We start from the raw sequence: 52189 nt of genomic DNA on the forward strand, positions 1-52189 counted from the left end.
GACAACCTGGCCGCCGTTCGCGCCCACAGCGCCGATGCCAACCACCTGCTGTATCTGGTGCGCGCGAATCAAACGTTCGAGGCCGGCGGCGAATCCGCCGATGAAGGGCTCGCTAACATTCAGGCGCCGACGCTGATGCTCTATAGCGAAGACGATCAGGTCTTCTCCGCGGAAGGCGTGCGCCGCACCGCCGCGTTGATCCGCCAAGCGGGTAACGAGGTGACGCTGGAAGCGCTTCAAGGCAATCAAGGCCACCTGGACGGCGTGCTCGCCATCGACCAGGCAAGTGATCTGCTGCGCGACTTTCTGAAGTAGCTTCACCCTGCTCTCTCCCACGATGCCTCGCCTTGCGCGGGGCATTTTATTGTCGCCGGTCATGGTAACGGTCGCTACTGATACGTTTGTTGAATCAATTCGAGCGTTTCGGCTTGGGCACTGTCTACACTGGGCCAGCCAATCATTGATGCACAGGAGCGATCAGTCATGAAAGCGACCAACGAGAAAGTCTTCATCAGCCCCGCCCGCTACGTGCAAGGCGAAGGCGTCACCGCCCGCGCCGGGCACTACGTGGCCGCCCTCGGCAAGAAAGCGCTGCTGATCGCCGATGACGTGGTGTGGGATATCGCCGGCGAGGCGCTCAGTGACAGCCTGCAGGGCGAAAACGTTAGCTTCGAGCGCGTGGTATTCGAAGGCGAAGCCTCTGCTCGCGAGATCGAGCGCATCGTCAAGCTCGGGCGCGAGCAACGTGCCGACGTGGTCATCGGCTTTGGCGGCGGCAAGACGATCGACACCGCCAAGGGCGTGGCCGACCTGCTCGACGCGGCCTGCGCCGTGCTGCCGACGACCGCCTCTACCGACGCGCCCACCAGCGCCCTGTCGGTCATCTATAACGACGACGGCGAGTTCGAGTCCTACCGCTTCTACAACAAGAATCCTGATTTGGTGCTGGTGGATACCGGCATCATCTGCAAGGCGCCGCCGCGCTTTCTGGCCTCCGGCATTGCCGATGCGCTGGCCACGTGGGTCGAGGCGCGCGCTGCCATTCGCGCCAATGCCAACAACATGGCCGGCGGTAAGGCTACGCTCCTTGGCGCGACCATTGGCGAGAAGTGCGAAGAGATTCTCTTCGAGCACGCCATGCTCGCCTACCAGGCCAACCAGGCGCAGATCGTCACGCCTTCGTTCGAGGCGGTGGTGGAAGCCAACACGCTACTCAGCGGGCTAGGGTTTGAAAGCGGCGGCCTGGCCGGGGCGCATGCCATCCACAACGGTTTCACCGCGCTTCATGGCGAGATTCACGAGCTGACCCACGGCGAGAAGGTGGCGTTTGGCACCGTCGCCCAGCTAATTCTGGATCAAACGCCCCAGGCGGAGCTGGAAGAGTACCTGGATTTATACCTGGCGCTGGGCCTGCCGGTGACGCTCAAAGCGCTGAAGCTCGAAGACGCAAGCGACGACGACCTGTACCGCGTCGCCGAGGCCGCGCTGAAGGAAGGCGAATCGAGCCACAACCTGGCCTACGAGCTCACGCCGCAGCAGGTCGTCAGCGCTATCAAGGCGGTGGATGTGCACGCGCGGGCGTTTATGGCGAAGGTGGGGCTGAGCGAGTAAAGCCTGAAAAATCACAGACGCCACCCTAGTGGCGTCTCCTTTCCTCGCCTACTCGACTCTTTTCAAGGCCTACCGAGCATCACCGGTTAGCGTTCTCTTCCGCCACTTGGCGAAGCGCATCGACCAGCACCTCGGCGGGCTGGGCGCCGGCAATCAGGTAGCGGCCGTCGAGGATGAACCCTGGAACGGCGTTGACGCCGGCGTCCATAAACCGCTGCTGCTCCGCTCGAACCTCGTCCGCGTACTGATCAGAGCAAGCGATGGCTTCGGCGGTATCGCCATCAAGCCCCACCTCGCTCGCCTTCTCGCGTAACACCTGCGGGTCGGCCGGATTTTTCGCCTCACCGAAGTAGGCCTCGAACAGGGCCAACTGCAGGGGCGTCTCAAGGTTTTGAGTTCCGGCCCAGGCCAGCACCCGGTGGGCCGCGAAGGTATTATTCGCCCGGCGCTCCAGCGCGCCACGGAAATTCAAGCCAAGTTCTTCGGCAACCGTCATGATCTCGCGCTGGGACTGCTCCATGCTGGCCGCGTCCTTGCCGTACTTTTGGCACAGGTGCTCCAGAATCGGTTCGCCCTCCGGCGGCATGTCGCGGTTGAGCTCGAAGGGCTGCCAGTGAAGCTCGACCTCGATCTCGCCCTTCAAGGTTTCCAGCGCTTGTTCCAGGCGCCGGTGGCCGATGGCGCACCATGGGCAGGCCACATCGGATACCAGGTCAATTCTCAACGTCTACATTGGGTAACCCCTCATTCGATCACACTGAAGCAAGCATGGTACGTGTCTATCGGGCGTCACGTCAGTACCGTCATGTAATGGATCAAGACGTTACTCGACCGGAGGTTCCGGTAGCACCGGCGGCGTACTGTCCATATAGGTTAGGAAGTCTTGCCAGAGGTCGTGCGTTCGCTGTTTCGTTAACCGGGTACGGCACGTAATGCCCATGACACCGCGAATGGTGCCATCGCGCCACTGGGTATAGACCGCGCCGCAGTGGGCAGCAGCATACGCCTGCCACTGCTTTTGAGCCGCCTGAATAGCCTCGACTAACGCCGGGTCAGCCGCGTTATGCTCAACGCTCGTTTCCAGATAGTGGGTAAGCTCCTCTTCGGCGGCCTCTAATTCGATAGCCGCGCACTGATTGGTCTCGAGCGTGTTCCTTACGTTATTGCAATCAAGCGCCTCGTCCTCAGCCACGGCGGAAAGCGACAGCGAAGCGAGCACTATGAATAGCCACTTTTTCATTTTTTCCCCAAACGCACATAAGGTGTTGGCCAAGCGGGCACAACCGCCATGTTCTCACATTCGATACCAGGGAGATCATCTTTCGACCTACGACGGATGGGCAGTGGCTACGGCTTATAACGCGTCAACGCAATGCCGCACGCGATCAGCCCGGACGACACGAACCGCCACACGCCAAAGCCTTCTTTCAAGATAAGGGTAGAGATCAGCGCGGCGAACAGCACGCTGGTTTCGCGCAGCGCCGACACCATGCCCAGGGGCGCGTAGGCCATGGCCCAGATGACGATCCAGTAGGCGCCCACCTGCATACCACCGCCCGCCACGGCGGGTGCCAGGTGGCTGCCTATTACCTTCTTTATTTCTCTGGCTTTCCATATCCACGCAATCGCGAACGTCAGCACGCCGTTGCCAAGCGTTAGAAGAACCGCAAAGCCGAGTACCGACCCCGCCTGCCGAGCCCCCAAACCGCCCACCAGCGTGTAGGAGGCGATCAAAGCGCCCGTGCCCAACGCCAGGAGGATGGCGCGCGGGTTACGCGTAATACCGGTACGCGCATCGAAAGCCAGCGACATCACCCCCACCCCGAGAAACAGCACCCCCAGCAGCGGTAACATGCCCAGCATTTCGCCGGCGAACGCGGCCGCGCCCAGAGTGACGAGTAACGGCGCCGACCCGCGAGCGATGGGATAGACCTGGCCGAAATCACCATGCTGGTACGCCATGGGCAGGCAGAAGTGATAAGCGGTATGAATCAGGATAGCCAACCCCAGAAGCGGCCAACTGGCCGGATCCGGGAGCGTGACGAAAGGCAAGGCGAGCGCGGACACGCAGCTTCCCATTAGCGTGATCACCGCCATGACGGCGATGCGGTCACCGCTCACTTTGACGATGGCGTTCCAACTGGCGTTGAAGAGCGCCGCGAGCAGAACGATCAGGGTGATTTCGGGGCTCATGTCCTCGACTCCTTGGGCGGTCAACCTGCGTGGTGAGGAAAAGCTGATGTTCCAGCCTGTAGGAAGCTACCGGCTGCTCGTCGCAAGCTTTACACCCAATGCAACAAACAAAGCCCCGAGCCCTCGATCCATCCAAAGCCCCACCTGGCGATTTTTCTTTAAAAACGACCCCAGCCGCGCGCCTGCCAGGACCAGGGGTGGCTCGATAAACGCCGCGACCACGATGATAAGGCAGCCATGCAAAAAGAGCTGCGCGCCGTTAGACCCCGCACCGGGCACCACAAACTGGGGCAAGAAAGCGAGAAAGAAAATAGCCACCTTGGGGTTAAGCGCCGAGACGAGTACGCCTTGCCAATAAACGGAGCGGCTACTCTGCGTGCTGGCGTGATCGTTCGAGACGAAGGAATCACCTTTTGATAACAACATTTTGATACCCAGCCATATCAAATAAGCAGCCCCCAGCCATTTGACGACGGAAAACGCCAGCGCGGACGTGGAGAAAATGGCCGATAGCCCCGCCGCCGCCATGACCACATGCACCCCCGCCCCTGTCCAGATCCCCAGCATGGCCGCCAACCCCTGCCGCCGACCGTTACGAAGTGTCTGTCCCAGAATGAACGCGATATCCGGCCCTGGCGAAAGATTCAGAAGCACCGCGGCCGATAAGAATGTCATCCAGTGCAGAACCGTATAATCGAACATATTGGGCTTCCCATGACGGTGTTATTGTTAAAGCGGCGGCGTCACCGTGCTATTCAATAACTTTACCGCCTTACGGTGAGAACTTCACGACCAGGCCAAGGGAATAAATGTCGGCGGCGGAAAGACTCTCAATGGGCACTATGCTTCACCTGCCCTTGGCTCAGCCTTACTGTGCGCGCTACAGCCTGTGGCCAATCTTATTGAGCTCTTCTGGGCATGGCGTGCTTTCCCCCGGCGTAAGAGTGACATCGTATTGGGGCTGAAAGTCATCCCCACTACTCCACATGGTAATATGTGTTTCAAAATCGGCTTTTACGATGCACCAATTCCAAAAAAACACGCTTGCGCCGTGGATCATCAGCGATTCCGTGCGCCACTCCTTCATTTCTGGAAAGCTCGCCTCGCCTCCAGCATTGGTTTTATCACCCGTTCTCCTCTGTTCAAGGCCATACGGGTAGGAGCTTGATATTAAAGACACCCAAGCATCCTGAATGGGCTTTCCTTGCACATCGGTGACGAGGATTTCGGCCTCAGGCTGAAGCGTTTTGTTGACGGGATAAACAACACAGCCTGATAGCAACAGCGTTATCGCTAGTATGAGTAGTTTCATGTTTGGTTCGCTATAACGCCGAAGCACAGCGGCGGCCTTGGAGTAACGACGAAGGAGTCATGTAAAGGGTGTCCGAAGAACATCGTGCGCCAAATGCTGCGCCTTATTAAATGACCCTGGGCACACGGTCCGCCTGAGCCACTGTTTGATTGAGTTGCCGGAGTTTGTTGAGAGAGACTTGAAACTGGCCATTACTCGGTAGCCGTTTACCTTTAAATTGCTCCCAAACAAAGGCTCCCGGCCCGTTATAGATTTCCTCGAACGTACCGTCACGCAGGATCTTGATGATGATCGTATGCTGCGGCTGGCTCCGAAATGCAACAGTGTTGGATTGCGTAGCCTTGATCTCAACTTTCAGGCCGGTTTCGGTGACAGCGTCATAGCCTTTGTTGGACGCTGTCTTCAACTCCAAATTGTATGCGTCGGCCACAAGGCATTCACCCAAACTGCCAACCATATGACCATCCGGGGTAAAGTGCCTGCCCGGAAACATAACCTCCAACTCTTTGACCGTTGAATAGAGCTCTGTGACTAAGGCCCGGAATTTATCGTGATCTAACATAGACATTTAACGCTCAGCGTAACCGGCCGGCTTTGAAGCGCCAGCGGAAAAGCCGGTCCGCATTAACGCTGTTGTTAACTCATCAATGAGGCATTCATGGGCTTTGAAAATAATGCGCTTCACATGAATAGCCCTTGGATTTCGACTTGGTGTTGTCGAGTTTGGACAATCGTTCCGCTATTAGTTGCGTAAATCGCCCGTATGGGGTCTCTCGCCGTCAATTCGCCAGTTTTCGCACCGGCGGGCGTGAACCACTGAAGCTGCTTCCCTGTGAGCAAGCCAAACCCTTCTTGCGTTACCAATAATCGCCCCTGCTGGAAGACATCGAGAAACGCAGCGAGCTTTGCGCGATCTTCAATGACATAAAGTCGGGTGGGAGTGAGAAAGTAAGTATATAGACCAACATCAACGATCTCGTTCGGGCAGGTCCCGATGTCGTACACCGACTCGGGGCGACCCTCTCGTGAAACTCGGATGACTTTCCCCGAATAAGTAGCCAAGTAGGCCCCGCCGCCGACAGCGGCAAAACTAGCTGCGTAGACCCAATCTTGGGGCACGCCACCAGTCATGGTAATCTCAAGTCGAAAGCCCTCTAGCTCCATAGCGTAGTCGGGATCTGTCCGGGCAAAATACGTAACATCAGACTCGTCGTATGTGAGCGTGTTCGGATCAACACCAGTTAAAATTTCAAACGCACTGTTCAACTCTTTCATTCTCTCAGTGGCAGTGGGATCGCCAGCATTGCGGTCAGGGTGGTGGACCTGCGCCAACTTGCGGTACTCCCGCTTGATGTCCGTGGGATCAACGGGTAGGGATAAACCGAAAAGCCGTAGCGCCTCCTCAACATCTTGAGCCACCCCGGTGCGCTCACTGCGTCCCACGACACGCTTCCAACCTTCCTTCAGTGGCATCACGAGCCCCCAGACAGCATTGCCGGAGGCCGTGCAGCACCAAGCCTCGTCGGCTAAGGTGAAAAGGTACCAATCCCCATCAGGAGAAACATCCACGGCTCGCACCTGGGACTTGAAGTCACCCCAGTAATTTGTATCAATGGTCCGGAAATGATCAACAACACGGGGATCCGCTTGCAGATTTGACTCCGTTACAAGATTCAAATCCTCATCGTAGACGTGGAGCACCACGCCGGAATCCATAATCGCTATACCAGAACCCGCGGTGCCGGTTCCTGTTCGATAGGCATCATGGTACAAAGCTTTCTCGCCAACTAGGCCCCCATGCCGGTCCATTCTACGAAGTACGCTTTTCACTCCTGATTGATCCGCACTGGCCCCGGAACGGTCGAGCAACCAAGTCCCTCTGGCATCGATGGCAGCAATAGTAAAGGCAGGATCTGGCCGCTCACCGACCTTTAGCTTTCGCTCGCCTACAAGCGTCCAAGGGGCATCTTCCGATACCTCAAACAGCGGCAATGATGAGGGGCTTGCAACATCTACCGGTTCGTACCCATGCTTCTTTCCCGACTTCTCCATTTCTTTCAAAATACGATTGAAACGACGTAAATCAACGTCCTTGACGTGCCTAGGGACACGCTCAAACATTTCAATGGATTGCTTTGCCGCCGCCGCTAGCTGCCCAGATTTCATCCGCTGTATAACCAGCTTGCCGTACGCTTTGGCTATAACCTCCCCGACACGCCCTTGTCGCTGTTCTTGCGATAAATTGCCGGCCAGCTTCACGACCTTGGTGTGTTGGCCCTTGAATCCCGCTTGAAACACAGGACCAATCGATGGATCGCTGTACTCACGGTGAAATTCGTCGCGACCATCGACCTCCCAAGTAGGCGGTGATGGCGGTAGCGGAACATACTCGGCTTGGGACCAGTCGAGTTCCTTCGGTGGTTCTCGTCTGCCAGATTTTCTTGTCGACTCATGCGCAACATGCGTTAACCCGGTGTTTTCTTGGGGATCTTCACCCCTTCCTTTTCCGAGTATTCTTGAGAGGAAGCTAAGCATCCGTAATTTCTCTGTTTATGTCATTCTTAAGATGATGCCCAATACGCAAAGCAGGTGCGCGTTACATCCAAGCTAACGCTCCACTCACCGGAATTTTAGAAGCGAAGCGAGTAAAATTTCCGCGTGCAGTGGCTTGTTATATCACCATGCCTCGGGATTCTCACATCTTGGACATACATAGGAATATGTATCTTCCCATGAAGTCATTTCACCATTAGGCCATGGTGTACTACAAATATCACAATCCACTTCAATGTCCTCTGACTCCTCATTTTCACAGCCCTCTAGCGTGCATCTATAGCCCGTAGATGAATCATCATTCGGTATCATGGTGTCATTCCCGCAACTCGGGCACGTATAGACGTTCCACTCAATAAACATCTGATATTTTGGTCTAACTCCAGAAAATAGCAGGTGCTTTTGCTCTGAGACCGAAATATTTGCTTCCGAAAGGGCGTGTTCGTATTCATCCGCTAGTACTTTGAAGGTGTGAATACGGTCTTCACCCACTTCTTCATCCAAATCGAAAAGAGAAAATATATCTGTAAACTCGACTAAACCTCTAACTAACCTGCCGACACAAAGACGAACTTCTTTAGCAGTAAATTCGAATTCAAAATGCTCAATCGAATTTCTTAGATCCTTCATCCAATTAATGTCGTCTATGAAATCCTGATCTACAAAATGATTGCCCGTTACTCCACATACTTCACACTTAGCAATTGACAAGACTTGTTCGACCGTAACCGTATGGGGAGATGCATGACCCTGTATTAATTTTCCAAAATCGTAGCCTTCACCTTCAAGGGCATTGAATGCTGACAAAAGATCTGTTTCATCCATTTTGGAGCGCTTCAAAACTTCTTTATAGCACTTAGAAAAAACCAAATTGTCATCTAGTGATTGCAAGTACATCTTGAGCACTAACTCTATACTATGAGCCAAGTGTGTTATGGAAAATTTAAACGCCTTTAAATCACCACCCTGTCCTTGTTCATATTTGGTAAGGGCTTCATTGAAACTATCAATTGCATTAGCCTTAATATCGAATTTAAACTTCACGCGGCACTCCACTTCCTAAGGTGACATAACAGTGATTATCTGGAAGACTGCATAACCTCAATAAACGTGCCCGCTCGTTCATTGAGGTTATGTGGCCATAATATTTGACTCTATCCCATTGTTTCTGTTGTGAGAAAAGCAAATTTTGGCTGCATATCAAAAATTCACGTGCCCGCACGTTTTGCCGATTTCAATCATATGAACACCCGGTATTGCACATGTGGGGACTTGGTTTGAAGGGCATGGCCTCACTCCCAATAGATACGCAGTCACAACTTTCCTAGCACATCTCCCTACCAAGCCACCTCTGCTTGCCCAACAGCAATGTTAGGTATTTAGCAGAGGACAGCGCAACCTGCTCTGATAGGGGAAACGGCTCAGTAGGCACGTGTAGTGGCGTTGCTATCCATGGCTTTTACTGCTTGGGGGTCGAAATCACCAACGTCGATATATGGCCGATGAGTTTTGCTCCGCGCCTTAGCTAGTAAGCCAAAACCGCCGCCGTAGTAGCGTTCCTGGCGTCCGGCGATAGCCGCTTTATGACAGGAAGCGAGGTGTTCGTTGACGGGGGCTACGCTCAGGTTTAGGGCGAGATGGGAAACGGGAGGCGATAAACCAGAAGGGGTCAGTTGGGTTAAGCACCAATCGGCCTGACCCTTTTTATATCCGAGATGGGCCACCCAACGACCCAAGGCCGAATTCGATCAGGTCATTGCCGTGGTGAGTCCGGTGACTCGCAAATTGAGAGCCAGCGGTTTTCATGACCGAATAACGTCACGCTTTGAGCGTTCAGTTGCTCGTTCAGTCAGGCCGTCTTACTGGACTCGTCCAGCGCCTTGCCCCAAATGGCGACCCTGTAGGTAAAGGAGCCCGGCTCGCTAGCCTCGATATTGATGGCGGCCGGGATAAAGCTTTTACCCTCATACTCCGGGGCTGCGTTGTAACGCGTTATGGTATCTTCCTGAGCAAGCGGTAAAATGATGTTTTGATCCGTATTCGCTTTGAGTTCAACGGCGAACGCTGGCACATACACCACGTTCGGTGGAACGTCTTCGCCACCGAATTCGGCAGGTAAAAGCAGCAGCTTTTGAAGCTCGCCCTTTTGAACTAATGCTTCAGCTTTTTCTCTTGAGTCGACGCCAGAGTAATCTGGACCTTTCGTGTTTTTCTTGAACCATCCAAACATTGTCATCTCCTGGCCCACGTTAGGCCTCATCGTGAGGCAGCAGCTTTGGATTCCACACCACCTCCCAAAGGTGCCTGTCGAGGTCTTGAAAGTACCCTGCATAGCCACCCCAGAACGTTTCATGTGCCGGCTTGACGATCAAGGCGCCAGCCGCTTTCGCTTGGGTCATCACTTGATCGACCTCTGCTCTGGAAGAGACATTATGACCGAGTGTTAGATCAGTGGCGCTTGGCCGATCGACCGGCAAACCCGAATCATAGGCAATACTCACCCGGGGCCAAATGGCCAGCTTCAAACCAGGCTGGAGGTCGCCCGAATAGACCTTGAAGAGCAATGGTGATATCTATCTTTCGCTAGCGGATAATCTATTGAAAGTACCGGCATCGACCATACTTGCTCGATGCCTTTAACGCACTTTTCAGAGGCCCACTGCACTGCCTGATTACGCAAGTATGGCGTGTATCAATAACGCGACAGATAGCGCAAAACCACCGATGTAAGTACCCAACGCACCGATGAAGCGAAAAGGATTTGGTTTCGCCATGGTTTTGGGCGCCACGATTCCAATAGCCGCCAAATACCGGCAGGCAGTGACGAATACCATGCACCAAAGCACCCAATCTGATGGTGCGCCCTGGCCCAGAACGTAAATCAACAAAGCAATGATGGGCACATATTCGATTGCATTGCTGTGGGCGCGCACCGATTTATACAAATGGTCTTCTGGATCTTCTTTATATCCGTACATGGCCTTTGATTTGGCTCTAGCCATGGAAACGTTGAACCCAAGGCCGATAACCAATGCCGAGAGTAATGCGATACACGCTAATGAAACGGACATGAATCTTCCTCGATTAGATTAAATACATAACGCTTGAAGTCAGTGGGCTGCGCGTTTTCGTTGCGCAGCCCGGTGAAGCTAATCGTTAGCCGCTATCACATTATGTTTCCGCTTTCCCCACCCACTTGTTAACCGTAGGTGGTTCGTAACGGGTGAATCGCTCGAGCAGCGTTTCGGGTGAAGAATCGACCATCAACATCGAGCGATGAGGTTGTTTGACGAACTGCTCTGCTACGGCATGATCAAAAAATATCGTTAATGCGTCAAAGTAGCCTTCTACATTGAGCAAGCCACACGGTTTTTTGTGGAATCCAAGCTGGGCTCACGTCCAAACCTCGAAAATCTCTTCCAGCGTGCCTATCCCTCCCGGCATGGCGATAAACCCGTCAGACAGTTCAGTCATCAAGGTTTTCCGCTCATGCATGGATTGCGTTACATGTAGTTCGGTCAGGTTCGGGTGAGCGACCTCCTTTCGCACCAACGACTCAGGGATGACCCCAACGGCCTGCCCTCCAAGTTGCAAAACGGTATCGGCCATCAGACCCATGATGCCAACACTGGCGCCACCGTAAACAAGCGTTAGGTTTCGGCTGACCAGCGATCGTGCAAGCTCACGGGCTGCTCTGGAGTAGGCATCTTGCCGACCAAGGTTTGAACCACAATATATACATATGCTCTTCACGGCATTCCTTGTTCGCTAGCGACATTGACCGCCGAAATCGGTGAATAGCCCTGGCTTATCAGCGTGTTCAAGGGTGGAAATAGGGGCCTTGGGAGAGCATCCCATTCAAACCATGCCCAGCCTTCGCATTTGTCTGGCTCCATCAGTTTAGGCTCACCGCCCTCAGGGCTTGCCAGCACGAAGACGGTGACATAATGCTTCTGATCGGCTTCGAACACGTTATTGGTGAAGGGCCCGTGCTGAATACCCTGGAGCACCAGCCCGGTTTCTTCCATCACTTCACGTCGGGCACAGGAATCGATTGATTCCCCAAATTCAAGATGACCACCGGGTGCCGACCAGGTGCCCGCGCCATGAGCGCCCTTTCTCTTTCCAAGAAGTACGCACCCATTCTGAATAATCAGAACACCTACCCCCACTTGCGGCGAAGACATACAACAAAACCTCTTTGTGATTAACGCCGCAATTCACGCGTTTGTCGCGGCCATTGCCTGGTTAGCCGCATTCAACTGAATATCCGGCAGATTATCGAATACCTCAAGATAGGTCTTTTGGGATAGAAGCACGTCAAGAACAGGCGTTATTGGCGCTGCCCATATTTCCGGCAGATCCGCTTCCCCCTCAGTGGCTATAGAAAATGCCAAACGCTCAGTCGGTGGGCAGAAATCAGTCGTGACACCCTCTTTATTTCCTCTAGCATCGACCCGATACCAGCCATGTTCCTCAAGATATAGAGCGTTCAAACCATGAAGACAAAAAGGTGGTCCATCCCCATCATCACTAATGGTTAAACGTTGATAGCATAGGCCTGCCGGTATTCCATTTGCTCGAAGCAATGCTGCCAGCAGGTGGCTCTTCGCGTAACAGTAGCCTGTTCCATGTTTCAACACGTCAGATGCCTTACATGTCACATGGGTCACACTCGTAATCCCAACTATGCTTGATTTGATCGCGCACAAAGACAAAGCATTTTTCTGCGACCTGCTCGGGACACTCTGCGCCAGCGGCTAGTAACTTCGCCATAGCCAGCACCTCTGGTGAACTCCAGTCTATATATTCCGTTGACTCTAGATACTCATGCATGGTCTTAATTTCAAACATGGCTAACGCCCGCATTTGTGGATGGTTTGGAGCGCAGCGTAAAACCACTCCGACAACATGCGCTTGTTATCTTTTGACACTACGTAAAGTCCATTGTGTAGATGACTTCCGAGCACTCAGGGCACTTAAACTTGTAGACAGCAGGATTCCCCCCTTTTTCGTAATGCTCGAGAATATTTTTCCAAACCTCTGGTTTTATCATTTCAACACTTAGAAACCTTTCTAGCGCTTCGCCCGTCAACTCAACTAGATCTTTTTTCTCTGCATCTCCATGGAACTCACATGCTGTACCGCAATGTGCCTGCCATACTTCCTGCTGCCATGAGTTATACCCTGGAGTCCTCTTGCACACCTCTGAGATTACCTCCTCTGGTACACCGGCCTCTTGCAACGGGTAGTCATCAGAGAACATGCCATCAAATTTTTGAGCGGCGGAGCCATCTGCTATACACCACGGACAGATAAACTCAATTTCTTCCTCAGTGTAAAAAGTTGATGTATACACATACCCTCTAGCCTGTTCACAGCACTCGCAGACTTTCCTGCTTTCCTTGATCGCACCAGTAGAAATTGGATCGGGGTGATATTTGTACCTCGGGAGTTCCACGATTGCTCCTCAGAAAGTTAACAGTGATTATACAGAAGGCTACATAACCTCAGTAAACGCGATGGCACATTCATTGAGTTTATGCTACCGCAGAAATTTACTCTATCCCATTGTTTCTATTGTGCGCAAAGCAAGATTTGGCGGCATATCCAAAATTCGCGTGCCTGCGCGTTTTGCCGGTTTCAATCATACTGCCGTTGGCGCACCACTCTGCAATGCGCTTATCGACGAAGGGCACAATTCAGGGGGCTCGTTATAAACAGGTAAGCAATTACATCAGCCCCACATAGATCACCTGCACACCCAACCACTGCTGCTTTAGCCCGCCGCTGCTTTTCGTCAGGTACTCGCGCAATGGACGAGCGGATGGCAGCCTAGCAAGGTGCTTTCGAAGCCTGCGCTGATAAAAAAACTGCTCCGCAGGCACGTGCAGCGGCGTAGATGTGGGTTCGGTGGTTTTTTTGCCAAGCATCAGCCATTGAGGCAAAACCGCCGCTTTATCCTTCGTTTAGGCGACGCTTGGCAGGTCCATAAGAAATGCGCGCTCGGCTTAAACTGCCTTTACCAGCAGTCCTTCGAAGAAACTTACCGCGTTCGCTTCGAGCCCTTCCAGGTAATACCCACCTTCCTGCACCACCAGAGTGGGCAGGTTCAGCGCTGCGATTTGTCGGCCCAGCTCATGAAAACCCTGGGTGGAAACGGCCACCTTGGCTTGGGGGTCGCGCTCAAAGATATCGAAACCGAGCGCCAGCACCAGAGCGTCGGGTTCGAACAGGCGGATGGCTTGGTGGGCCTGCTCCAGGCGCTCGAAGAATACTGACTCAGCAGAGCCGTGCGGCATCGGGAGGTTGAGGTTGTAGCCGAGCCCTTCGCCTTCGCCGCGTTCGTTCTCGAAGCCGCTGACCGCCGGGTAGAAGTTGGTGGTGTCGCCGTGAATCGAGATGTAAAACACGTCACTGCGAGAATAGAAAATTTCCTGAATTCCTTGGCCGTGGTGCATGTCGGTATCGAGCACCACGATGCGCGGATAACGCCGGGTCAAATGCTGGGCGGCGATGGCGGCGTTGTTGAGAAAGCAGAAGCCGCCGGCAGAGTCGATGCCCGCATGGTGGCCCGGGGGGCGCGAAAGCGCGTAGGCGAAGCGCTCGCCGCTCATCAGCGCCTCGGCGCCGGCCACCGCGCTCTGAGCCGACCAGTAGGCAGAGTGCCAGGTATGCTGACCCACCGGGGCGCTGCCGTCGGCCAGGTAGCGGGCGGCCTCGGCCAGAATGCCCTGTAATGCGTTGGGCGAGCGTACGAAGATGTTGGAAATCACTTCTTCGCCCCAGTCCTCGCCCACCGCGTGCCAGCGGGCATGGGCGCTTTCCAGAAAGCGCAGGTAAGCCAGCGAGTGCACCGCTCTAAGGGGGCCAACGCCGTAATCTTTAGGCGGCGCTAGTTCGAACCCTAGCCGTTCGGCGGCGGCCAACAGGTGAGTGGCGCGCTGAGCGACCTCCTGGGGTGTGCGCATCTTGCCGCGCGAAAAATAGGTTTGCGGCTGATGCCACTTCTGGTCGTCGTGAAAGAACGTCTGCACTGCCAGGTCTCCTCGTTTCGTGCCATAAAAGCGCCATGCAATAAAAGCTCGGTAGAAACGCATGCGGTCACCGCGCGCCGCCCTCCTCCTGCACACCTGCTTCATTGATCCCGCGCACTACGGAATCTCTCGCCACACCGATGTGGTAGTCGATCGCTTCCCGGCAGGCCGGGCCGCTTTGGCTCGCCAGCGCCTCCAGCAGCTGATAGTGGCTGGTCGCGATGGTTTCCGGCGCTTCGTGGGTCCGCGTGATCAGAGTGATGCACAGGCGCAGCTCGTGCGCCAACCCCTCGAAGGCACGCAGTAGCCGCTCATTGCCGGCGTAGTGCAGCATCAGGCGGTGAAACTGCAAATCCTCTTCGATACGCCGCGTGCCACTGTCGCTCGCAGCCGCTTCGCAAAGTACGTCCACCTGACGCTCGAGCGCGAGCCGTGCCTCAGGGGTGTACCGCTTGGCGAGGCGTTCGATGGCGTGGCGCTCGAGGCACAGGCGCAGGTCGAACACGTCCTGTAGCTCGACCGCGTCGAGCGCCTTGACGAAAAACCCCCGCCGCGGGCGCGAGACCAAAAGCCCGCGGCTTTCGAGGAGCCTGGCCGCCTCGCGCACCGGTGCGCGACTGACGCCCAAATCCTTTGAAAGCTGCACTTCCGAGAGCCGCTCGCCGGGCATGAAGCGCTGCTCGATCACGCCTTGAGTGAGAAAATCGGCCACTTGCTCGACCAGATTCTTTTGCTGGATCAACCCTTGGGGAGCCATGGGTAACAAGGCCATGGGCACCTCTCTTTGTAAATTGTTTTCGACGTTCAGTATGACGCAAAAAAGGGCACTGTCGATAAACGACTGCCGACTGTCGACAGTTTAAAAGAGCGATGCTATGGTCAAAAAGGCCCTAAAAAACCCATTTCAACGGGCTCCCTAGCACCACGCCTCGCTTGCTAAAAAGACAAAACATCACGTTATTGACGTGAATAACCGAGGAGTAGGAACAATGAAAACACCTTTGGCTCTCGCGATTTCCGCAGCGGCCTTGGCCGTTTCTTGCGCAGCGATGGCGCAGGAACCCAAAACCGGCGGCACCATCGATACCATCATTCAGCCCGAACCGCCGGGTCTGGTACTGGGCATGATCCAGAATGCCCCCACCCGCACCGTCGCGGGCAATATCTACGAAGGGCTTCTACGCTACACCACCGACCTGGAACCGATGCCGCAACTGGCCGAATCCTGGGACGTGAGCGAAGATGGCCGAGTCTATACGTTTCACCTGCGCGATAACGTGACCTGGCACGATGGCGAAGCCTTCACTGCCGACGACGTGGTGTTCTCCGCGGACGTTTTTCATCGCGAACTCAATCCCAGCGCTCGCGCCGTGCTCGAGCACGTCGAAAGCATCGAAGCCACGGATGAGCACACCGTCGTGTTCACGCTGGCCGAACCCTTCGGGCCGTTTCTGCTCTCTTTCGAGGCGGGCACGTTCACCATGGTGCCCGAACACCTCTACGCGGGTACCGACTTTCGCAATAACGAGCACAACGACCACCCGATCGGCACTGGCCCGTTCAAGTTCGCCAACTGGGAGCGCGGCACCGTCATCGAGCTGGTCAAAAACGATGACTACTACGAAGAGGGCCTGCCCTATCTGGACGGCGTGAACTGGCACATCATTCCCGACGGCGGCTCCCGGGCCGTGGCGTTCGAAAATGGCACCGTCGACGTGCTGCCCAGCGGCACCGTAGAGAACTTCGACATTCCGCGCCTTTCCGACATGGACGGCGTCTGCATGACCGAGCAGGGCCACGAGTACTTTAGCCCCTTCGCCATGCTATGGATGAACAACCGCGAAGGCCCGACCGCCGACAAGCGCTTCCGCCAAGCAGTGATGTACGCCATGGACCGCGAGTTCGCCCGCAACGTGCTCTGGAACGGGTTGGGTAACGTGCCGCTGTCTGCCTTCGGCTCCAACGCGCGCTTTCAGGACGACGACCTCGAGCCCTACGATTACAACCCGGACCGCGCCCGCGAACTGTTGGACGAAATGGGATACGACGGCGAGGAAATCAGGCTGTTGCCGCTGCCCTACGGCGAAACCTGGACCCGGTGGGCCGAAGCCGTTCAGCAGAACCTGCGCGAAGTAGGCATCAATGTCAGCACCCAAGCCACCGATGTCGGGGGCTGGAACCAACGGTTGGGCGACTGGGACTATGACCTGGCCTTTACTTACCTCTTCCAATACGGCGACCCGGCGCTTGGCATCTCGCGCACTTACCTTTCGGACAACATCGCCAAGGGCTCGCCCTGGAACAACGTGGAAGGCTACGAAAACGCCGAGGTCGATGCGCTTTTCGACGAAGCGGCCACGGCCTACCCGGATTCCGAACGCGAGGCGCTGTACCAGCAGGTGCAGGAAATCCTTCACGAGGATGTGCCCGTAGGCTGGCTAATGGAGCTTGGCTTCCCCACGATTTACCGCTGTGACGTCAACGACCTAGTGACCTCCGGGGTCGGTGTCAACGACGGCTTCAGGGATGCCTGGCTCGACCGCTAAGTCAGACCTTGCCCGGCCGGCGTGCCCCGGCCGGGCTAAAAAAACGTCAGGAATTCCATCATGGTCTATGCCCGCTTGATTGCCATGCGGCTTATCAAAGCCGTTATTGTGCTGTTTCTTATCGTCATTTTTAACTTTCTGCTGATCCAGCTCGCCCCCGGCGACCCGGCATCGATTCTGGCCGGCGAAGCCGGCGCGGCGGATCAGGAGTTTCTCAACCAGCTGCGCGAGCGCTTCGGGCTCGACCAGCCCATGTACGTGCAGCTGTGGCGCTATGTATCGGGCATCGCCATGCTCGACTTCGGCTACTCCTACCGCTTGGGCGTCCCGGTGTTCGACCTGATCATGGCGCGCCTACCCGCTACGCTGCTGCTGACCGGGACGGCCTTCGTGCTCTCGCTCTTTCTGGGTATCGTTGCTGGCTCCATGGCCGCCGCCCGGGTGAAAAAACCTTCCGGCTCGCTGATCATGGCGCTTGCGCTGGTGTTCTACGCAACGCCCTTGTTCTGGGTGGCGCTGATGTCGGTGGTGGTGTTCTCGGTCTATCTGGGGTGGCTGCCTGCCTACGGCCTCTACACCGTGGGTGCAGGCCATACGGGTCTTGCGCTGGTGTGGGACGTTGCCCAGCACCTGGTGCTGCCTGCCACTACCCTGGCGCTGTTTTTCATGGCGATCTACACCCGCATGACGCGTACCTCGATGCTCGAAGCCGCGCAGCAAGATTACGTCAAGACCGCTCGCGCCAAGGGTTTGAAGCCGCGCATCATTCAGCGCCGCCATGTGCTGCGTAACGCCCTCCTGCCGATCATTACGTTGGCCGGCTTGCAGGCGGGTCAAATGGTCGGCGGGGCGATCCTCACCGAGACCGTGTTTGCCTGGCCCGGCATTGGCCGACTGATGTTCGAGGCGCTTCAGCAGCGCGACTATAACCTGCTTCTGGGTATCTTCTTTTTCTCCGCCGCGCTGGTCATCGTCTTCAACATCATGACCGACCTGGTCTACCGCCTCGCGGATCCGCGCATCAAGGGGGCCTCATGAGCTTTTTCGCACGCTTTGCCCAGAACCGCGGCGCTTTAGTGGGGCTCGTCATTCTGGCGCTGATCATCGTCATGGCGATACTAGCGCCACTTCTGTTTCCTGAGTCGCCCTGGCGCATGGTGCAGCGCCCGTTTCTGCCGCCGCTCGCTCAGGATGGCTTTATACTGGGCACCGACACCATGGGCCGCAACGTGGCCGCGGGGCTGATGCACGGTGCCTGGGTGTCGCTTCTGATCGGGCTGGTCTCCACCAGCGTGGCGCTTTTGATCGGCGTGCCCATGGGCGCTATCGCCGGCTATTACGGCGGCCTGATCGACGACGTGCTCATGCGCTTCACCGAGTTCTTCCAGACCATTCCCAACTTCGCCCTGGCGATCGTGCTGGTAGCGATCATGCAACCCAGCGTCACCTCAGTGGTGCTGGCGATCGCGCTGGTGAGCTGGCCACCGGTGGCGCGCTTGGTGCGCGCCGAGTTCATGTCGCTGCGTCACCGTGAATACGTCGAAGCCGCACGGCTGGTGGGCCAGACCAATACCACCATCATTCTCAAGCAAATTCTGCCCAACACGCTCTCGCCGATCATCGTGCTGGCATCATTGATGGTGGCCACGGCCATATTGCTGGAGTCCGGGCTTTCGTTTCTCGGGCTGGGCGACCCCAACGTGATGTCTTGGGGCTACATGATCGGCGCGGCGCGCACCGTGATCCGCCAGGCCTGGTGGCTCAGTTTCTTTCCTGGCGTTGCCATCTTGCTCACCGTGCTGGCGCTGAACCTGGTGGGCGAAGGCCTCGACGATGCGCTGAACCCCAAACTGTCCCGCGAGCGCTAGGAGAGAGACATGACGCAATCGAATCAATCCCAGGCGCCGGGCGAGGCGGTACTTCGCATTCGTGACCTGAGCGTGGCGCTGCCCAAGGGCGCGGATCGCGCATTGGCGGTAGAGAACGTGAGCTATGATGTGAACCGCGGCGAGATCATGTGCGTGGTGGGTGAATCCGGGTCGGGCAAGTCCATGGCCGCCAATACGGTGATGGGGCTTTTACCCAAGGGGGTACGCCCGGTACAAGGCGAGATCACCTTCGAGGGCCAGAACCTGCTCACCCTCACCGAGAAGCAGCATATGGCGCTGCGCGGGCTCAAGATCGGCATGATTTTCCAGGAGCCGATGACCGCCCTTAACCCGCTGATGCGCGTGGGCGCCCAGATCGCCGAGGTATTCGAGGCCCACGGCCGGCTGCCCCCTTCCGAGCGCCAGGCTCGCGCGCTGGAGCTGTTGATCGAGGTGGGCCTACCTCAGCCGGAAAAGGCGATTCGCGCCTACCCCTTCGAGCTCTCCGGCGGCCAGCGCCAGCGGGTAATGATCGCCATGGCCTTGGCACTCGAGCCGGTGCTCCTGATCGCCGATGAGCCTACCACCGCTTTGGATGTCACGACCCAGGCGCAGATCCTCGAGCTGATTCGCGACCTGCAGCGCCGCCGGGGGATGGCGGTGATGTTCATTACCCACGATTTCGGCGTGGTGGCCGAGATTGCCAACCGTGTCTGCGTGATGCGCCACGGTAAGATCGTCGAAATCGGGGAAGCCAAGGAGGTGCTCGGCAACCCGCAGCACGAGTACACCCAGGCACTGATCGCCGCGATCCCGAGCAACGCTGTACCGCCCCACCGAGAGGCGCGTGAGCCCGCGGCGCTTCTGGATATCAAGCATCTCAACAAGATGTTTCGCTCTCGCGGAGGCTTTTTGAAACCGGCGCGCGAGGTACGCGCGCTGAATGATGTTTCGCTGACGCTTGCTCGCGGCGAAACCGTCGGCATCGTCGGCGAATCCGGCTCGGGCAAGTCGACGCTTGGGCGCTGCGTCGTGCGTTTGGAGCACCCGGACGACGGCGAACTGCTGCTCGACGGCGTGAACCTCTCGACGCTCAAGGGCGATGCCCTGCGTCGCGAGCGCCACCGGGTGCAGATGATCTTTCAGGATCCTTATGCCTCGCTCAACCCGCGCACCAAAGTGGGCATGGCGATCGCCCAAGGGCCGATCGCCAACGGCACGCCCAAGGCAAAGGCGTTAGAGCAGGCCGGTGAACTGTTGGACATGGTGGGCCTGGGCGCCGGCGCTCTGGACCGTTTTCCCCACGAATTTTCCGGCGGCCAGCGCCAGCGTATCGGCATTGCCCGGGCGCTGGCGCTCAATCCGGAATTGATCGTCGCGGACGAGGCCGTCTCGGCACTTGATGTCTCCATTCAGGCCCAGGTGCTGGAACTGCTTGAGGAGCTCAAGCAGCGCCTGTCGCTCTCGCTGCTGTTCATCACCCACGATCTGCGTGTGGCCGCGCAGATCTGCGATCGCATCGTGGTCATGCAACACGGGCGCATCGTCGAGCAGGGAAGCGCAGAGCAGATCTTTTTACACCCCCGCGAGCGCTATACCCGTTCGCTGCTGGAGGCCATCCCCGGGCGCGAAGCGCCGGTCGCGGCCAGTGTCTAAAGCGCTATTTAAAAAATATGGTATTGTTTCACATACATTTTTATCACATGACGGCTTGTTCTCGGCCTCGTCATCGAAAGGAACATGAATGAAGATCACCGTGGACGTGCTGCGCACGATCGTAGGCGCTAGCCATGTATTGACCGGCAACGATGTGACGAGTCGGCAGGAAGATTGGATGACCGGCGCGCCGTGTCAGGCCGGCGCCATCGTTCGCCCGGCCAGTACCGAGGAACTTTCAGCGGTGATGCGCGCCTGCTTCGAGTGCAAGCAGACCGTGGTGACCCACGGCGGGCTGACCGGTCTGGTTCACGGTACTCAAACCAGCCCTGACGATCTGGTCATCTCGCTGGAGCGCATGACCGCCATCGAGAGCGTCGATCCGGTAGGCGGCACGCTGACGGTTCAGGCCGGCACCCCGCTTCAGCGCGTGCAGGAGGCCGCCCAGGATGCCGGGCTGCAGTTTCCGCTGGATTTAGGCGCGAGGGGCAGTTGCACCATCGGCGGCAACATCGCCACCAACGCTGGCGGCGTGCGGGTGATTCGTTACGGCATGATGCGCCAGCAGGTACTGGGGCTCGAAGCGGTAATGGCCGACGGGCGCGTGGTTAGCTCGATGAACCACATGCTCAAGAACAACGCCGGCTTCGATCTCAAGCAGCTGTTCGTGGGCACCGAAGGCGTACTGGGTATCGTGACCCGCGCGGTGCTGCGCCTGCAACCGCCTACGCCCTACGAACACACCGCGATGGTCGCCTGCCCTTCTTTCGAGGCATTGACGGCACTGCTCGCTCAGATGGGCAAGACGCTGGGCGGCGGGCTCGGAGCGTTCGAGGTGATGTGGCAAAACCACTACCAGCTGCTGACCGACACCTCGGGCCGGCACACGCCGCCGCTGTCCACAGAGTACCCTTACTACGTGATTATCGAGTGTCTGGGAAGCGACGACGCCCGCCTCGAAGCGCAGTTTCGCGATGCGCTGGAACAGGCCATGGAAGCGGAGCTGATCATCGATGCGGTTATCGCGCAGTCCAGCAACCAGCGTGACGGCCTGTGGGCGATACGGGAAGATATCGAAGGCCTGAAGGAGGGTCTGGACCCGGTGCTGACCTTCGACGTGAGCCTACCGATCGCCGACATGGAGCGTTACACCCAGACGCTCGAAGCGAGGCTTAAGGAGTCGTGGCCCGATTATCAGCTGATCGTGTTCGGCCATCTGGGTGACAGCAACCTGCATATTTCGGTCGGCGTGGGTAGCAAGGAGCCCACGGTCCGCCGCGCCGTGGAGGCGCTGGTTTACGAGCCACTGACGGCGCTGGGCGGCTCCATCTCCGCCGAGCACGGCATCGGCCTTGAAAAGCGTGCTTGGCTTGGAAGCTGTCGAAACGAGGCGGAGATCGAACTGATGCAGACGCTGAAAAAGTCGCTCGACCCCTTTGGACTGCTCAACCGCGGCAAGATACTCGACGAAGCGCTTTTTGAGTAAAAACCGGCCCACGAGTCAAAGCCAATACTTTCAGGATACCGTTATGCCCCGTTACCCCGAGCACCTGACCGGTGAAGGTCCGATCAACCCGTTTCCCGGCATCAAGGTGCTGGAGCGCCGTTTAGGCCAAAAGATTCCACATCAGTTGGGCTCCAACGAAGGTCTGGACATGCCCCATCAGGCGCTACGTGCGCACTTTGGCGACGCCTTGGCCGAGCACGTTTACGGCTACGGCGATGCTGAGGCCTTGGGTGTACGCCAACGGCTGAGTGCCCAGCAGGGCATCCCCCTTGAGCATCTGCTGGTGGATGCCGGCGCGGACAGTCTGATCGCGCTGGCCGTGCGCACCACTTGCGAGCCCGGCGTTACGGTCATCGCCACGGCGGGCACGTATCCCACCTTTGGCTACTTCGCCAAAGGAGCGGGGTGTCGTTTGGTAGAGCCCGCCTACCATGAAGCGCCGGGCGTCCTGGCGCCGGATCTCGAAGCGCTGGCGGCCGCTGCACATCGCGAAAATGCGCGCCTGGTCTACCTGGCCAACCCGGACAACCCCAGTGGGCACCTACACAGTGACCGCGCGATTCTCGAGCTGCGCGAGGCGCTGCCGGATACCTGCTGGCTTTTGCTCGATGAGGCGTATAGCGACTTCCGGGACGACGCACCCAGCGAATTCACGGCCAAGGCGCTGCCCGGCGTGATTCGTCTTCGCACGCTATCCAAAGCCCACGGTTTGGCCGGGCTGCGCATCGGATACGCCATCGCCGAACCGACCGTGCTGGCCATGATGATGAAGGTGCGTATTCACTACGCGGTATCGACACTGACGCTGGCCGCTGCGGAAGTGGTACTCGACCATTCTGATGAGGTGCGCCAGCACATCAAGGATGTCAAAGCGCGCCGTGAGCAGCTATCCAGACACTTTCACGCCTTGGGGGCCGACGTTCTGCCAAGCGCTACCAACTTTGTCGGTATTCGCCTGCCAAGTGCCGACGTAGCCGGGGCGGTGCATCAACAATTGCTGGAGGAAGGCGTACTGGTTGCGCGTCTCGCCCATCCGGCTCTTTCCAACGTGATTCGCATTACCGCCGTGGCCGATGCCCTGGTGCCCGGACGACTCGCAACGCTCGAACAAGCCATCCAGGCACCTTCTTGAAAAGCCATGCTTTTGTGTCGATGGCTGACCCCGGCTACGCCGGGGTCAGCCAGTGGCTGAATTCCTCAAGCTCTCCACGCACCGCCTGGCGATACAAATGCTGCAACCGGGCGGTCACGCTCTCCTGCTTGATCGGCTCGCTGACCGGCGGCGCGCCGGCGCGGGTGCCGATATGACGCCCATCGAGCTCGCGCAGCGGCAGAATCTCAGCGGCGGTGCCGGTCAAGAACGCCTCGTCGGCGGTGTAGAGTTCGTCGCGAGTGATGCGCCGCTCGCGTACCTCTAAACCGAGCACCTGGCGGGCCAACTGAATGACGCTGTCTCGTGTGATGCCCTGCAGACACGACGTGACTTCCGGGGTGTGCAGTACGCCGTCGCGTAGCAAAAAGACGTTGGCCGCCGACGCTTCGGCTACATACCCTTCCGGATCAAGCATGATGGTTTCGTCGAATCCCGCCTTCACTGCGGTATTCAGCGCCAGTATCGAGTTGACGTAGTGGCCGCTGGTCTTGGCGCGGCACAGGCTAATGTTGACGTGGTGGCGTGCCCAGGAGGAGGTCAGCGCGCGAAGCCCGTGCGTGGCCGCCTGGGGCGAAATGTATGGCCCCAGATCCCAGGCGGCGATCATCACATGCGTTTGTAGCCCTTGAGCGCGTAACCCCAAACCTTCGGCGCCGAGAAACACGGTCGGTTTGAGATAGGCATCCGTTAGCGCGTTTCGCGCCAGGCAAGCGCGCTGGGCTTCGATCAGCGCTTCTTCGCTGAACGACAGCGGAATATCCAGCGAGTGGGCGCTTTCCACCAGCCGCCGGGTATGCTCCGCCGCTCGAAAGATATGTGTCCCGCCCGCTCCTTCGTAGGCGCGCACGCCTTCGAAGCAGCCCATACCGTAGTGCATGGTATGGGTGAGCAGGTGCATTTTGGCGGCTCGCCATTCGAGCCATTCACCATCCTGCCAGATCCAGCCGTCCCGGTCGTATAGCGGTGTCATCGTTGGTTGCGCTCCCACTCTGTTTGCCAATGGTCGATCAGCGCGCGCTGATGCGGCTGTAATGCCTGGTAGCCCCAGGCGGCGATCTCGTCGTTTTGCGGGTCGTACACGGCGGTATTGCTACCGGCCAGTGCCTGCAGCGTGGCGTGGCCACAAAGCGGTGCGTACCCTTCCGAGTAGCCACCTTCATGAACGAGCACGAGCCGGCCTTTGCAGCAGCGCTCGGCCAGCACCTTGAGTCTTGACGTCATCTCGGCAAAGGCCTGGCTATTGAGCAGCATCTTGCCCAGCGGGTCCTTGGCGCAGGCGTCGAAACCGCAGGCGACGACGATCATCTCTGGCGCGAAGGCCTCGATAGCCGGCAGTACCAGACGCTCGAAAGCGTACTCATAGGCGCCGATACCGCACCCGGGCGGCAGAGGCAGGTTGAGATTGGCGCCCTGCCCCTCGCCTTCGCCCTGCTCGTCGAATCCACCGCTATCCAGCGGGTAGTTGGCCGCCTGGTGAATCGAGACGGTGAGCACGTCGGGCTCTTCATAGAACGCAGACTGCTGGCCATTGCCGTGGTGCACGTCCCAGTCGAGAATTGCGACCCGTTTGATTTGACTCAGAGCACGTGCGCGCATGACCGCCACCGGAATATTGCCCAGCAGGCAGAAGCCGCGGCCCTGGTCAGCTTCGGCGTGATGGCCCGGCGGTCGGCAAAGGGCGTAGGCGTTATCGACCACGCCGGTTGCGACCGCCTCGACCGCGGCGATGGCAAGCCCCGCCGATTGAGTCGCCGCCGACCAGCTACCCGGCGTGTAGGGGGCGCAGTCGCCGCCGTTTCCGCCCAAGCCTTGGTCGCCGGCTTGCAGCGCGTCCAGATAGCGCCGGCTGTGGAACCGCTCGAGATCCTCACGGGTCGCCGAGGCGGGTTTGACGACGTGAAGTTCGTCGATCAGCCCGCTGACTTCGAGAATGTTCTTGAGTCGCCGCTTGCTATCCGGGCTTTCTGAAGCGGGTTGGGGCTGAAGGAACTCGCCAGGGGCGGAAAACACACCGATGGCGCCCTGGTCGTGCCAGAAGCAGCGCTCGTGCCAGTAAAAACCGGTCTGGCTCATCGTTTCTCCCTTTTAAGGTTGTTCGCTGGGACCTGGATTAACGTTCCCGTATGTAATAGCCAACGCGGCCAATCGTCAGCGTCAGATAGCAGCGCCAAGGGATCAAGCCTCGGCCCCCGACAGCGTCTCCCACACCTCGACCGCCGCGGCGAGATCTTCGAGGGAGGCGCCGACGGACTTGAACAGCGTGATCGCCTCACGCGAGGAGCGCCCGGGATGGGCACCGCTTAGCACCTCACAAAGCTCGGCCTGAACGTCATCAAAGCGGAACGCTCCTTCGTCGATGGCCTGCAGAATATCGCCCGCCTCGCCTTTCGCGCCGGCGTAGGTATCCACGAATACCTCGCTCAAGCGCAGGCACTCGGCATCGGTTTCGCGCATCTGCGGGCGAAAGGCGCCGATCAAATCCAGGTGGGTGCCCGGCGTTAGCCATTCGCCTTTGATCAACGGCTGGGTAGAGAGCGTGACGCAGCTGACGATGTCCGCCGCCGCGACCGCCTCGGGCAAATCCTCGACGGTGCGGGTCTCGAACCGGTCCGCGTAATCCCGGGCAATGGCGGCGGCCTTGTTCGGGTTTCGCCCCCACACCAGCACCCGCTTGATGGGGCGCACGCTTGCGTGGGCCTCGATTACCATGGGCGCGAGCTTGCCGGTGCCCACGACCAGCAGCGTCTCGGCGGTGTCGAGCGAGAGCTTGCGGGCCGCCAGCGCGGACGCCGCGGCGGTGCGGCGCCGGGTCAGTTCGCTGCCGTCGATACAGGCCAAGGGCTGGCCGTGCTTACCTTCGCTGAGCAGGTAAAGCCCGGAGATCGCCGGCACGCCGGCTTCGGCGTTATGGGGAAAGACATTCACCATTTTCACGCCGATGTAGCCGGCGGCTTCCCAAGCAGGCATCAGGAGCATCGTCGCTTCGCCGTCGGGGCGATGCATGGCGTGATGGTGACGCGGCGGTGACTCCACGCCTGTGAGGAAGGTTCGTTCGAGTCGTTCGATCAGACATGCCCATTCAAGGTGACGGGCCACCTCCTCGCTCGAAATCACTCGCATATCGCCTCTCCGTTCGGGTTGTCAGTCCTGAGCCTTGCGCTTATGCGCACGCCTCCGCTGCGCTCAGTGGCCCCATGAAGTTTACTCAAAAATAGCGCCTATTCAGACCCCAATCTCGGGCGCACTCAACGAAAAACCCCGGCGGGCGCCGGGGTTTTCTAAAGCGGGGATCAAACGAGCGATGGATCAGCCGTTTGCCAGCGCCGCCACGATCATGATTTCGACCTTCCACTCGGGCTTGGCCAATTTGGCTTCGAGTGCGGCGCGCACCGGCGGGTTATTCGAGCCGATCCAGGCTTCCCAGGCGGCGTTCATCTGATCGAACTCGGCCATATCGGTGACCCAGACTTGTGCGGAGATCAGGTGCGCCTTCGAGGAGCCCGCTTTTTCCAGCAGCTCGTCGATGCGCGACAGCACCTGCTCGGTCTGGCCTTTCATATCGGCGGTGGCATCGGCCGGTACCTGGCCTGCCAGGTAGACGGTGCCGTTGTGAATGGCGATTTGGCTCATGCGGGCGTTGCTGTCGTGGTAAGTCACGCTCATCGTGTTTCTCCGTGCATTAAATAAAGAACGCTCCGAGACTACGACATACGCGGCAGAAATGCTTGCTCAACGTGATGGAAACCGCCTTTTGGATTGAAAAACCACAATGAACCTCAGTAGTTGGCAAGAAACACAAGCCACATCCCGAGGTAAATGAGCCCAACCACCAGCACGGTCAGTAGCGCGCCAATGACCAACGACACCAGCGTGATGCGTGCACTCTCCTTGCCTGAGAGTGGGGACGTGCCGTCTTCACGTTGGTTTCGGTTAGGGATCAACGCGATGACGATAAGCCCCCAGAGTGGCAGTAGAATCCCGATTAAAATACCCAAAAAAGTCGGGTAGCCTTTCTTTCTGGCAAAGGCCGTATTAAGAACAATGCCGGTTACAGCGATGAAGACCCATCCGATGAACGTGTAGTCCATAGCGACACCCAACGGCTACAAAGCCTTTAGTAGAAGCCAATAAAAAAGGCCTAGCGAAAACGCTAGGCCTTTTTTTACAAGTTGGTACCGGTGGCCAGACTCGAACTGGCACGCCTTTTACAGCGGCGGATTTTGAATCCGCTGTAGCACTTTCAACGGCCGCGCTTGCATCGGGCCTTACGTTTGAAATCAGCACGTTAGCTTTTCCACCTCTTACATTATCTACACTGGTCGCACCCAGCCTGCGACCAAACTGCGACCAGCGGCGCTTAGGCTGGCTCATCGGCCGGCACAATCGATACCCTCAGTTGCGCCAGCAAGTCGCTTGCGGAATCCTGGTGGCTACCTGTTAACACAGTGATTCGATCAGGCCGGGCAGGTCCATTATTGATCAGCAGTATGGCCTGAGCGCGCCGAGCCGCTTCCAGGTCAACGTCGGGCGCGTGGACCGGTGCCTTGAGTTCGCCGGCCGCCAGCTCCATGAACGCGGGTTTGACGACTGGCGTAACGGCGCTGTAGAGATTGCCGTCGTCGTCCTGACGCGAAAGCACGCCGAAGGTCTGGTCATCGTACGGCGACTCCCCGAGGCACAGCGCCAGCTGGTTCGCGTCATAAATGTGGCCTTCGGGCGCTGCGATCGCTACAAGGTCTGTGTATTCAGTGCTCATGCCGTGTCCATCCATTCAATAAGCGCTCGTGAGTCTGCGACACTAATTGGCGCTTCGCTGAGTACCATAGGTCCCAAAAGCCCCGTGATTTGGTAGCGCGGATCGTTCGCTGCGTAGTTGTAGTGAAGCGTGACCGCGCCCAACGAGTTTTTGCGGTTATAGCTAGACGGATTGGGGACAGTGCTTTCAACCCCATTAGCATGGCTAGCGCGCACAACGCCGTCAGTCATCCTCAGCAGACACGCGCCGCTATTGACGTCGAATGTCGTCGGCGTGTTGATAAGATCATACGTCTGATGCAGCAAGGTGCCGTTGCGAGTTGCGGGGTATCCCAGCCCGCCGGACCCTGGCGATAAGAAGACAGAAAACACGCTGGCCTGCACCGTCTGTGTCACCTTCATCGCCACAAACCCATTGTTCAGGTTCAGTGCTCGATCGGTCGTAAACGAAAACCCTTCGACGTTCCGGCTATCGATGAATCCTCTACCGTTGATCATGTTGTAGACCGGACGGCCGGCACTAACACGAGCGAAGCGATGGTTGCCGTTGCCGCTGATGTCATACTGAGCCGCGATAGGATCACCGATTTCCTTAACGGGAACGGTCATCGCGATGTCCTGCCAGAGCGTCACCTGCCCCAAGAACTCGGCCTCGGTCACGTAGAACGCGTTGATTGGATTGCTACCGAGCAGTGACTCAATAAACTGCGGGATCGTCATGCCGTCGTCGAGCAACGCCTCGGCATACGCCCGAAGGGGTGAGCCATCGGCAACGGGCTCCCGGCCCATGCTGAGCAGCGCCTTGTTCGCGCCCTCTTTAAGCATTTCCGTTGTTTCAAACAGATATTCGAATTTATCCGTCATTGCTGACATGGACTACCTCCCCGCTGATCAAGTCGAGCAGCTGCTCGATCTCCGCTCGCATTTCCGCCACGGCGCTGGTGGCCTCTTCGTGCGCTTGCTCGCCCGCAGTTTGGGCGGCCTTTTCCGATGTGGCGGCGTAGCGCTGCGCGCTGGTTTTTGCTTCGTTGGCCTCATCTACTCCAGCGCGCAGCTGGTCAACCAGATCCTGCGCCGCCCCTTCGGTAATCGGCGTGGGGCTCGCCGCCAGCGCCTGCGGCAGCGACATCACCGAGGCGGCGTCCGCGGTTATCTCGCCCAGCAATGCCTCTTGGGACTTGTGGTTCCACCAGACCTTGTAAACGCCCGGTTCTAGGTCGATCTGATAACCACCATTTTCATCAGCGGTGAACTCGTAGACGGAATGCGCTAGCACGCCGTTAAGCACGGTTTCTACGGCGCGAAACCGGACCGTGACAGACGCCATCGGACCGCCCGCGTTGTACAGCACGCCCTCTAATCGCATTACGCGCTCTCCTGCATGGGAATTTTGGGCACAAAAAAACCGCTCTAGGCGGTATCAGTATCGGAGGCTGTTGAATCAGATCTGTGCGGCAGCGATAAACATCTCGTCGATCTGCTCTTGCGTCAGCCCAAGCGCCTCGCCGATGTCGTTGATCCAGGGGCTATCGCGCTCAATGACTTCCGCAAACTCCCATTCGATAGCGGCTCGTTCTTTATCCGGCGAGTCGAGTGAGTTGATAGCGGCATCCACCTGGCTCAAAAGCCCTTCATTCAGTAGCTCAAGGCGCGCTTGGCGGGGCGTGATTGAAGCTGGCACCGGGACGTGGTTACGAGCGTCAATTTCCTCTTGCGTCAAATCTCGCACACTCCATGTCTGATGCCAGTTGCCGTCTGTGTCCTGTTCAAGCTGTCCTTGCTGCACTTCCTGGGTCTGCGGGTCGTACCCAGGCTGCGGAGCTGGTTCGACATAGTGGCCGCGTGCGCGCATATCAGCATCATTGGGCCGGGCAGGGAATATTGTGCCAGGGTAGAGTTTTTTGACTTGCGAGTATGATGCTTGATTGCCCTTTATGTGTAGCACTGCTCCTACCTCCTTATATAATTAAGCACGCAGCTTGACGCGCTTGGACAAGTACACTTGATGAACTGACATTGGGAGTAAAAAGCTGTTCTCCTGATACCCAATTTGGTGCTGTGGCGTAAGAAGGAATCATGAAGTATGGGTTATCACTGCCTTTTATTTTATCAGTGTAAGCATATTCGCCATTTAAAAAGCCTTGCCAACGCATCCATGAAAGTCCGTCTGGACCATAGCAGCTCAAGTTCTTAAAGTCTGATATGTTTCTTACTGGAGCCGTTTGTATTTGATTTTCAGTGTGAGGAATAATATCGTCTGAGTACAATCCTGACCACTTCCACATCTTATCCAGAGAGAGATATATTGCACTAAGGCCATCAATTTCAAAACCTTGAACGCCAGATGTATACTCTAATCTATCTGTTGACTCTACGTTTAAATCGGTCTGGTTTCTGAATGATGTTGTATTACTAAGCGTGCCGGGGTCAACAATGAATATACCATTCGTTGTTGGTGAAGACGGATTATACCAAAGAGCTATCATTGTTCCGGTAATAGGGTGTGTCTGAAATGAAAAGTAGCTGCGATTTGACTGTGTAAACAGGTTTGTTATTTGACCTGTATCTACATTCACCTTTCTTGTAACCGTATTGGCATTCCAGTCCAACAGGTAATGACCATCAGCAGATATTGCACAACTCGCGTTTTGGCCAACATTCCCTGGTGCTGCAACATTGTAGATTATAGCTTTACTATCTACATCTATTACAACGCGGTAGGGTGATGCTGACGAACTTGTCCCAAAACCATTAGTAATATAAATTCTCTGATTATTGTTTGATAGGCAAACAAATCGTGCATTAGCCTGCGCTCCTAAAATCTGCTTAATATCAATTTCAGTTACTACTGTTAGATTCCCTTGAGAAATTGAATAAAGCACAATGGTATTGTTGTAAGTACCGTCTGAGAAAACACCAATAACAATAGATTTGTCAGGACTAGTCGTAACCATTGTACATAGTGATGATGTTGAAGATATGTAGTACTTAATAGGCTGCATAGTGCTCGCATCAAGCACTCGGAGCCCTGCTAGTGAGGCTTGCAGTACATACCGATTCGCAGAGATTCCACCCATCATTGCCTCTAACATGATTATCCTCCAAAGCTGCCGATGCTCACGCGAGAACCCGTGAACATGATTCGATACGTTGACCAGTTATCAAAAACGGCAGGCGGTTCGCCACCTTCCCAACGTATTGTATAACCGGGAATAACGAACTCGACGCTCCCGGCGCCATCAATGTCTACTAGTACAGGTTTAGCTAATCCAGCTGCCGGGATATTCTCAAACGTGATCGTCAGTGACGTTGGGTTGTCCAACTCGAATACCTGCTGTGTCGCAAGATCAAGCGTTGTTGTGCCGGGGTCGCCGCCCTTGATCGTGTAGCTAGAGGCGTTCACCAACTCACTGCCGCTCGCCAACTGCTCGCTTACATCCGTCGCCAGGTTACGCTTTGCCAGCGCGCCTTGCTCGTCGACGCTCACGTAATCCTTGGGCGTTATCAATGTGCCCGGCTGGAGAGATGTTATCGCTACGTCGCCCACGGCAATTTGCTGGGCCTCGGCGGCGCTTTGGGCGGCGTCGTCGGCGGAGCTTGCGGCTTCGCCGGCCTTATTGGTGGCTGTCTGGGCGGCTGTCTGCGCTTCATCCTTGATCGAATTCGTATCGGTTATCGCCTGCTGCCGCGTCTGCTCGGCCTCTTTGAGTGTCTCAGAGAGCGCGGTATCAATGCTTTGCACCATCTGATTGCACTGCTCAGCAAACAGCGCGAATACAGCCTGCGTGTTGTTGAACTTGGTAATGAACGCGATCTGATCGCCCGCGTTAATGGGCTGGAGTACCAGCTCATTGGGTACAAAAATCGACATGCGCTAGACCTCTATGAACGAGAGTGTGGTTTTTCGAACGCGGGGCATGTAATGGGCGTCGCTGTACCCCTCCGTCATACGACCGAGAAATGCACCTGTGAGCCGCTCGATGCCGGTACTGGCCGGGTAGAGGTCAACGAACACGTCGGCGATCATGCCGCGTTGCGCCAGCTCCTCGAGCAGCCGGGCGCGGTCGGCGGTATAGAGCCAGTCGAGGTTGAACGTGGTTTGTCGGCGCGGGTTGCCGCCGTTGATCGTTCGCAGCGTTTGCCCGGCGCTGTACTCATGCTGCGCCCGGTCGGGCCAGTCGACGATAAGGTCATAACTGGCGTTGAACTCCGCAACGAACGCCAGCCCCAGCACTACACGACCGATGTCGATGGCGCCGTCAGCGTTACCGGGGTCGTTGATCTCCAGCCGAAAACCGGTAATGGCCGTGATGGGAAACTCCATCATTGCGACCGGGTCGCGCAGCTTGTCGTTGTACGTCGCGCCGAATGCATCGATACCCGCACGCCACACCCCGGCTGGAATGATCTCCCCGGTTGGGCGCTGGCCGCTTTCCCATGGCTCGCCAGAGGCATCGAGCAGCACCAGTCGAATGGTGCCCGTAGCGCTCAGGTTGTGGCGCAGAATGTAAAGGTTGTCGACGAAAGCGCCCGCCGCGAGCGTGCCCTCAATGATAATGGTGCTGGTATCAGCGCTGCGATAAACCTCGGCGCGGTCGTCGCGCTGGGTGTTCTCGATCGGCGTGCCGGGCGCCGCCTGGTTCACGGCCAGGCTGGCTGCATCGTAGGCATTATCGAGCACCAGACGAATGTGTTCGGTTCGACTCACAGAATGATCTCCAGCTCGGCCTTGCCGCCAGCGCGCTCGAGTCGCACTGCCGACACACGCCCCACGCGCCCGACCAGCGGTGATACGTTGACGGTAATGGTTTCGTACAACGGCACGGTGGGCAGGTAGGTCGTCACGCGCCAGCGCTCGCGCCGCACGGCGTGGTAAACCAGCCGGCGGTCGCGCTCGGCCTGCGCTTCTCCCCCGTCCTGCAGCAGCGTGGAGACGGTTTCGTCGGTAGCAAGCGGGTGCCCGGGCAGATCCTGTGTCCCCGTACTTTCTCGCCACTCCTGGCCCAAGCGCGCCGCCAGCGCTGGCTCGTTCTGGTTCACGACTTCGGCAACATTACGCAGCGGGGCGTCGTTACGGCCCCACTGCAGCGTGAGGCCTGACCAGGGCGGCTCGACGCCGTCGAGCTGCAGAGTTCGATCCTCTACGTTGTCGACGCTAAGCCGGGTCGTCGCCTCCCCCCCGGGCGCGTCGAAAACACGCATGTCGAGCCGGTCGAGTGCGTCGAGGTGCCAGCCCGCGCCCAGGGTGTCCTTGAGCGCGTCAAGAATCTGCGCCCCGGTGACCTCGCCGGCGCCGTAAAAGCCCACCGTCACATTGGGCAGTACGGTATGGGGTGAGACCTGCTTGCCGTAGTAGTCCGCCACCCACTGCACGATCGACATGGGCGTGTCGTGCTGTTCGTGCGCCTCGGCGGTAATCTCGCTACCGTTGCCCGGGTGGTTATCAAGCGTGAACGCGCCATCGGCTAGGTGCGCGGTATGCGGCACCGAATTACCAATGTCGCGCGGCGTGACGCTCAGCAGTGGCAGATAGCCCACACGATAGCGCAGCGTAGCTGTGTCCACGCGGTGCACCGGCACGTTGAAGCGCTTGCCCAACAGCAGCGGCACCGGGCCACCGTCATTTGGCAGCTGGCCGGTGTCGATCGGCTCGTTGAGTTGCTCACTGGCATCGATCACGTCCAGCGTAATGACGCCGTTGCGGTACGAGGCCAGCCCTCCATTCGTGGCCACGGCCATGGGTCGAAACTCGGCTCGAGGCCACGACGGATCACCGAGGAACAAGCGCACCGGCCAGCCCCGCCACTGATAGTCCAGCCAATCAGTAATACGGCCATCGTCGCGCAGTTCGATCTTGCCAATCTCGATCAACCCATCGACGCGCAGCGAAATACCCACCGCGCTGATCAACAGGTCATTCCAGACCGGGTTTTCGAGCCGCTCGCTCGCCGGGGCGATGTACGGCTTGTCGGCGACCTGCACGACGCCGCCGGCATGCTCGAGCTCAGCCAGAATTACTCGGTTCTCCCGGGGGCTTTCCAGCCACCGGGTAAACTGGGCGTCGGTGATCATGCGGGGTTCCTCTTGCGTAGCCGGCTGTTGCGTTCCGTTTCTTCAGTCGCCGCGGCGGTGCGCCGGGCGGGGTCGAGCAGTTTTCCAGTGTTGCCGGCGATTGAGGCCAGCAGGCCCTCCAACTGCTGTACCCGCTGGGCGAGCTGCCGGTTATCGGCCCGCATACCGTTCATGGCATTCAACAGCGCCTCCTGGGTGTTATCCCGGGACGTGTTCACCATCGGCATGCTCGGGCCGGCCATGCGCAGCGCGCTCATATCCGGAAGGGAGCGCCGGCGCCATTCGTCGGCCTCATCACGATTCAGCACGGCCTCGTCGCGGTGGAGCTCGGCGATGTACCCGTCGAACGGCACCCGGGGCAAGCCTGTGGCGTGACTGCCGTCGACATACTCCTTACTGCTCCGCAGGGACTCCCGGATCTCGTCGATGCTGGCCCCGTTGTTGTAGCGGCTCTGCCAGTAGGCATAGCCGCTATCGTCCGGGTCACGACCGAAAATCTCCCGGTAGCTGTCCGCGACGATGCCGGTCGCCCCGGTCAGCAGGGCATCGCCCTCCTGGTCCAGTCCACCGGGGGTGTAGGTGCGGCCGCTGGCGGTCGTGGCGCTGGGAAAGATCTTCGACAGCGCCTGCGCGAGGTTTTCCGGCAGCGCGCCCATGAGGTCCGTTAGCGTATTAAGCTCGGCGTTGGCCTTGATCTCCTCGTTCAATGAGCGCGTGAGCGTATCGCGCGCCTGTTGCTGCTCGCGGAGTTGTTGCCGATCAATGCTCTCGATACTGCCCATGGCGGCAACGGACGCGCCAAACTGACTCTCCAGCGACGACACCGAGCTGGAGACGTCACCGAATACCATTGCGTATTGGCTTGAGGCCTGCCCGTACACAGCGGCAGCAGAATCGAGGTACTGGTCGGCAGCCGATTGCAGCTGAGCGACCGCCTCGGTGTCGCCCGCCTGGGCTCGGATCTCAAGCTGAGCGTACTGCCGCTGGGCCTCGACCATTCGCTCGAACGGATTCAGGACCGAGCGATCGGACAGCATCAACGAGTCGAGCATCTGGCCCAGCTGATCGAAGGCGCGTTGCTCATCCTGCAGCTGCCGCTTGCGCTGACTGGCGAGCTCATCGGCCAGCGCAATCGCGCTGTTGTAATCGCTGATAGCACCGTCGATACCCACGATCTGGCTGTAGCTGAACGCGGGTGGCGGCGGTGGTGCTGGCGTTTGCTCGGCGGCGGCCGCAGCGGCCTGGCGTTGCTGCTCGAGCGTATCGATGTACTGCTTGAGCGCCGGGGTCGCGCGCAGAATCGCGGCGGTTTGCGCGGTGCCGGTCGCGCCCATGAGCTTGATACTCTCGACGAGATCGCGCACGCCTTCGCGGGTATCCGGCAACTCACGCCCCAGGCCGGCGAACGTCTGCTCCAGACTGCGCGACAGGTCGTTAAATTTCTCCTCTTCGGTGTAGAACGCATCGTAATAGCTCGAAAGCAGCGCATTCAGGTTGGCCTCGCCGCCCACCTGCGCGGCGAGGTTACTCGCGACATGAATCGCGCCCGCTGCTGTCGCATCGAACTGCAAATTGAGGCGCTCGCTGGCATCGCGCAGCACCAGCGCCGCTTGGGCGGCCGACTGCATTGCATTACTGGCATCGAGCACGCCGCTGGCGGTGTCCTGCCGGTTGATCTCGTCGATGATGTCATTCATCACCGCCGCGCCCATCTGCTCGCCCAGGCGCTCAAGCTGCAGCACGCCGACGAACGTGGTCGCGAGCGTTTGCGGGTCGGCAATCCGCATCACGGCATCGGCCATGGCGGATTGACTGCCGCTGATCATCGCGCGCAGGCGGGTTTCGACGAGGTCTTCCGGCCCATCGTGAGCGAACCCTTGAATCGATGCCTTGATGGCATCCAACCGAGTCGGCAGCGCGGCAGCGCCGATGGCGTTGTCGAGATCGACAATGCCATTCAGCAAGGCATCGAGTTCGGGCTGTTGCTCGAGCTTGTAGTCGCTGAACGACGTGATACCGAACTGACCGAGCGCGGTTTCTCGGTCTCCGAATACGCCGTAGTTGCCGCCCTGGGCAAAGTCGAAATCGAACGTTTTTTTGCCGGAGCCAAATAGCGAGTCGATCGCTCCGCCGATCGCGCCGCCAATGGCTGAGCCAATGGGTCCTCCGAAATAGGTGCCAACGAGCGCGCCGCCCGTAGCGCCCCACGAGCTTCCTGCTTCTTTACCAAAGAGCGATTGGCCGATTTGTGTGCCGGCATAGCCGCCGGCGAAGCCCGCGCCCGCCGAGGTCAGACCTTGCATGCCGCTGAAATTGCGCATGCTGCCGCCCAGGTAGCTCGTGCCCTGGCTGGCCACGCCCACGCCATTAGTCGCGCTGCCGGCAAAACCGCCGGAGTAGCCGGTCGAGACGCCGCCCCACTGCACGCCGCCGAAGCCGTTTTGAACCGCTTGCCAACCGTTACGCAGCGAGCTTACCTGCCCCAGATTGAAGCCACCGCCCGGGGCCGCGCCGGGAGCGCCGCCGTTCATGCCCATACTGCCGGCGATCTGGACCATGATCGGCCGAGTGATGGCCATGTGCGCCATCTCAGCGAGGGTCTGGTCGAGTACCCGCTTCATGGTTTCGCTGGCACTGCGACTGCCGTCAATGGCGCCCTGCCAAAGGTCGGCAAGACCGTCATCGAGTCGGCGCAGGCCGTTCAGGCGCAGCTCATCCCATGCGCCTTCCATGGTAAAGGCGGCGTCGACGGTGTCGTTGGAAAGTTCCTTCATCTGCTCACGCACACCCGCCACCATGCGCTCGTATTGCTCGCCGGTGATTACGCCTGCCTGATAACGCTGGCGGATCTGGTCGAGTTCAGTGCGCAGCGTCTGGGCGCGCTGGTTCAATGAGTCGTACTTGCCGATGAGCGATTCGGTCTGGCGTTCGTAGTCTTCGGCGCCGGAGGCGGCCCGGGTGTATTGCTCAGCGCTCCAGCGGATCGCCTCGGCGAACTCGGTTTGGGTAATCGTGCCGGCGGCCAGCGCTTTTTCGAGTACGTTGACGCGATCGATATAGGTTTTATGGTCCCGGATCAGCGGGTCCATTTCCTCGCGAATCGACTCGAGCGCGTCGGCCTGTTTCTCGGCGGCCTGCTCGGCATCGCGCGCCGCCTTTTGAGCGTCTCGGTTCGCCGCCGTGTTTTTGACCGTGACGGTGGTAGTGTTGCGAATGGCCGCGGCGCGGTCGTTGATCGCCTGAATGGCGGCGGCTACGTTCGCGGCGACAGCGCCAGAGCCATCGGCCACTACCAGGGCAGCAGACAGCGCGGTAGCGGAGAGCTCGGTTTGCACGCCCTGGAGCAAATTGGTCAGCGTGCCGATGTTTTGCAGTTGCGCCTGCACCATCGCTTCCGCTTCTGCGTAGCGCTGTGCACGCGCAAGATGCGCCTCGGCTTCGACGGCATTGCCCTCGGCGATCGCCTTCTGGTAATCACTGAGCGCGTCGGTCTGACCGGCGACCGCGGCGGCCTGGTCGGCGTACAGGCCGGTGTACCCTGCCTGGGCAGCGGCGTACTGCGCCGACTCGGCGGCGGTCATGCCCATGACGTCGCGGGCCGCCTGCAATTTTCCGATGTAGTCGTCCCATTTCTCGCCGCTCTCGCCGAGCGTGTCGCCCAGGGCGTTGAAGCGGCGCGCGTTCTCGGACGTCGAGTCGCCGGTGGTCATCAACCACTGGTCGAGGGTCCGGAAGATGCTGACGCCGGAGACCTGAGACTCGAGCACGTCTTTCCAGGCCTGGTCGTACTTCCTCAACCCCTCTTCGTTCGCACGAACGATTCGCTGCTGTTCCTGTAGCTGCGCGCGGAGTTCTGGCAGCTGGCTGGATGCGGCACCACCACGCCCCTGGTAGATAACGCCTTCGTCGCGGCTTTTCTCTTGTAGGCTCAGTATCTCCTGCGCGAGTTTCTCCGCTTCAATGCGCGCTTCGGCCAGGTCCTGGACGATGGAAACCCGATTGCTCTCGTACTGAGCGCGGGTGTAGTTATCCATGCTATCGACGAGCTGGTCGATGTCCTGTTTCGCCTCTCGCGCCGCCGCTGAAGTGAAGCCCAGCGAGTCGCGGAAATAGTACGCCGCGGTGCCTGCCAAAACAGCGGCGCCCACCGGCCCACCAATCAGCGCTAGCGCTCCGCTAGCGGCGCGTGATGCCACCGCCATAGCGTACGCGGCAGCGGTGTTACGTTGCATGGCCACTGCGCTCGCGTTAACAGCCGCAGTATGGGCCGCCTCGGCTGCGATCGCGCGCTGGTTCGCAGCAGCCATTTGTGTGATGGCCTTGCTGCGAAGCGTAGTATTGCCTGTAGCGGCCGCGATAGCGTGGCCGTTGGCCAAGGCACGGGCCGCTGCCGTTTGCTCAGCTTGTGCAACACGCAGCACCTCCGCCGCTTTAGCGCGCGCGGCAGCGGTGGCGACTACGTTTGCCCGAGTATTCGCCACCGTCTGAACGATGTTCGAAGCTATTTGTTTGGCAGAGCTGGCAAATGCCGCGGCGTAGCGGCCTGCCATGAGGGCCGCGGTCGCTACGGCAACATCCTTTAATTCATTCAGGATATTTGAAGCGCCACCCGACTCCTCGATGAACGATGTCAGGTTGTCGACTGTGACAGCCAAACCGGGACCGAGGTCCGCGACGACCTGATTCGTGAGGCCTTCAACGGTGCCGCTAAGCTCTGTGATTGCGCGATTCGCTTCCAGGGCGTTATCGATGTCGATTTGAGACATCGATACACCCATCGCTTTAGCTTCGCTGGTTAGCTCTCGCAACTTCGCGGCGTTGTCGTCAAGCAGCGGTAGCAGCAGCGTGGCGTCGCTGCCCAGCCGTTCGAGGTAGCTGATTTGCTCGCCTCGAGTTTCCAGCGTACTGATCGCGTCGGCGATCTTGAGCAGCTGTTGATCCGGCGCCAGCCGCTTCATTTCCTCAATGCTGAGATTCAGATTCTCGAAGAGCGCCGCCGCTTCGCCAGTGCCTTCGGCGGTGAACTCGCCGATGCGCTCGGTAATGTCTTTGAGAATATCGCCGATCTTGCCGCCGGCAAGGCCCGCTTGCTGCGCTGCGTAATCCCACGCCTGCAGCTCGCCGGTCGCAATACCGATACTGCGCGCCAGCGAGTCGGTGTCGGCGATCAGGCGCGCTTGCGATACCACGCTGCCCGCGCCGAAAGCAGTGGCAATCGCGGCGGCGACGCCGGTGACGCGGCTGTGGAGCACGTCGAGCCCACGGCTCGCCGCCCCGGCTCCCTTGTCGATCTCGGCGACTTGCTGGCCGGCGCGTGCGGCATCGCTGCCAAAGCGCTTGGACTGGCGGGCACCACGGTCGAAGCCTTGATTCAGCTTGCCCAGCTCGTCTTCCGTAGCCTTGATGGCCCGGATACCGCCACTGGCATCGCCGGTAATGATTAAACCGGCCTTGTAAGTCTGGGCCATAAAAACTCCGAATTTCGGGCACAAAAAAGCCCGCTCATGGCGGGCTATATAAAATTCAACCTTTACAGATAACTTATGGCTTCTAACATTGCTGACAAATCTTCTTTCATGACCGTTGGCACGTTGAAGTCATGGTAATAATCCTCACCAACAAACCTAATAGTCACTTCATCACCGCTCGCTATTCTTTGAGCTATTTCGAGCCCCTGTCCTGAAAGAGGTATTGAAGCTATTTCCCAAACTTTGTCAGTGTGGTCGCGCATAAAGTCTAACGGCGGTGAGTTCCAGTTCCTTCCATCAGCGTGCACTCTTACGCTATTAGCAAAGAGCCAATCGCCACCATAGAACTTAAATTCAAGCCTGAACCCAGACGCATTGCCATTTTTCACTTCCCCCCTCAACGATACATAGCTTGTTTGGGAGTACGGACCACTGATGTAACGAAGTGGCTCAACTTTCAAAGAATTATCAAACTTGTCGTACTCAAACCAATAGCGTGAGAAGGCATCAATAATTACGTCGCGACGGGCCTGTTCCGCCGGCATAATCTGTTGCAAAGCCTCCCATTGGCTTTTCCGTAACAGGTTGCCATTGCTAAGCTTCAGCTCTCCAGGATAGTAAGCATAACCAACGTCTACATCCATTGATGAGCCCGGTTCAATAGGCTCAAATCGGCTTCCACCGCCTCCATGACTTTGTTCTGCTGTTTTAATGCAGCGCAAGTAAGCATCTACATTATCGATGCTCAATCCCTGTGTCGTGCCTACCCCATATTCCTCTCCGCATTCATAGGCCGTTTTAGCAGGTTCGCTTTGAGATGCAGAAGCTGCAGCATGTGCCGGCTGAGCTTGTGAATATGATCTGGATGGTTGTTGATACGTAGAATTATTCGCACATCCACTTAACGCTAATCCAATAGCCATCAGCCCTAAAAGTTTCTTCATTCTCCCCCCCATAGCCAAGCAATAAAGGAAACCCGAACCGAGGCAGAAAACTTAAGCCACGGCAGAATCCCCGCTGAGTCACCCCAGCAGGAAACGTACCGCACTTGATTAAGAATGACTAGGCATCAAGGCCATATCAATCTGCCGCTCGACCTGTCGCGAGATCGCGTCTCGCTGTCGTGATCGCTGCTCGGCGTCCTGCTCTTGCAGGCTACGCCCATCGGAACGTGCGACCCGGGCGCCAAGCTCGAGCAGCTGAACTTGCGCCAGCAAGGCGTCCTGCTCGGCGTGGTCAAGTCGCGCGTATTTGGGGTGCCCATAAAGGGCGGTGTAGTCGATACCCTGGTAGATGAGCGTGCCGCGCTGGGGGTCGGCGACGACACGCCACTGGCTATCCATCGCTAAAAACAGCTCAAGCGCTGGCCAGTGCTCGGCCCACACACCGTAGGTTTCGGGCTGTGCAGGCCGGGCGCGGGCAGCGCGCTTGATGCCCCACGCCTTGGCATCGTCCTCGGTGTGATCCTTGATCTTGCCCGGGCGACACCACCACTGGCCGGCGCCGGTTAGTTTTTTGCGGCGGCCTGGCTGCGCCCTTCTTGCGCGGCAAACCAGCTCAGGATAAGCGGGCGGCGAATGTACGTTTTCTGCATGGCCCACTGCACCAGTTCGTCATCGAACGGCAAATCGTTGCCGTCCTCGCCCTTGATGCCACCTAGCCCTTTTAGATCGGCCAGCAGGTCTTCATCGGTTTTCGTGCCTTTCTGTGTCTCATCGTTGATCTTGCGGTATTCGTCCCAGTCGTGGAGCACCCACTCAGCTTGAATTGTGCTTTGTTTTTCCGCTTGCGGTACTTGAACCGGCACGTCGACAGTGATGGTCGGAATGTCTTTTTTAACGATGCTCATGGTGTATTCCTTGAATTGGGCAAGTCAGCGCCGCTTGGGCGGCGCCGTTGTGCAGGTGGATAAAAAGCGATCAGGTGAAGATGAACGCGACGTCGTTGTCGTCGCTGCCGGTGGGCAGATAGCGCAGCTCCATGCCGTAGCTCATCACGCCCTGGCTGTCGCTGGGGGTGATCGTCGAGGCCTGCACATGCAGCCCCTGCACGGTGATGATGTTGCCGGGCACCCGCCCTTGAATGAGTTCGACCTCGCCCAGGGTAACGACCTCGTGACTCTCTACCTTGGCAAACACGTCGAGCTCACCAAGCGACGGGGCATCAATCGTGATGTTCGACGAGGCGCGCCGGTCGGTGGAGTTCACGGACTCGTGATTGACGAGGTTGCGGTAGTTCACTTCGTTGCCGAGCGTCAGGCTGAATGCCGACATGCGTGCCGCGAACTCGAACATCGAGAACTCGGTGTTTTGCTTGTTGATGGGGATCTCGCCAGCCACGGTGCTCTCTTGCCCTTGTACGGTTGGGGCGAGCTTTGGCCGCTTGTACAGGCCGGTCAGGCTGATTTGCCAGTACGGCATGCTGGCGGCGTCGGCACCGATTTCGAGCGTGCCTCGTGCGCCGGTGATCTCCTGCACCTGGCCGTCCTCGTACCACCAGATCGTCACGCTATCCATGTTTTCGGAAACGGGCGCGTAGGTGACCGAGGGCGTCTCGGCCTCGGCGTTAATGGTTTCAGAGAGCGCACAGGCACGCAGCAGCGGCGAGTAGGCCGGCGGCACGCCGGGGGTGCCGGAGCCGGAAAACGGCAGGCGGATCTGCCGGGTGACGTTCGGGCCCGTGTTGATCTGCGCGAAGTTGCCGAAGCCGTAGCGCATGCGTTCGCGCTCGACGGTGTTGCCCGCGTAGGGGTTGCCGGCGTCCAGCATGACCACTTCGAGGATGGTGGCGGTCGCCGGGTCCGGCGCGACGCCGTACTCGGCCTCGACGGCGACGACGGCCAGACGCTTACGCCAAAGCAGCTCACTCATGATCGTTGACCTCTTGCGTTACCGCCGGGGCGGTGGGTGCGGGTTTCGCCGTGCGCGGGGCGCGGGCGGCGGTTTCCGACGCCGCCGGCGCGGCGGCCTGCTCGTCGGGTTTTTGACGCGGCGCGGGCTGGGTGTTGTGCACCAGCACGCGCTCGCCGTTGCGGATCTCGTAACTGCCTCCGGCGTTAGGCATCGGGTTTTCTCCGGGCATAAAGAAGCCCGCACGTGGCGGGCTTCCAGGGTGGGTGGTAGGGGTCAGCTGCGAATCAGCCGGTCGTACTGATAAACCTCGCGCCAGTAGACATGGTTACCGCTAACGGCGACGCGCTGGCCGCCGGCGTACTCAAGCGGCGCGACGCCGTCCGGCGCGCTATCGAGCCCCAGCAGCGCGCTGCTGGTGGCCCGGCGCTGCTCGTCGATCTCGTGCTGGTCGGCGATCAGTACGATGGCGATTTGCTCGCTGACCGTCTGGCGTACCCGCATCGTATCGAGCGCATTGGGTGCGGCGGCGGTCTGCACCGGGTGCACGAACGCCGCGGGCAGCGCCGGCGATGACATCGCCAGGCTGGTCGCCTGTAGCTCGAAATGCGCGCGGTATTGGCGCTGGTCGTATTCGTAATCGGTCGCGGCGTCGGTTATCTCCCACGACTCGGTACCGGACTGGGCGGCCACGCGCTCGATCAGCTCGGTGCTCATCCTGCGCAGCGGGTCGAACTCGGGCGCGCGCAGGCTGAGCACGTAGGTATCGACGCGGCCGAGCCGGTAGTCGTCGACCTCGATGCTGGTCTGCCCGGCCAGGCTGTACACGCCGTTGATCGCCGGCGCCTTTGCGGGCAGGTTCAGCGGCCAGAGCGCCTGCTCGACCACCGGGTCGACCAACGTAACGAGCCCGGGCACGGTGTCGGCGCGGCTGGGGTCGGCCTCGCTGCTCGGTACCGCGGTCAAGCCGGCGGCGCTCAGGGCGTCGATGATGCGCTCGATCATTGGATCGTGCCTCGCTTGCGTTGGCGGTCGAGGTATTTCGACAGCCCCTCGTAAAACCGTTGGGGCGTGCCGCTCTGGTTCTGCGCCAGCGCGGGCGCGAGGAACGGGTTGGGCGTCATGTGCTCGGTGCCGTGTTCATGCCAGAGCCCCTTACGCCCCTGCCAGCGGCCGTTAATGCGGCGGTTGGCACCGATGAGGATGCCGACTTCATCGGGCTTAAAGCCTAGGCGACTGCGCTGACGGCGGTTGATGTTGCGATGCCCGATCGCCTGGGCCATGTCGCCGCTGTCCGCCGGCGCCAGTTGTTTGGCGGTTTTCTTGATCGGCGACGCTACGGCCACGAGCCCGGCGCGTATGGCGCGCTCGCGGATGTTGTTCTCGAGCGCTTTCAGCTCATGCTGCATGTCGTGCAGGCGCTGGCCCGAGACCTGGACTTCAAACCCACTCATGGCACATCAACTCCAGTTCGGTGTGCTTACCGCCCAAATCAATCGGGCGGCCTTCCAGGCGATACACCACCTGGCCGAACCGGATGCGGAGCGTTTTGCCGGTGGCGGCGGCGATGTCGGCGCGCCAGCGCATGCGAATACGGGCCGTGGTCTCGGCGTTGGCTTCCTGGGCGGCGAACAGCGTGCGGCCGCGCAGCTGCTCGACTTCGGCCCAGCGTTTGCGCTCTTCCGGCGCCCACTCTTCAGCCGTGGCGCCGGAATCGCTGCGGCCGCCACTGGTCAGCCACTCGAGGGTGACGCGGTGGCGGAGTTTGCCGGCGCGCATTTACTCGACCCGGTCGTATTTCTTCAGGCGGGCATACGTGCCGCGCGTCATGCGCATCTGCTCGCCCGCCTCCCGGCACACGCCGCCGTCACAGTGCCGCGTTTTCAGCGTGGCGGTGACGAAGCCCGCGGCGCCCGGCGGTTGCGCTTTCGGCGGCACGGGCTCGGTCTTTACCTCGGGCACACTCGCCGGGGGTGTGGCCGGGGTCTGCGCTGGGGAGGCGCTGGCGGTTTCCGGCGGGGATTGAGTCGCGGTTTCCGCCGCGGCTTTGGTCGTGCGTTTGGTCGCCATGGGTGGCTCCTTAAAAAAAGAAGTGGCGGTACGGGTCGATGAGCGCTGACACGGCCATCGGTAGCGCGCTGGCATTCACCCCAACCACGACGCTTTCGCGGTTGGCGTACCAGTGGCCAATCAGCAGCAGAATGGCCGTCGTCACGTCATCGTCGAGCACCAACGCGTTGTCATAGATGACATTGCCGTCGACATCCTTGGGCACATCGTTGGCGGTGGCGTAGAGCTTTCGGCCCGTGTGGTTTTCGACGTAGCGCGCTGCGGCGTTGCAGTAGGTCTCCAGCAGCACATCGTCTTCATCGTCCTCCGGCTCGAGCCGGAGGTGCTGCTTGATGATCTCCAGCTCGAGCATGGGAGCGCCTCCGGTTACGCGCCAGCGCCGCCGACCAGCGCCTTGATGGCGGCCGTGTCTTCCAGAATGCAGTCGAAGCGGTGGAAGGCGAGGAAGCCGGTCTGGTCGAACTCGGCGTAACGCTCGACCAGACGCTTGATGGCCATGTAGCGCACGCGGCGGATGATGAAGCGCTTGAAATCACCGGCGTAGAGGAATTTGTTACCCGCGCCCATGTCGGCGATCGCCTGGTCAATAAAGTACTGGCGATTCAAAATGGTGGCGGGGGCAGCGCCTGCGACCTCCGGCAACCAAAGCGGGCGTCCCTGCAGGTCTTCCATTTCCGTCAACAGCTTGAGCGTGTTGTCGTTCATGCCGATACGGAAGCCGGGTGTGCGGCGGTAAGCTGGGTCGACGGCGTGAATCAGGCCGTTGATCTCCTTCCACGTCACTTCATCGTTCGCCGCGGCGGTGACCGTGCGGGTAACCGAGGCCTCAAGGCCCTTGGGCTGGCGAGGCGTGCCGCCGCCGGTACCCTGCACCAGATAGCGCGATTCGCCCCGGCCTATGCGCTCGCCGATGCGGCGGGCGAGAAACGCTTCAATGTCGATGCCGCTGTCCTGCAGCAGCTCGTTCGATACGCGGATGACCTTGGATGACAGCTTCACAGCGCCCAAGTCGTCCATGCCGAAGCTGGGGTCTAGTTCGCTTGCCTCCTGGTTCTCGCCGAGAAGCTCACCCTCTTCGTTAGTGCCGTCGCTGGTAGGCCACTGCATGGTTTGGCCGGTATCGGTGGTCAAAATTTGGGACACCTCGGCCAAGCCGCCGTAATCCTTCATCGACTCGACGATGTAGTTGAGCATCTGCTCGGGCACGGTGTAGCCACCCTTCTCGCCCGGCGAGGTCGCCAGAGCACGAAGCTCTCGAAGCGCCTGGCGCTGTTCGGCTGACATCTCGCCGATGCCTTGGCGAAGGAACGCATCGAACGCGGCGCGCTGCTCGGCGGCGCGATCATCACCGCCTCGGGCTTCACCACCCGCACCGGCGCCAGCTTCATTACCGCCGCCGTTACGGCGGAATTTTTCGCCACTTTCCTCGGCAAAGCGCTGGTCGGCGTCGCGCAGCTCTTCCTCGCGCTCGATCTGGTCTTTCAGCGCGTCGAGGTCGGTTTTCATTTTCTTCCAGGACGTACGCTGTTCATCGGTCCAGGCGTTGTCGCCGATGGTTTCGTTCAGCGCCCGCATGTCCTTGGCGATCGCGGCGTATTTCTGTTTCAGCTCGTGGAGTTTCATGGTGTGGCCTCAGGCTCCGATGATGTCGAGTAAGCGCTCGCGGGCGCGGCGCTGGTTGATGGCTCGCTTGCCTAGATCCTTGATCTCCTGGCAGCGGGCCTCGAGTGAGCGCGCGGCGGCGCCCGCGTCGGGGTACGCTGGATAGGTCACAGGCGACACATCCAGCAGGCGAGAGAAGCGGTTAATGGTGCGGACGATCACGCCGTCGGCGTCCTCGGTCCATTCGTCACCGTCCGGGGCAACGCGAAAGGCAAACGAGCTGCCGGTGATGTCGCCGCGTCGAAGTGGCGCCAGCACCAGGTCGCGCACGGTCTGGGTGTCCGGCGGGTCGATCTCGTAGCGCAGACCCTCGGCGTCGACGCTGAGCGTTAGCGTTTTGCTGAGCGTGCGGCCCAGTACGAAGTTGGGGTCGTGGTTGAACAGGCCGCGCACGTCGTCACCGAGCACGTCATCGAATGCGCCGGGGGCGATGCGCTCCTTGAACATGCCCATGATCATGTCGCTACGGTGATCGAACACCGCGCCGTAGCCGACTATGCGCGTGCGCTCTTCATCGCCCTCGGCGCGGGTCTCTGCCTTCACCTCGCAAGCCAAGGCGCGTTTTTCGATTTCCTCGCTCATGAGGTGGGCTCCTGTTCGTTATTGCGTTCCAGCGCGGTAAGCGGCTGGGCGTTGACGCTGATAAGCATTTCGCTGAGGCCTTCGCGCGGGTTCATGTCCTCGAGGGCACGAACCTCGTTTCGGTCCAGCCAGCCGTCGGTGATGCCGCGGTTATAGAACTCGGCGCGCTCGGTGGGTGTGCCGCGCAGCAGCCCGGCCAGGTTGAACTTCACGTAGAAGCCAGCGGCACGCTCGGCGCGGGTGAACACCCGGCGATTGATTTCCTCTTCCCAGTTCTTCACCCAGGGCAAGATGGTGTGGCGCACGAACTGAATGGCCTGCTCACTGATATTCGAAAACGTGGCGCGCTCGAGGTCGTTGATCATGTGCGCGGGCACGTTGAAGATGCCGGCGATCTCCGAGCGGTTGAACTTGCGGGTCTCGAGGAATTGCGCGTCTTCGGGCGGTACCGTGATCGACTGGTAGTTGAGGTCGGCGGGCAGCATGAGCGTCTTGTTATCGCTCTTGCGCAGTTGGTTAACCGAGCCCTGCCAAACCTTCTTGAGCTGTTCCCAGCTTTTTTCAGTCAGCGTGTTCTTGACGCTGACCAGTCCGGTCGGGCGACCACCCCCCTCGAAAAACTCCTTGCCGTAGCGCTGAGCAGCCAGGCCCAACCCGATGGTCTGAGCGTGCTGGCGAATGGGGCTTATGCCCTTGCGAAGCGACGAGCCCAAGGCGCGTACGTGGATCATGTCCTCGACCTGCACGGCAATGGCGTCGCCCTCGCCGTAATTGGTGTAGATCCAACGGCTGCCGTGCTGCACCAGATCGGTCTCCCAGGGGTACAGGCATTTGAGCTCGCGCAGCTCGCCGCGGTTGGAGCGCACGATTTGCGTGTAGCCATTGCCCCAGCCGAGCACGTGATTCTGCTTCGTCTCTCGCCACTTGTAGCTGGTCTGCCACATGTTGGGCTCGTCGTGCAGCAGCCAATACGCGGGGTGGTCCCTGGCTGGCTCGATCTTGTCGCCCTGTCGGCGCATTACGCCGAGCGGCAGCTGCGCGATGGAGCTGCTCAGCACATAGATGCACGAGTAGACGGCGGCGAGCTGCATGGCGGATAGGTTGTTGACCGTGATCGCCATGTCGCCGCTAAAAAATTCCTCGAGGTTCTGCGTCGTCAGCGGGACGCCCGGATTCTCGATGCTCTCGCGGGCCTCGCTCTGACCGAAGAGACTATCCAGCAGCATGGCCACCTCCGGCGCGCTTGGCGGCTCGCGTGGCGACCAGCGCCAGCACCAGCAGCAACGCCCCGCCAGTAATCAGGGCGTCCGCCAGGCCAAACCGCAAATACAGGCCGTAGTTAAGCGCCCCGAAGCCGGCGAGGCCCAGGGTATCAATTAAAAGTTGGCGCATTACATCACCAGAATGTCGTCGTCGGAGAGAGAGTCGAGAAAGCTGCCGCCGGATTGCGCCGCATTCATGGCCCGGCCGATCGCCATGATCAGCGCGACCGCGCCATCGATTTTGTTGTGGTTGCCCTGCTTGATGGGGCGCACCACGTCGTCGTTGCCGTTCATGTTTTTGCCGACCACGTTCCCTACGCACCACGTAAGGATTGGATGCCCGTCATGATGGAATCGGCCCGTCAGGATGGCGGCTTCAAGCTCCTTCATGGGGTCGGACATATGCGTGAAGCTTTGCTTCATAATGACCGGATTGAAGCCTTCATCATCGAGCTGATGCGACAAATTTGCGGCGCCATGAGGGTCGATACCGGCTTCCCGCGAAGGCGCTTCGGCATGCGCCTCTTTCGCATCGGCCAGCAGTTCGCGGTAGTCGATCTCTGCGCCCTGCGTGCTCTCTAGATGTTCTGACTCAACCCACCCCTGATACCGCTCGGCTAGGCGCTGTTCTTCGCTGTTGAACACCGTGTCCTCGGGCATCCAGAAGCTCGGGCTCACGCAGTAGTAGTGGTGGCGGCCGTCGATCACTTTGGTGAATACGCGAACCATGCTGGTCAAATCGAGCTTGCTGGCAAGGTCAAAGCCGTAGTAGCAATCGGCGCCCCTGAGCTGCTCAACCGTTAGCGTCTTATCTTCGCAATCCTTCCAGGACTGCATGTTGAAAAAGCCTTCCTTCGCTGACACCCAGACATTGAAGTGCTTGGTCTTGATGTTGTTGGTTTTACGCGCGTGCTTGATGCCCGACGCCTGCCGGGCCTTCAGGTAGCTGAGCGATACCGATACCCCGGCGTTCGGGTTGGCCTTGAGGATTGCCTCTTCGGTGGTCCAGTCGTCGTCCTTATCGATCGTGTACACGATGGCGAAAAGGTCGTCTTCCTGTTCGGTGCCTTCCAGCATGTTGATGCTGCGGTCGCGCATTACGTAGCAGGGACCGGCGATGTCAGAACCCGCGGTGGTGATCACCAGCACCAACGGCTGGTCGCGTGACCCCATGCCGCTGATCATCGTGTCGTAAAGCGAAGAGTCTCGATGCTCGTGGTACTCGTCGATGATCGCCAGCGATGGACTCGCACCGTCTCCGGGATCGCCGATCACTGGCTCGAATTTGCTGCCGTCGGGGCGTTCCAGCTTCTTCGCCCATGTCACTACGTTGAATTTCTTACGCAGGTTGGGCAGCTTTTTGGCCATGGTCAGCGCGGGTCGAAATACCTCCCACGCTTGCGACTCTGACGTGGCGCCACAGTAGACCTCGGCGCCGTACTCGTTATCTGCACAAAGCCCGTAAATACCCGCGCCGGCGGCGATGATCGACTTGCCGTTTTTCCGGGGCACTTCGATGTAGGCCTCACGGAAGCGGCGGTTGTTGTCCGCCTTAATCTTCCAGCCGTAGATCATCGAGAAGATGAACAACTGCCAGGGCTCAAGCGTGATGCGCTGCTTGCCGCGCGCCCACTTGCCCTTCGTGTGCGGCATCAACTGGATGAAACTGCACACGCGCTCGGCGGCGTCGCGGTCAAACTTGTAGGGGTAGGCCTTGGCCTTGCTCGCCTTCAAGTCGTTGAGGTGACGAGCGCATGCCGCTTTGACGTAGCTGCACGCGAGAATCTTGCCGCCTACTACGTCCCGGGCATAACGCTGCGCCGCGTTGACGTTCGGGTAGGCTGCCATAAATCAGTACTCGTCGAATTCGTTACCCTCGTCGCCTTCGCCGCTGCCGCCCTCGCCGCCCATCATGCGCAGCCGAGTCAGCGGGTCGAGCCCTAGCAATGAGCCAAAGCGCGAGAACTGCTGCGCGTATTTTGAGTGAGCGTTAATCACCGGATTCATTTTCGTGCTGCCGTCGGCGGTGGGCACCGTCAGGCCCTGGGCGTTAATCTCGATGTCGGCATCGAGCATGCGCTGGAAGGCGTTGCAGTACGCCTGGAGCAACGGCGCGTCCTCGATTTCGAACGTGCCACGCTCGATCAACACCTTGGATTGCTGCTTCCACATTTTTACGGCGTGCGGCCCGACCAGCTCGGCGGGCGGGTTAATTCGGGTCAGCGAGCTTTTATGCTGGGCCGTCGTTTTGCGTTTTCGACCACCACCAGAGGCGCGAACGGGAGCGTTGTTGTTCACCTCACCCCCTCCAAAAAAGTTTCGTTATTTCTCGCGTAAAAAAATTGACTTGAGGGTGCGGTGTCCGCGTTCGAGGGCTGTAGAGATTTACCCCGCCCCCGGGGTGTCAGCCGCCGCGCTGGCGCGCCCTCAGCGCCTCCGCCTGCGTCTTCGCCGTGTGGCAAGGTCCGCACAAGGCCTCGAGGTTGTGCATCGTGGTGGCGCCGCCTTCGGCCTCTGGCACGATGTGGTCGACTGACACCGCCGGCGTCGCCCGGCCCTGCCGCTGGCACTCACGGCACAGGTAGCGATCACGCTCGAGCACCGCGTCACGCATCCGGCGCCATGCGCGTCCGCCACGCCCTCGACCGGCACGGCCACGACTCCACGCCTTTGCCTGCTCGGCGTGCTCGTCACAGTAGCCGTGAGCGTTGCGTGTCGTTCGTCGGCACAGCTTGTCGCGGCATGGCTTAGGAATGCGAGCGACCATTACTGATCATCCCTGTCGCCATGAGCCAGAATCTCAACGACCGTCGCTCGGTCAGCATTCATGCGGCGGCGCAGGGCTTCATAGCGCGCAACCAGATCAAGCAGCCCTTTATTGCTTCGCAGAATCGGCTGAGGGGCCGGCAGCTCGTTGGTAAGGTGCTCTGGCACGATCGGGCATTGGTGCGGCAGTGGGACCAGAGCGGGTCTGGAGCTGGCGCACCCACTCAGCAATGCCAGCAGGCACAGGCTCATCCATCCAAACGCGCGATTCTGCATCGGTCTCTCCCAGTTGCTCGAGCGCGGTACGGCTGGCGCTCATGTCATCGGCGATCTCGCCCAGTAACCTGTCACGCTCAGCCAGCGAGCGGTTCAACGTCGCGTTCTGCTGGCGCAGGTCGCGCTGATTCTCCAGCAAAATGTCGGCGCGGTTGCGCTCGTGCTCTTCTCGAACCTCGGCCAGCTCTCGCTCGGCATCCAGCTTCTGAGCATATTGAAACTGGAATACCAGCAGACCGATGAGGCCCGCGATCAGCCACGGCGTTGCGCTACTCAGCCAGCGGGTAATCATTTGAGCCACCGACCGATTAGCTTCTCGTACAGGGCATCGAGCTTATCGCGCAACCATTCGACGCCCAGGAACGCGATCGCGCCGCCCAAGGCAACGGCCATGTTCTGAGCGAAGCCGAAATACTCCAGCAGCGGCATCAGCGATAGGGTTAACGAACCGCACAGCACGGCCTCCAGCACACTCTTCATCGGTCGACCTCCCGCATGAATCGCCCGCACCAGCGCGATTATCATGGCCAGTCCGACGGCGTATATCTGAGGCCAGGCGCTCATGATGTAATCAATCAGCGCGTGCCAGTTACTGGGATCTTTGTTCGGCATCGCGTCCGGCTCGTCGTGTCTGTACATGTGCGGCCACCTCGGCGGCCAGTGAAGTGATTAAGCTGCGCGGCGCTTGAGCAGCGCACGCTCGTACCAGGTCTTGTCCGAATCGCACAGCACACCGTGGGCTCGCTGATACTCTTTCAGCAGACGCTCGACAGTGTGCTCATGCTGCCCGTACCCGGCGCCCGGCATTGATGCCCAAATGTTGGCGCACCGAGCGATTGCCTCTTTGATGCGCCCCGCCTTGATCAGCGGCAGAGCGCGCTGTTCGCGCAGTTGCTGGATCGCGTACCGGTCCTGACTCAGCGGCCCGAAATCGGGCAGCGCCAGCGTTTTGCGGTAGTGATCCCAGAAGCGGCTCAGTATCTGATAGCGG

59 protein-coding genes, 1 tRNA gene and 2 pseudogenes (1 of these 62 running past the window's edge) are annotated in these 52189 nt (G+C 59.1%); 9 read left to right on the forward strand and 53 right to left on the reverse strand.

What is annotated here, in order from left to right:
* A protein-coding gene (locus ACGLWX_RS05660) for a homoserine O-acetyltransferase (RefSeq protein WP_396238188.1) crosses the window boundary here: on the forward strand, positions 1–315 show its final stretch. It extends 840 nt beyond the left edge of the window; only the last 315 of its 1155 coding nucleotides appear in the window; its start codon lies beyond the left edge, outside the window; it ends in the stop codon at positions 313–315.
* Between the two features lie 168 nt (positions 316–483).
* The gene (locus ACGLWX_RS05665; protein WP_396238028.1) at positions 484–1611 is read left to right on the forward strand and encodes a glycerol dehydrogenase; all 1128 of its coding nucleotides are present in this window, start codon (positions 484–486) and stop codon (positions 1609–1611) included.
* 79 nt (positions 1612–1690) lie between these two features.
* Here ACGLWX_RS05665 and ACGLWX_RS05670 read toward each other — a convergent pair whose 3' ends face one another.
* From ACGLWX_RS05670 to ACGLWX_RS05705, 8 genes are all read right to left on the reverse strand, one after another.
* A complete protein-coding gene (locus ACGLWX_RS05670) occupies positions 1691–2335 on the reverse strand; it encodes a DsbA family oxidoreductase (RefSeq protein WP_396238030.1) in 645 nt (214 codons plus the stop codon).
* 99 nt (positions 2336–2434) lie between these two features.
* Positions 2435–2851, reverse strand: a complete 417-nt coding sequence (locus ACGLWX_RS05675) for a lysozyme inhibitor LprI family protein (protein ID WP_396238032.1) — start codon at positions 2849–2851, stop codon at positions 2435–2437.
* Positions 2852–2958: 107 nt separating this feature from the next.
* On the reverse strand, positions 2959–3804 hold the full coding sequence (locus ACGLWX_RS05680) for an EamA family transporter (RefSeq protein ID WP_396238034.1): 846 nt from the start codon (positions 3802–3804) through the stop codon (positions 2959–2961).
* A gap of 66 nt (positions 3805–3870) precedes the next feature.
* Positions 3871–4506, reverse strand: coding sequence for a LysE family translocator (locus ACGLWX_RS05685; RefSeq protein WP_396238036.1), 636 nt, complete (start codon positions 4504–4506; stop codon positions 3871–3873).
* A gap of 178 nt (positions 4507–4684) precedes the next feature.
* Positions 4685–5116, reverse strand: a complete 432-nt coding sequence (locus tag ACGLWX_RS05690) for a hypothetical protein (protein ID WP_396238038.1) — start codon at positions 5114–5116, stop codon at positions 4685–4687.
* 106 nt (positions 5117–5222) lie between these two features.
* A complete protein-coding gene (locus tag ACGLWX_RS05695; protein ID WP_396238040.1) occupies positions 5223–5684 on the reverse strand; it encodes a DUF6998 domain-containing protein in 462 nt (153 codons plus the stop codon).
* A 113-nt stretch (positions 5685–5797) separates the two neighbouring features.
* Positions 5798–7651, reverse strand: coding sequence for a J domain-containing protein (locus ACGLWX_RS05700; RefSeq protein ID WP_396238042.1), 1854 nt, complete (start codon positions 7649–7651; stop codon positions 5798–5800).
* Between the two features lie 141 nt (positions 7652–7792).
* The gene (locus tag ACGLWX_RS05705; RefSeq protein ID WP_396238044.1) at positions 7793–8713 is read right to left on the reverse strand and encodes a hypothetical protein; all 921 of its coding nucleotides are present in this window, start codon (positions 8711–8713) and stop codon (positions 7793–7795) included.
* 506 nt (positions 8714–9219) lie between these two features.
* Here ACGLWX_RS05705 and ACGLWX_RS05710 point away from each other — a divergent pair.
* Positions 9220–9300 (forward strand): annotated as a pseudogene (locus ACGLWX_RS05710) (oxidoreductase); the annotation flags it as partial.
* A 218-nt stretch (positions 9301–9518) separates the two neighbouring features.
* Here the strand turns inward: ACGLWX_RS05710 and ACGLWX_RS05715 are convergent.
* From ACGLWX_RS05715 to ACGLWX_RS05760, 10 genes and pseudogenes are all read right to left on the reverse strand, one after another.
* Positions 9519–9899, reverse strand: coding sequence for a hypothetical protein (locus tag ACGLWX_RS05715; RefSeq protein ID WP_396238046.1), 381 nt, complete (start codon positions 9897–9899; stop codon positions 9519–9521).
* A gap of 19 nt (positions 9900–9918) precedes the next feature.
* Positions 9919–10233: a VOC family protein gene (locus ACGLWX_RS05720; RefSeq protein ID WP_396238048.1), complete on the reverse strand. Its 315-nt coding sequence runs from the start codon at positions 10231–10233 to the stop codon at positions 9919–9921.
* A 108-nt stretch (positions 10234–10341) separates the two neighbouring features.
* On the reverse strand, positions 10342–10740 hold the full coding sequence (locus tag ACGLWX_RS05725) for an MAPEG family protein (protein WP_396238050.1): 399 nt from the start codon (positions 10738–10740) through the stop codon (positions 10342–10344).
* 100 nt (positions 10741–10840) lie between these two features.
* Positions 10841–11422: pseudogene (locus ACGLWX_RS05730) on the reverse strand (TIGR00730 family Rossman fold protein).
* On the reverse strand, positions 11419–11856 hold the full coding sequence (locus ACGLWX_RS05735) for an NUDIX hydrolase (protein ID WP_396238052.1): 438 nt from the start codon (positions 11854–11856) through the stop codon (positions 11419–11421). The pseudogene ACGLWX_RS05730 and the gene ACGLWX_RS05735 overlap by 4 nt, the downstream one beginning before the upstream one ends.
* A gap of 33 nt (positions 11857–11889) precedes the next feature.
* Entirely contained in the window at positions 11890–12312 is a 423-nt protein-coding gene (locus tag ACGLWX_RS05740; RefSeq protein WP_396238054.1) for a transglutaminase family protein, read from the reverse strand.
* A gap of 290 nt (positions 12313–12602) precedes the next feature.
* On the reverse strand, positions 12603–13130 hold the full coding sequence (locus tag ACGLWX_RS05745; RefSeq protein ID WP_396238056.1) for a CbrC family protein: 528 nt from the start codon (positions 13128–13130) through the stop codon (positions 12603–12605).
* A 271-nt stretch (positions 13131–13401) separates the two neighbouring features.
* Complete coding sequence (locus ACGLWX_RS05750) at positions 13402–13617, reverse strand: hypothetical protein (protein WP_396238058.1); 216 nt, start codon at positions 13615–13617, stop codon at positions 13402–13404.
* A 63-nt stretch (positions 13618–13680) separates the two neighbouring features.
* The gene (locus ACGLWX_RS05755) at positions 13681–14706 is read right to left on the reverse strand and encodes a histone deacetylase family protein (protein WP_396238060.1); all 1026 of its coding nucleotides are present in this window, start codon (positions 14704–14706) and stop codon (positions 13681–13683) included.
* Positions 14707–14773: 67 nt separating this feature from the next.
* Positions 14774–15478, reverse strand: a complete 705-nt coding sequence (locus ACGLWX_RS05760; RefSeq protein ID WP_396238062.1) for a GntR family transcriptional regulator — start codon at positions 15476–15478, stop codon at positions 14774–14776.
* 217 nt (positions 15479–15695) lie between these two features.
* Between ACGLWX_RS05760 and ACGLWX_RS05765 the strand changes: the two genes are divergently transcribed.
* From ACGLWX_RS05765 to ACGLWX_RS05790, 6 genes are all read left to right on the forward strand, one after another.
* A complete protein-coding gene (locus tag ACGLWX_RS05765) occupies positions 15696–17252 on the forward strand; it encodes an ABC transporter substrate-binding protein (RefSeq protein ID WP_252106794.1) in 1557 nt (518 codons plus the stop codon).
* 60 nt (positions 17253–17312) lie between these two features.
* Positions 17313–18290, forward strand: a complete 978-nt coding sequence (locus ACGLWX_RS05770; protein WP_252106793.1) for an ABC transporter permease — start codon at positions 17313–17315, stop codon at positions 18288–18290.
* Complete coding sequence (locus ACGLWX_RS05775) at positions 18287–19120, forward strand: ABC transporter permease (protein ID WP_252106792.1); 834 nt, start codon at positions 18287–18289, stop codon at positions 19118–19120. The genes ACGLWX_RS05770 and ACGLWX_RS05775 overlap by 4 nt, the downstream gene beginning before the upstream one ends.
* A gap of 9 nt (positions 19121–19129) precedes the next feature.
* A complete protein-coding gene (locus tag ACGLWX_RS05780; RefSeq protein ID WP_396238064.1) occupies positions 19130–20776 on the forward strand; it encodes an ABC transporter ATP-binding protein in 1647 nt (548 codons plus the stop codon).
* Between the two features lie 88 nt (positions 20777–20864).
* Positions 20865–22262, forward strand: coding sequence for an FAD-binding oxidoreductase (locus tag ACGLWX_RS05785; RefSeq protein ID WP_396238066.1), 1398 nt, complete (start codon positions 20865–20867; stop codon positions 22260–22262).
* A 43-nt stretch (positions 22263–22305) separates the two neighbouring features.
* On the forward strand, positions 22306–23415 hold the full coding sequence (locus ACGLWX_RS05790) for a pyridoxal phosphate-dependent aminotransferase (protein WP_396238068.1): 1110 nt from the start codon (positions 22306–22308) through the stop codon (positions 23413–23415).
* 34 nt (positions 23416–23449) lie between these two features.
* On the opposite strand, the gene ACGLWX_RS05795 is transcribed toward ACGLWX_RS05790, so the two are convergent.
* From ACGLWX_RS05795 to ACGLWX_RS05965, 35 genes are all read right to left on the reverse strand, one after another.
* Positions 23450–24406 carry a branched-chain amino acid transaminase gene (locus ACGLWX_RS05795; protein WP_396238070.1) on the reverse strand — a complete coding sequence of 319 codons (957 nt, stop codon included), beginning with the start codon at positions 24404–24406 and terminating at the stop codon, positions 23450–23452.
* Entirely contained in the window at positions 24403–25509 is a 1107-nt protein-coding gene (locus tag ACGLWX_RS05800; protein WP_396238071.1) for a class II histone deacetylase, read from the reverse strand. The genes ACGLWX_RS05795 and ACGLWX_RS05800 overlap by 4 nt, the downstream gene beginning before the upstream one ends.
* Positions 25510–25611: 102 nt before the next feature.
* Positions 25612–26556 carry an ornithine cyclodeaminase family protein gene (locus ACGLWX_RS05805; RefSeq protein ID WP_396238073.1) on the reverse strand — a complete coding sequence of 315 codons (945 nt, stop codon included), beginning with the start codon at positions 26554–26556 and terminating at the stop codon, positions 25612–25614.
* A gap of 186 nt (positions 26557–26742) precedes the next feature.
* Positions 26743–27099 carry a RidA family protein gene (locus tag ACGLWX_RS05810; protein WP_396238075.1) on the reverse strand — a complete coding sequence of 119 codons (357 nt, stop codon included), beginning with the start codon at positions 27097–27099 and terminating at the stop codon, positions 26743–26745.
* A 113-nt stretch (positions 27100–27212) separates the two neighbouring features.
* Complete coding sequence (locus ACGLWX_RS05815) at positions 27213–27524, reverse strand: hypothetical protein (RefSeq protein ID WP_252106784.1); 312 nt, start codon at positions 27522–27524, stop codon at positions 27213–27215.
* An 82-nt stretch (positions 27525–27606) separates the two neighbouring features.
* Positions 27607–27699: transfer RNA gene (locus ACGLWX_RS05820), tRNA-OTHER, on the reverse strand.
* A 94-nt stretch (positions 27700–27793) separates the two neighbouring features.
* Positions 27794–28192 carry a hypothetical protein gene (locus ACGLWX_RS05825; RefSeq protein WP_396238077.1) on the reverse strand — a complete coding sequence of 133 codons (399 nt, stop codon included), beginning with the start codon at positions 28190–28192 and terminating at the stop codon, positions 27794–27796.
* A complete protein-coding gene (locus ACGLWX_RS05830) occupies positions 28189–29064 on the reverse strand; it encodes a hypothetical protein (protein ID WP_396238079.1) in 876 nt (291 codons plus the stop codon). The genes ACGLWX_RS05825 and ACGLWX_RS05830 overlap by 4 nt, the downstream gene beginning before the upstream one ends.
* Positions 29045–29557: a hypothetical protein gene (locus ACGLWX_RS05835; protein ID WP_396238081.1), complete on the reverse strand. Its 513-nt coding sequence runs from the start codon at positions 29555–29557 to the stop codon at positions 29045–29047. The genes ACGLWX_RS05830 and ACGLWX_RS05835 overlap by 20 nt, the downstream gene beginning before the upstream one ends.
* 75 nt (positions 29558–29632) lie before the next feature.
* Positions 29633–30043, reverse strand: a complete 411-nt coding sequence (locus ACGLWX_RS05840) for a hypothetical protein (protein WP_396238083.1) — start codon at positions 30041–30043, stop codon at positions 29633–29635.
* A gap of 106 nt (positions 30044–30149) precedes the next feature.
* A complete protein-coding gene (locus tag ACGLWX_RS05845; RefSeq protein WP_396238085.1) occupies positions 30150–31283 on the reverse strand; it encodes a hypothetical protein in 1134 nt (377 codons plus the stop codon).
* Between the two features lie 2 nt (positions 31284–31285).
* Positions 31286–32062, reverse strand: coding sequence for a hypothetical protein (locus ACGLWX_RS05850; RefSeq protein WP_396238087.1), 777 nt, complete (start codon positions 32060–32062; stop codon positions 31286–31288).
* A gap of 3 nt (positions 32063–32065) precedes the next feature.
* On the reverse strand, positions 32066–32899 hold the full coding sequence (locus ACGLWX_RS05855; protein WP_396238089.1) for a hypothetical protein: 834 nt from the start codon (positions 32897–32899) through the stop codon (positions 32066–32068).
* A complete protein-coding gene (locus ACGLWX_RS05860) occupies positions 32896–34263 on the reverse strand; it encodes a hypothetical protein (RefSeq protein ID WP_396238091.1) in 1368 nt (455 codons plus the stop codon). The genes ACGLWX_RS05855 and ACGLWX_RS05860 overlap by 4 nt, the downstream gene beginning before the upstream one ends.
* Positions 34260–39731 carry a DUF4214 domain-containing protein gene (locus tag ACGLWX_RS05865; protein WP_396238092.1) on the reverse strand — a complete coding sequence of 1824 codons (5472 nt, stop codon included), beginning with the start codon at positions 39729–39731 and terminating at the stop codon, positions 34260–34262. The genes ACGLWX_RS05860 and ACGLWX_RS05865 overlap by 4 nt, the downstream gene beginning before the upstream one ends.
* A gap of 62 nt (positions 39732–39793) precedes the next feature.
* Positions 39794–40675 carry a hypothetical protein gene (locus ACGLWX_RS05870; protein ID WP_396238094.1) on the reverse strand — a complete coding sequence of 294 codons (882 nt, stop codon included), beginning with the start codon at positions 40673–40675 and terminating at the stop codon, positions 39794–39796.
* A gap of 108 nt (positions 40676–40783) precedes the next feature.
* Positions 40784–41332, reverse strand: a complete 549-nt coding sequence (locus ACGLWX_RS05875; protein WP_396238096.1) for a DUF1799 domain-containing protein — start codon at positions 41330–41332, stop codon at positions 40784–40786.
* A complete protein-coding gene (locus ACGLWX_RS05880) occupies positions 41239–41580 on the reverse strand; it encodes a hypothetical protein (protein WP_396238098.1) in 342 nt (113 codons plus the stop codon). The genes ACGLWX_RS05875 and ACGLWX_RS05880 overlap by 94 nt, the downstream gene beginning before the upstream one ends.
* Before the next feature lie 70 nt (positions 41581–41650).
* Positions 41651–42601 (reverse strand): hypothetical protein, encoded by a 951-nt coding sequence (locus ACGLWX_RS05885; protein ID WP_396238100.1) that lies wholly within the window; start codon positions 42599–42601, stop codon positions 41651–41653.
* Entirely contained in the window at positions 42594–42794 is a 201-nt protein-coding gene (locus ACGLWX_RS05890; RefSeq protein ID WP_396238102.1) for a hypothetical protein, read from the reverse strand. Before ACGLWX_RS05890 ends, ACGLWX_RS05885 begins: the two co-directional genes overlap by 8 nt.
* Before the next feature lie 62 nt (positions 42795–42856).
* Positions 42857–43585: a hypothetical protein gene (locus tag ACGLWX_RS05895; RefSeq protein ID WP_396238104.1), complete on the reverse strand. Its 729-nt coding sequence runs from the start codon at positions 43583–43585 to the stop codon at positions 42857–42859.
* Positions 43582–44034, reverse strand: coding sequence for an HK97-gp10 family putative phage morphogenesis protein (locus ACGLWX_RS05900; RefSeq protein WP_396238106.1), 453 nt, complete (start codon positions 44032–44034; stop codon positions 43582–43584). Before ACGLWX_RS05900 ends, ACGLWX_RS05895 begins: the two co-directional genes overlap by 4 nt.
* Positions 44021–44359 carry a phage head closure protein gene (locus ACGLWX_RS05905; protein ID WP_396238108.1) on the reverse strand — a complete coding sequence of 113 codons (339 nt, stop codon included), beginning with the start codon at positions 44357–44359 and terminating at the stop codon, positions 44021–44023. Before ACGLWX_RS05905 ends, ACGLWX_RS05900 begins: the two co-directional genes overlap by 14 nt.
* Positions 44360–44650 carry a hypothetical protein gene (locus ACGLWX_RS05910; protein ID WP_396238110.1) on the reverse strand — a complete coding sequence of 97 codons (291 nt, stop codon included), beginning with the start codon at positions 44648–44650 and terminating at the stop codon, positions 44360–44362.
* A 10-nt stretch (positions 44651–44660) separates the two neighbouring features.
* A complete protein-coding gene (locus ACGLWX_RS05915; RefSeq protein WP_396238112.1) occupies positions 44661–45002 on the reverse strand; it encodes a head-tail connector protein in 342 nt (113 codons plus the stop codon).
* Between the two features lie 14 nt (positions 45003–45016).
* Positions 45017–46273 carry a phage major capsid protein gene (locus ACGLWX_RS05920; protein WP_396238114.1) on the reverse strand — a complete coding sequence of 419 codons (1257 nt, stop codon included), beginning with the start codon at positions 46271–46273 and terminating at the stop codon, positions 45017–45019.
* Between the two features lie 9 nt (positions 46274–46282).
* Positions 46283–46894: an HK97 family phage prohead protease gene (locus tag ACGLWX_RS05925; RefSeq protein ID WP_396238116.1), complete on the reverse strand. Its 612-nt coding sequence runs from the start codon at positions 46892–46894 to the stop codon at positions 46283–46285.
* Positions 46891–48120, reverse strand: coding sequence for a phage portal protein (locus tag ACGLWX_RS05930; RefSeq protein WP_396238118.1), 1230 nt, complete (start codon positions 48118–48120; stop codon positions 46891–46893). The genes ACGLWX_RS05925 and ACGLWX_RS05930 overlap by 4 nt, the downstream gene beginning before the upstream one ends.
* The gene (locus ACGLWX_RS05935) at positions 48107–48286 is read right to left on the reverse strand and encodes a hypothetical protein (protein WP_396238120.1); all 180 of its coding nucleotides are present in this window, start codon (positions 48284–48286) and stop codon (positions 48107–48109) included. The genes ACGLWX_RS05930 and ACGLWX_RS05935 overlap by 14 nt, the downstream gene beginning before the upstream one ends.
* Positions 48286–50004 (reverse strand): terminase large subunit, encoded by a 1719-nt coding sequence (locus tag ACGLWX_RS05940; protein WP_396238122.1) that lies wholly within the window; start codon positions 50002–50004, stop codon positions 48286–48288. The genes ACGLWX_RS05935 and ACGLWX_RS05940 overlap by 1 nt, the downstream gene beginning before the upstream one ends.
* A 3-nt stretch (positions 50005–50007) precedes the next feature.
* Positions 50008–50454 (reverse strand): phage terminase small subunit P27 family, encoded by a 447-nt coding sequence (locus ACGLWX_RS05945; protein WP_396238124.1) that lies wholly within the window; start codon positions 50452–50454, stop codon positions 50008–50010.
* A 106-nt stretch (positions 50455–50560) separates the two neighbouring features.
* Positions 50561–50923: an HNH endonuclease gene (locus ACGLWX_RS05950; protein WP_396238126.1), complete on the reverse strand. Its 363-nt coding sequence runs from the start codon at positions 50921–50923 to the stop codon at positions 50561–50563.
* A 108-nt stretch (positions 50924–51031) separates the two neighbouring features.
* Entirely contained in the window at positions 51032–51490 is a 459-nt protein-coding gene (locus ACGLWX_RS05955; RefSeq protein WP_396238128.1) for a hypothetical protein, read from the reverse strand.
* Positions 51487–51837, reverse strand: a complete 351-nt coding sequence (locus tag ACGLWX_RS05960) for a phage holin, lambda family (RefSeq protein WP_396238130.1) — start codon at positions 51835–51837, stop codon at positions 51487–51489. The genes ACGLWX_RS05955 and ACGLWX_RS05960 overlap by 4 nt, the downstream gene beginning before the upstream one ends.
* A gap of 30 nt (positions 51838–51867) precedes the next feature.
* The coding region (locus ACGLWX_RS05965) for a glycoside hydrolase family 104 protein (RefSeq protein ID WP_396238132.1) at positions 51868–52189 on the reverse strand (322 nt) is incomplete at its 5' end.

This window comes from Halomonas sp. HMF6819, from assembly GCF_044335525.1.
GTDB lineage: Bacteria > Pseudomonadota > Gammaproteobacteria > Pseudomonadales > Halomonadaceae > Vreelandella.

What these genes read in the sequence shown, in the direction of transcription:
- ACGLWX_RS05665 (WP_396238028.1), top strand. Translation starts at nt 484, where the DNA reads ATGAAAGCGACCAACGAGAAAGTCTTCATCAGCCCCGCCCGCTACGTG.
- ACGLWX_RS05675 (WP_396238032.1), bottom strand. Translation starts at nt 2,851, where the DNA reads ATGAAAAAGTGGCTATTCATAGTGCTCGCTTCGCTGTCGCTTTCCGCC.
- ACGLWX_RS05680 (WP_396238034.1), bottom strand. Translation starts at nt 3,804, where the DNA reads ATGAGCCCCGAAATCACCCTGATCGTTCTGCTCGCGGCGCTCTTCAAC.
- ACGLWX_RS05685 (WP_396238036.1), bottom strand. Translation starts at nt 4,506, where the DNA reads ATGTTCGATTATACGGTTCTGCACTGGATGACATTCTTATCGGCCGCG.
- ACGLWX_RS05690 (WP_396238038.1), bottom strand. Translation starts at nt 5,116, where the DNA reads ATGAAACTACTCATACTAGCGATAACGCTGTTGCTATCAGGCTGTGTT.
- ACGLWX_RS05695 (WP_396238040.1), bottom strand. Translation starts at nt 5,684, where the DNA reads ATGTCTATGTTAGATCACGATAAATTCCGGGCCTTAGTCACAGAGCTC.
- ACGLWX_RS05700 (WP_396238042.1), bottom strand. Translation starts at nt 7,651, where the DNA reads ATGCTTAGCTTCCTCTCAAGAATACTCGGAAAAGGAAGGGGTGAAGAT.
- ACGLWX_RS05715 (WP_396238046.1), bottom strand. Translation starts at nt 9,899, where the DNA reads ATGTTTGGATGGTTCAAGAAAAACACGAAAGGTCCAGATTACTCTGGC.
- ACGLWX_RS05725 (WP_396238050.1), bottom strand. Translation starts at nt 10,740, where the DNA reads ATGTCCGTTTCATTAGCGTGTATCGCATTACTCTCGGCATTGGTTATC.
- ACGLWX_RS05735 (WP_396238052.1), bottom strand. Translation starts at nt 11,856, where the DNA reads ATGTCTTCGCCGCAAGTGGGGGTAGGTGTTCTGATTATTCAGAATGGG.
- ACGLWX_RS05760 (WP_396238062.1), bottom strand. Translation starts at nt 15,478, where the DNA reads ATGGCCTTGTTACCCATGGCTCCCCAAGGGTTGATCCAGCAAAAGAAT.
- ACGLWX_RS05765 (WP_252106794.1), top strand. Translation starts at nt 15,696, where the DNA reads ATGAAAACACCTTTGGCTCTCGCGATTTCCGCAGCGGCCTTGGCCGTT.
- ACGLWX_RS05770 (WP_252106793.1), top strand. Translation starts at nt 17,313, where the DNA reads ATGGTCTATGCCCGCTTGATTGCCATGCGGCTTATCAAAGCCGTTATT.
- ACGLWX_RS05775 (WP_252106792.1), top strand. Translation starts at nt 18,287, where the DNA reads ATGAGCTTTTTCGCACGCTTTGCCCAGAACCGCGGCGCTTTAGTGGGG.
- ACGLWX_RS05780 (WP_396238064.1), top strand. Translation starts at nt 19,130, where the DNA reads ATGACGCAATCGAATCAATCCCAGGCGCCGGGCGAGGCGGTACTTCGC.
- ACGLWX_RS05785 (WP_396238066.1), top strand. Translation starts at nt 20,865, where the DNA reads ATGAAGATCACCGTGGACGTGCTGCGCACGATCGTAGGCGCTAGCCAT.
- ACGLWX_RS05790 (WP_396238068.1), top strand. Translation starts at nt 22,306, where the DNA reads ATGCCCCGTTACCCCGAGCACCTGACCGGTGAAGGTCCGATCAACCCG.
- ACGLWX_RS05795 (WP_396238070.1), bottom strand. Translation starts at nt 24,406, where the DNA reads ATGACACCGCTATACGACCGGGACGGCTGGATCTGGCAGGATGGTGAA.
- ACGLWX_RS05800 (WP_396238071.1), bottom strand. Translation starts at nt 25,509, where the DNA reads ATGAGCCAGACCGGTTTTTACTGGCACGAGCGCTGCTTCTGGCACGAC.
- ACGLWX_RS05805 (WP_396238073.1), bottom strand. Translation starts at nt 26,556, where the DNA reads ATGCGAGTGATTTCGAGCGAGGAGGTGGCCCGTCACCTTGAATGGGCA.
- ACGLWX_RS05810 (WP_396238075.1), bottom strand. Translation starts at nt 27,099, where the DNA reads ATGAGCGTGACTTACCACGACAGCAACGCCCGCATGAGCCAAATCGCC.
- ACGLWX_RS05815 (WP_252106784.1), bottom strand. Translation starts at nt 27,524, where the DNA reads ATGGACTACACGTTCATCGGATGGGTCTTCATCGCTGTAACCGGCATT.
- ACGLWX_RS05825 (WP_396238077.1), bottom strand. Translation starts at nt 28,192, where the DNA reads ATGAGCACTGAATACACAGACCTTGTAGCGATCGCAGCGCCCGAAGGC.
- ACGLWX_RS05830 (WP_396238079.1), bottom strand. Translation starts at nt 29,064, where the DNA reads ATGTCAGCAATGACGGATAAATTCGAATATCTGTTTGAAACAACGGAA.
- ACGLWX_RS05835 (WP_396238081.1), bottom strand. Translation starts at nt 29,557, where the DNA reads ATGCGATTAGAGGGCGTGCTGTACAACGCGGGCGGTCCGATGGCGTCT.
- ACGLWX_RS05840 (WP_396238083.1), bottom strand. Translation starts at nt 30,043, where the DNA reads ATGCGCGCACGCGGCCACTATGTCGAACCAGCTCCGCAGCCTGGGTAC.
- ACGLWX_RS05845 (WP_396238085.1), bottom strand. Translation starts at nt 31,283, where the DNA reads ATGTTAGAGGCAATGATGGGTGGAATCTCTGCGAATCGGTATGTACTG.
- ACGLWX_RS05850 (WP_396238087.1), bottom strand. Translation starts at nt 32,062, where the DNA reads ATGTCGATTTTTGTACCCAATGAGCTGGTACTCCAGCCCATTAACGCG.
- ACGLWX_RS05860 (WP_396238091.1), bottom strand. Translation starts at nt 34,263, where the DNA reads ATGATCACCGACGCCCAGTTTACCCGGTGGCTGGAAAGCCCCCGGGAG.
- ACGLWX_RS05865 (WP_396238092.1), bottom strand. Translation starts at nt 39,731, where the DNA reads ATGGCCCAGACTTACAAGGCCGGTTTAATCATTACCGGCGATGCCAGT.
- ACGLWX_RS05870 (WP_396238094.1), bottom strand. Translation starts at nt 40,675, where the DNA reads ATGAAGAAACTTTTAGGGCTGATGGCTATTGGATTAGCGTTAAGTGGA.
- ACGLWX_RS05880 (WP_396238098.1), bottom strand. Translation starts at nt 41,580, where the DNA reads ATGAGCATCGTTAAAAAAGACATTCCGACCATCACTGTCGACGTGCCG.
- ACGLWX_RS05885 (WP_396238100.1), bottom strand. Translation starts at nt 42,601, where the DNA reads ATGAGTGAGCTGCTTTGGCGTAAGCGTCTGGCCGTCGTCGCCGTCGAG.
- ACGLWX_RS05890 (WP_396238102.1), bottom strand. Translation starts at nt 42,794, where the DNA reads ATGCCTAACGCCGGAGGCAGTTACGAGATCCGCAACGGCGAGCGCGTG.
- ACGLWX_RS05895 (WP_396238104.1), bottom strand. Translation starts at nt 43,585, where the DNA reads ATGATCGAGCGCATCATCGACGCCCTGAGCGCCGCCGGCTTGACCGCG.
- ACGLWX_RS05900 (WP_396238106.1), bottom strand. Translation starts at nt 44,034, where the DNA reads ATGAGTGGGTTTGAAGTCCAGGTCTCGGGCCAGCGCCTGCACGACATG.
- ACGLWX_RS05905 (WP_396238108.1), bottom strand. Translation starts at nt 44,359, where the DNA reads ATGCGCGCCGGCAAACTCCGCCACCGCGTCACCCTCGAGTGGCTGACC.
- ACGLWX_RS05910 (WP_396238110.1), bottom strand. Translation starts at nt 44,650, where the DNA reads ATGGCGACCAAACGCACGACCAAAGCCGCGGCGGAAACCGCGACTCAA.
- ACGLWX_RS05915 (WP_396238112.1), bottom strand. Translation starts at nt 45,002, where the DNA reads ATGCTCGAGCTGGAGATCATCAAGCAGCACCTCCGGCTCGAGCCGGAG.
- ACGLWX_RS05920 (WP_396238114.1), bottom strand. Translation starts at nt 46,273, where the DNA reads ATGAAACTCCACGAGCTGAAACAGAAATACGCCGCGATCGCCAAGGAC.
- ACGLWX_RS05925 (WP_396238116.1), bottom strand. Translation starts at nt 46,894, where the DNA reads ATGAGCGAGGAAATCGAAAAACGCGCCTTGGCTTGCGAGGTGAAGGCA.
- ACGLWX_RS05930 (WP_396238118.1), bottom strand. Translation starts at nt 48,120, where the DNA reads ATGCTGCTGGATAGTCTCTTCGGTCAGAGCGAGGCCCGCGAGAGCATC.
- ACGLWX_RS05935 (WP_396238120.1), bottom strand. Translation starts at nt 48,286, where the DNA reads ATGCGCCAACTTTTAATTGATACCCTGGGCCTCGCCGGCTTCGGGGCG.
- ACGLWX_RS05940 (WP_396238122.1), bottom strand. Translation starts at nt 50,004, where the DNA reads ATGGCAGCCTACCCGAACGTCAACGCGGCGCAGCGTTATGCCCGGGAC.
- ACGLWX_RS05950 (WP_396238126.1), bottom strand. Translation starts at nt 50,923, where the DNA reads ATGGTCGCTCGCATTCCTAAGCCATGCCGCGACAAGCTGTGCCGACGA.
- ACGLWX_RS05955 (WP_396238128.1), bottom strand. Translation starts at nt 51,490, where the DNA reads ATGATTACCCGCTGGCTGAGTAGCGCAACGCCGTGGCTGATCGCGGGC.
- ACGLWX_RS05960 (WP_396238130.1), bottom strand. Translation starts at nt 51,837, where the DNA reads ATGTACAGACACGACGAGCCGGACGCGATGCCGAACAAAGATCCCAGT.